Here is a 55,407-nt window from a genome sequence, read left to right as displayed (position 1 = left end):
TGATTCACGCCACGCTTTCCGGAACAAAGGTCAACCCCCCCTTGAGAACTCTCATGGGACTGGCCAGCGCATTCGGCTGTCCGCCTCCGTACCTGATGCCGGGAGAGCACGATCTGACCTCGCTGGAGGTCTACTACGAGCACCCGGCAGCCCGCGAGGCCCTGCGCTTGGTCGCCGAACTCGGAGAGAGCGGCGCCGACGCGCTTCTCCAAGCCGCCCTCGCTCTGCGCGAAGCACGTGGCCTGGACGCAACCACCGCCGACACCGCGACGAAGTCGCGCCGCCGTGGACGTCTGTCGCGCGCCGAGGCCGCCGAGGCGAGCCGCCGGGAGACAGAGCTCTTCCTGAACTGCTAGGCCACGCCCGCTTCTGCTAGGACCCGCCGCCCGCTGCGGCAGCAACCCGAAACGAGTACCACCGTGCACATCGCAGCCCTGCTGCTGGGCGCCGCCCTGGCCGCGCTATGCGTCACCGCCGTCGTCGTGACCCGGATGACGCTGCGCCGCGGCGCCCGACCAGGCGGCGGCACCCGCTCCCTGGCCCGCTGGAGTCGCGCAACGTCCGCAGGCGTCGGCCTGATAGCCCTCCTACTCACCCTGCCCGGCATCTCGACCGGCATCGACTCGGCCTCCGGTGTCGACAACCTCCACATGCTGCTGTCGCACCTGTGCGGGATGGTGTCTCTGGTCGCGATCCGCGTTTTGCTGGCGGCCTGGACCTATCCGCCGGCTGCCAGGGCCGCGGCGCTCAGGTTCCGGTTCGGTGTCGCCGCAGCGGTCGCCGCAGCCGCCATCGTCGTGTTCGCCGTCGCCGACAGCAGCGGCCTGGAATTCACCAATACGTACGCGGACAACGGCGGAGTGGCCGCCTACCTGCTGATCACCGATGCGTACTGGGCGCTCGTCGGGGCCTCCATCGCCCGGGACTGCACGCCCCTGGCCCTGGACAACGTCCGGGCGGGCCACCGCGTCCTCGGTGCCGGCCAGGCGGCGATCGCCCTCGGCGGGGCTGCCTGCGCCGCATGGGGTGCCACTGAAGGACTGTTCGTCGCGGTCACTCAGGCTGCCAACTCCGCATGGAGTACCGGCCTGCAGGACGCCATCAGCGCCTCCAGCGCGGGCCTGTTCGCTCTGAGTCTGTTCTCGGGGATCGCGGTGTGCTCCACCCCTCGCGCGGTCGCCCGCCGGTGACCGGCGTCGGGGGCGGCGGCTACGCCGTGCGGCGGATCGGTGGCGGGGCTGGCCTGTCCCGCCACCAGAGCACGACGCGGCCCGGCTTGAGCGTGCGGACTCCTTGGCCGCCAGGGTGCACGTCGACGCGGTGGAGCATGAGCTTCGCCAGTCCGGCCTTGGACTGTGCGGACGCCGAGTTCCACCAGTTGACGAGTTCCTGGACACTGCCGCTGACGGGCGTGGCGACCACCCGTTCCAGGATGCGGATCCGGTGGCGCAGGGCCTTCTGCTGCTGGACACCGTCCTGACGCGCCTTGGCGGCGCCAGCGGCCGTGATCTCGTGGCGCAGCACCATGCCGGCGAGGCTGTCGAGCCCCTGGGTGACCGCGGCCAGCTCCGTCTTGGCGGAGGCGAGTTCCTTCTCCGCCTCGGTCCGTGCGGTCTCCAAAGCGTTCTGCGTGCCGGGCTCCAACAGTCGGGCGACGATCTCTTCGCCGAGGTGGTCTTCCAGCAGTTGGGCGGAGATCCGGACCCGGCCGCAGTTCCCGGGGCGGTCCTCTCGTGGCCCGGCGGAGCAGCAGTAGCCGGGGTTGCCGGAGTTGGTGCGCAGGCCTTGGTGGCTGGCCCCGCACAGGCCGCACACGACGAGGTCGTTGCCGGTGAAGGCGTAGTCGTAGTCGGGCTGCGGGTTGGCCTTCCGGCTGGCGTCGCGCTTCTCGTTCTCGGCGGCGTCCATTGCCTGGAGCTGCGCGAACTGGTCGGGCGTGATGGCCCCTGGGTGCCCGGCGTCGATGAGCTTGTCGTCCGGGCCGGGCTTGAGTCCGGCGATGGCCGGGTTGCGGAAGAGCCGGGCGATGGTCTGGCCGGTGAACGCGGAACCGAGCGTGCCCACGAAGCCGCGGGAGTTCAGGTAGGAGGCGGCGGCGGCACGGGTGCCCCCGCCGATACGGTGCTCAACGGCCCCCCTCAGGGCCTGCGCCTCGTCTTCCACCAGCGCGCTCTTGTCGCTGGTGAACCCGAACGTCCTTGCCGCCACTGTGCGTCCCTTCCCATCGTGGACACTCTCAACGTGATGGAGACTCTTGGACGAGTCTCCATCACGTCGTACGTTTCAAGCTGCAACAAGGCCTTCGATCTGGAGGTATCTCCACAGCGACGCCGTGAGGACCCGCTTCGACCCTCCGACGCTGATCATGTCCAGCGGGAAGGTCTCATCGCGGATCGCCGCGTACGCCGTGTTTGGGCCGACGCCCAGGGCCTTGGCTGCGGTCACCACGTTGATGGTTAGCGGCAGGCCAAGGACCTGCTCCAGGGTCATGCCGCGCCCGGACTCCGGATGCGCCTCATCGGTCTTGTCGATCTTCATTTTGAGTCGTCGCGTTTCTCCCCCGCGCCAACCTGTGCCCAGCGTACCCGCCCGGTAGGAGCAGGTGCAGATGACGCCAGGGCGTCAAGGATATCGCCCCGCACACACGGGGCGGCAACCGCGAGCAAGGCGAGTGAAGGGCAGGTGCGATTCACCAAATGCCAAGCTCAGGACGGTTGTTGCGTGTACAGCCGTTCAGGAATGAGGCAAAATAGAACATGCATTCGAGTTGCTCTCTGTAGCTACTCGCTTCGAGACACCAGCGGCTGAGAGGGGAAGGCCCGGACATGTTCGACGCCCGGACTTACAAGCGGTGCATGTGCAAGGGACCACTCGTGCACCGGCGGGGCAAGCAGAAGGGCCAACCGGTCGTCGACGAGGACGGGGTGCAGAAGATCGGCTACCTCGGTACCGGCTGCCCCGACCTGGAGAAGCGAGACCACGGCACCTGGAGCTTCTACATCGAGCTGCCCGCCGCCGCCGACGGCGTCCGCAAGCGCGTGCGCCTGGGCGGCTTCCGCACGCAGACCGAAGCCTCGACGGAGTGCAAGAAGGTCTGGGACCAACACCAGGCCGGCCTCGACGTCGGCGTGCGGGAGACCGTCGCCCAGTTCCTTGAGCGGTGGATCACCAGCAAGCAGGACCTCGCGGTGTCCACCGCGGCGAAGTACACGGAGCACATGACGCTCCACATCAACCCCTACATCGGGCACCTGGACCGCAAGGAGCTCCGCAAGCACCACATCGAAGCGATGTTCGCATCGATCGTGGACCGCAACACCGAGATCGAAGTCCACCGCGAGTACGTCTCCGTCCTAGCGGCCGACTGCCAGCAGAAGAAGCAGGCGTGGCGAGACGCCTCCCCCGAAGACCGGCCGGTCCTTCGCGCGGCCTGGCACGAGGCCCGCGAGCTGCTCGCCGCCGAGCGCAAGAAGATGCGGCGCGTCACCGGCATCACCACCCAGCACCGGATCCGGGCCACCCTCTCCAGCGCCCTCGAAGACGCCCTCCGCGCCGAGGAAGTCACGAAGAACTGGGCGCACCTCGTGCGCCTGCCGAAGGCCAAGGCCCCCAAGCCGCTGCTGTGGACCCCTGCCCGCGTCGCCCGGTGGCGCGAGACCGGCGTGGTCCCCGGCAAGGTCATGGTGTGGACGCCGTCGCTTCTCGGCCAGTTCCTCGACGCCTACGTCGACGACGAGCTGTTCGACCTCTTCCACTTCATGGCCATCCGAGGCCCCCGCCGCGGCGAAGCCTGCGCCCTACCCATCTCCGAGATCGACCTCGACGAGATGCAGGTCACCATCAGCCAGCAGGTCGTCTACGTTGCCAAGAAGCTGTTCGGAACCACCCCCAAAGCCGACTCTGAACGCATCATCGACCTCGACCCTGAGACCGCCCGGCTCTTCGCCGACCGCATGGAACGACGCGCCAAGATGCGCGAGAAGGCCGGAGCCGCCTGGGTAGAGACCGACTTCTTCTTCACCAAGGAGAACGGGGAGGGCTACCACCCCGACCACCTCACCTACCGGTTCAAGAAGATGGTCGAGGACGCCGACCTGCCGCCCGTCACCCTCCACGGGCTGCGCCACGGCGCCGCCTGCATCGCCCACGCGGGCGGCGCCGAGCCCAAGGACATCTCCGAGCAGCTCGGCCACTCCGGCATCCAGATCACCATGGACACCTACACCACCGTCTTCGAGGAGGCCAAAAAGGCTCAGGCAGCAGCCGCCCTCGCCGTCGTCCCCCGCGCCGGCCGCCCCGCCACCGAACCCGCCACGGAGGAGGCCCAGCCCGAACCGGCCGAGGCCCCCGCGGCCATCCCGGCGCAGCCCGACCCGCACACCACACCAGCCCCCGTGCCGGCTCCGGCACCGGGCGGCGCGCGACTCGCCGCGCTGCGCCGAGCCCGCGAGAAGAAGGCCGCGCTCGCGACCAAGGTCACCGAGCCCGCACCAGTCTGAATCCAACTGCCACGGGGCGGTGACCTTCACGGTCACCGCCCCGTTCGCGTGCCCGCCAGCGGCAGGTCCTACTCCGCGCCCGCCGAGGCCCCCGTCACCTCAGGAAGTGCCAGACGCCGGGACAGGTCTCGGTAGATGACCTCGTGTTCGCGCAGCTCTTCGAGGTAGGACCGCCACACGCCGTCCCGCTCGGGGCCGAGGTGGGCGGTCGCCTGGTACAGCTCTTCCAAACGGTGGGTCATTCGACGCCCCCAGCACTGATCGTTGTCCCACCAGGCACGTAGGACGGCGTTCAGCGTCGCAACGTCGAGGAAGCGGCCGCACGGCACAACCGCTAGCAGTGCTACGTACTCTCCGGAGTCAAAGCTATGGACGTCAGCGAGGATGCCAGCGAGGTACTGAACGTAGAAGGCATCGGTCTGTTGGTCAATGATCAGCGCCTTGTTGCTGTAGTGGAGCTGATCGAAGGCGGTCATCAGGCTAGGCACGGACTGGCGCAGCTCAGCTTGAGCGACCAAGGCCAGGGTCTTGACCTCCGGCATGGTCAACGTACCCGCTGGCGCCCGACCGGCTTGGCCGATCTGGGCGATCCGGGACGCGAACAACCCGCGCAAGGCTTCCGGCACAGCCTTCCAGAACGCGGGCAGGTTGCCCAGACGGGCCAGTGCCGCGAGCTGTACGGCGAGCTCGGCCTTGTCGAGCTTCTCCATCTGCTTGGCCACTGCCTGCTCGACGATCACGGCGTCCCGGTCGGCGAAGCAGCGCAGGCAGTCGGCCATCCTGTCGGCCAGCTGATCAGCTGGCAGCGCGATGTCTGGGACGGCGGTCTGGAGGACAGCGTGCTTCGCGGCGAAGTCGACCAGCGTCTTGCGCGCCGCTGGGCGGACGCGGTCGAAGTATGTGTGGGTGAGGTGCCCGGTGTTCAAGATGAAGTCGGGGTCGGCGATGTGGGTGCGGAAGCTCTCCACGATCTTGCGGCCCTGGCTCGGCGGGTGGATCAGCACGGCGTCCAGGGCTGCCAGAAGGTGGGCGCGGGCGTACTCTGCGGTCGGTCCGTACAGCTCGCCGAGGGGCCGCAGAGACGGGTGGGCGCTTTGGTGGCGATCCTCCCTCAGCCGGTCGAGCTGCACGTGCTGGGAGGAGTCGATCAGCTCCAGCCTGAGCGCGGTGTCGAGGATGCCCTTCTCGACCTTGAGCATGATCGGGATGGCGGACCCGCGTTTCTTCTCGTCGGCGTCGGCGGCAAGCCCCTGGGCCCTTTCGACTTCCTTGGCCAGCGACTGGGCGTCGGGTTCGCCGTCCTCTGCGAGGACCTGTGCCTTGGCGATCAGGTCAGCGCAGAGCGCGGTCCAGGTGAGGACTATCGCGGCGCGCGGGATACCTGTGGCATAGGCGCGGTAGGCGTCCCGGATCAGAGGCCGAACGTCGGGGTTGTGAACCCGGGTCAGGAGGTGCTCAAGGTCGATCACAGGTTCTTCGTCCTCCCCGCGCTCCGGGCCGAGAGGGCACCACAGGCCCGACTCGGTACGGGGCGGCTTCTCGTCGGCGGCGCGCTCGCGCTCAACAGCCTGCCAGATGTCCACTCGCCTGCGTCATGTCCACTAGAAGTCCACTAGCGGGTGATTCTCGGCGCGGCGGAAGGGCCTCAATCGCGAGCGTGCTCTACAGTCTCAGCCTAGAGGCCGGGCTGTTTTGCCTGGTCAGGACACCCTTTTGACTGACGCCCTGTCGGATGTTCGAGGTGGGGCGGGTGGGACTCGAACCCACGACCAAGGGATTATGAGTCCCCTGCTCTAACCGGCTGAGCTACCGCCCCGGTTCACCGCACGCGCCGGTCGTCGGCACGGCAGCAGCAGACGGCCCCAGCAAGGCCGTCCCGGGCAGCATAGCCGGTCGATCACCCGTGGTGCGCGCCGGGGGCGCACCTGGGTGCGCGACGGTGCCCACCTCCCGGCGGCGCAGCCCGGCTGGCGCCGGGGCACCCGTTCGGGGCAGCCTGGGCGGATGACGACACGTGGGACGGGGGCGGCGGCCGCGGCGTTGGCACTGGTGCTGGCCGCGGCGGGCTGCACCACCGCGGCGGGGCCCGGCGGAGGCACCCCGACCGTCACCTCGGCACCGCCCACCGCCGTCTCCCCGGTCGACAGCCACGGCTGGAACCGGCAGCGGCTCAAGGGCGCGGCCGGCCGGCACACCGGGGTCACCCGCACCGCCAAGCCCACCGTGCTCAACGGGCTGGTCGGCGCGGTGTTCACGCGCAACGCCGACGGCGACCACTTCTGCACCGCCAGCGTGGTCGACAGCGCCGGGCTCAACCTCATCGTCACCGCCGCCCACTGCGTCTGGGACCCGGGGCTCGGCCGGCGCGCCGACCTGGTCTTCGTCCCCGGCTACCGGGACGGCGAGACCCCCAGCGGCGTCTGGCCGCTGCTGGCCGTCACCGTCGACGACGGCTGGAACGACCATGCCGACCCGGACCTGGACGTCGCCTTCGCGGTCGTCCAGGCGCAGGACGGGCGGCAGGTCCAACAGGTGCTCGGCGCCAACCGCCTGGGCGTCAACCGCGGTTACCGGCTCCCGGTGAAGGTCACCGGCTACCCGAGCAGCAGCGGCGTCCCGATCACCTGCTCCAACACCACCTCCCGGCAGAGCGCCACCCAGCTGCGGATCGACTGCCCCGACTACACCGGCGGCACCAGTGGCAGCCCCTGGGTCACCGACTTCGACCCGGCCACCAGGACCGGCACCGTGGTCGGCGTGATCGGCGGCTACCAGGAGGGCGGCGAGAGCCCGGACACGTCGTACAGCAGCTACTTCGGCGACCGCGTCCAGGCGTTGTACGACCGCGCCACCGGCTGACCGGACAGCGGGCGGGCAGACGCCGGTGGCGCCGCCGGGCACGGCCTGGTAGATCTTCCTCACGAACGGCGGAACGCACGGCCCCGGTGCCCGCCCCGAGGAACGAGACGGAGCCCCGATGGACTCCCGCCCGGCACGGCCCGCGCGCACGGCACGAACGGTCGCGCTGGCCGCCCTGCTGCTGGCCGCCGGCACCGCGTGCGGCGGGCAGGACGGGGCGCCCACGGCCGAGGTCGCGCAGCGGAGCCCCGCCCGGGACCGGGTCGGCACCCTCTCCCTCCACACCGCGCAGGGCCCGCGGGCCTGCACCGCGAGCGTGGTGCGCAGCCCCCGGCGCAACCTGCTGGTCACCGCGGCGCACTGCGTGCAGTCCCGGCGGATCGGCCTGCTGGACGGTCTGGTGTTCACCCCCGGCTACCGCAACGGGTCCACCCCCTACGGGACTTGGCCGGTGCAGGCGATCACCGTCGACCCGCGCTGGGCGGCCGACGACGACCCCGAGTACGACGTGGCGTTCGTCACCGTGGACACGGTCGACGGCCGGCAGGTCGAGGACGCGGTCGGCGGCAACCCGATCGGCACCGGCCAGGGCTTCGGGCTGTCCGTCTCGGTCACCGGCTACCCGAACGAGAGCGACGAGCCGATCACCTGCGCGGCCCGCACCCGCTCGCAGAGCGCCACCCAGGAGCGCTTCGACTGCGGCGGCTACACCGACGGCACCAGCGGCAGCCCGTGGGTCTCCGGGGACGGCGCGGTGGTCGGCGTGATCGGCGGCTTCCAGGAGGGCGGGAGCACCCCCGGCACCTCGTACAGCATCACCTTCGACCAGCGGGTCGCCGACCTCTACCGGAGGGCGACCGCCTGACCCGGGAGCAGCCGGGGCGGTGGGGCGGCGGCGGGGCGGGTCACCGGGTGGTGTCGCGTACGTCACGTCGCGGAGCCGGGCGACGGCAACACGAAGGCCCCCCGGTCGACCGAGGGGCCTTCGCTCTGAGCAGTCACCGGGCGGACCCGGTGCAGCTCCCGCAATTGGACTCGAACCAATAACCTGCCGGTTAACAGCCGGCTGCTCTGCCAATTGAGCTATGCGGGATCGCGGTACTCGACTTCCGCACCACGGACGGGAGTCGAGCCCCGAAGGGCCTTCTCCCGAGCTCCCCCAATTGGACTCGAACCAATAACCTGCCGATTAACAGTCGGCTGCTCTGCCAATTGAGCTATGGGGGATCGGCTTCCGCTCCGGCCCCCGGTTTCCCGGGCTCCTCGGCGCTCGCTGCGGGACATACATTAGCGCACTCGGGGGGGTGGTCCGCCAATCGCTTTCCCGGGCCGCCGCCGGGCCGCCGCCGGGCCGCCGCCCGGCGTGCCCCGCGCGCGCCCGGCGACGAGGCCGGGGATGCTGGGGCACGGACGGTTCGCCGTCCCGACGGACGGGTAGGGCAATGCGGCAGAAGCCGCCAGGAGAGGGTGGATCCGACCATGTGGAAGCTGTCGTTGGCCGCGGGTTTCGCGGCCGGCTACGTCCTGGGCTCGCGGGCCGGGCGCCGGCGCTACGAACAGATCGCCAAGGTCACCCGGCAGATCGCCCGGAACCCCACGGTCCAGGGCGCGACCGACCGGGCCCGGCAGCAGGCCGGGGCGGTGGCCGGGAAGGCCGCCGGCGCGGTCGCCGACCGGGTCGGCGACCGGCTGCCGAGCGCCGTCACCGACCGGGTGCCGTACTTCAACCGCTCCCGGACGGAGGACGACGGCTGGGGTACCTTCCGCCCGTGACGGGAAGGTGACACCAGGGCCACGCGGGCCCCGACCGGGGGTCGCGAACCGGCAACGGCTCACCCGGCCCGGACGCGTCCCGGGCCGGGCTGAGGCATGATCTCGACATGGCCATCGTCGCGGGGATAGACAGCTCGACCAACCGCACGCGGATCGTCGCGTGCGACGCCGACACCGGCGCCGTCCTGCGCTCCGGCAAGGCGCCGCACCCCGTCCCCGAGGACCAGGACCTGCGCCCGGGCGAGGCCGACCCGCAGGTCTGGCTGCACTCGCTCGGCGACGCCGCGACCGGCGGCCTGCTGGAGGGCGTCCGGGCGATCGGGGTCAGCGCCCAGCAGCACGGGATGATCGGCCTGGACGCGGGCGGGGTGCAGGTCCGACCGGCGATCCTGTGGAACGACCCGCGCTCCAGCGGCGCCGCCGCCAAGCTGCTGGACGCCCTCGGCGGCCCGGCCGCCTGGACCGCCGCGATCGGTGCCGTGCCCGCCCCCACGTACACCATCGCCAAGCTGCGCTGGCTGGCCGAGTTCGAGCCGGCCAACGCCCGCCGGGTCGCCGAGGTGCTGCTGCCGCACGACTGGCTGGTCTGGCAGCTGCTCGGCCACCCCAAGCGCCGCACCACCGACCGCGGCGACGCCTCCGGCACCGGCTACTGGTCGCCGATCACCGGTGAGTACCGGCAGGACCTGGTCGAGCTGGCCCTCGGCCACGAGCTCCGACTGCCCGACGTCCTGCCCCCGGCCGAGCCCGCCGGGCACACCCCCGAGGGCCTGCTGATCTCGGCCGGCACCGGGGACAACATGGCCGCCGCGCTGGGCCTGGGCCTCGGCCCGGGCGACGCGGTGGTCTCGCTCGGCAGCGCCGGGACGATCTTCGCGGTGCACGAGGAGGCCGTGGTGGACGCCTCCGGCCTGGTCTCCTCCTTCGCCGACGCCAGCGGCCGGCACCTGCCGATGGTCGCCACCCTCAACGCCGCCCAGGTGCTGCGCTCCACCGCCGCGCTGCTCGGCCGGGACCTGGACGGCCTGAGCGACCTCGCCCTGCACTCCTCCCCCGGCTCCTACGGTCTGGTGCTGCTGCCCTACCTGGACGGCGAGCGCACCCCCGCGCTGCCGCACGCGGCCGGCACCCTGACGGGCCTGCGGGCCGAGGCGATGACCCCTCAGCACCTCGCCCGGGCCGCCGTCGAGGGCATGCTGTGCAACATCGCCGACGCCCTCGACGTGCTGCGCGCCCGGGGCGTGCCGGTGAAGCGGGTGTTCCTGCTCGGCACGGCCGGGCGGCTGCCCGCCGTCCGGCACATCGCCCCGATGCTGTTCGGCGTCCCGGTCGTGGTGCCGCCGCCGGGCGCGCACGCCGCCCGCGGGGCCGCCCGGCAGGCCGCCTGGGCGCTGGCCGGCACCCCGGAGCCCCCGGAGTGGGAGCTGCCGGACGCGGAGACCGTCGAGCCCGACGGGGAACAGGACCTGGCGATCGGCTCGGCGGTGCGTCAGCAGTACCGGGCCGCCCGCGACCAGGTCCACCCGGAGGCGGCGGGCTGAGCCCCCGTCCGGGCTGACCCCCGGTCCGGGGTGACGGACGCCCGGTCGGGGGCGACGGGCCGCGCGGATGCGTCGCCCGGCACCCGGTGGCAGCGTGGGACGGGACACGGCCACCGACGCGAAGGGCGACAGGACGCCATGGCGCTGCACAAGGGGGCCGGCGGCGACCGCCGGCTGAGCACCGGCCCGTACCCGACCGTCGCCGACCCGCTGGGCGCGATGGAGCTGGCCCCGCCGCTGCACCGGCTCGGCGACGGCCCGGTCGCGGCCGACACCGCGTACCAGCTGATCCACGACGAGCTGATGCTGGACGGCAACGCGAAGCTCAACCTGGCGACCTTCGTCACCACCTCGATGGAGGCCCAGGCCACCCGGCTGATGACCGAGTGCCTCGACAAGAACATGATCGACAAGGACGAGTACCCGCAGACCGCCGAACTGGAGCGGCGCTGCGTGGCGATCCTCGCCCACCTCTGGCACGCCCCCGACCCGGACCGCGCGGTCGGCTGCTCCACCACCGGCTCCAGCGAGGCCTGCATGCTGGCCGGCATGGCGCTCAAGCGCCGCTGGACCCGCCGCAACCCCGACCGCTACGCCGCCGGGGCCCGGCCCAACCTGGTGATGGGCGTCAACGTGCAGGTCTGCTGGGAGAAGTTCTGCAACTTCTGGGAGATCGAGGCGCGCACCGCGCCGATGGAGGGCACCCGCTTCCACCTGGACGCCGAGCGGGCGGTCGCGCTGTGCGACGAGAACACCATCGGTGTGGTCGGCGTGCTCGGCTCCACCTTCGACGGCTCCTACGAGCCGGTCGCGGAGATCTGCGCGGCCCTGGACGCCTTCCAGGAGCGCACCGGCATCGACGTCCCGGTACACGTGGACGGCGCCTCCGGCGGCATGGTGGCGCCCTTCCTCGACCCCGGACTGGTCTGGGACTTCCGGCTGCCCCGGGTGGCCTCGATCAACACCTCCGGCCACAAGTACGGCCTGGTGTACCCCGGCGTGGGCTGGGTGCTCTGGCGCGACCAGGAGGCGCTGCCGGAGGAACTGGTCTTCCGGGTCAACTACCTGGGCGGCGAGATGCCGACCTTCGCGCTCAACTTCTCCCGCCCCGGTGCCCAGGTGGTGGCCCAGTACTTCGTCTTCCTGCGGCTCGGCCGGGAGGGCTTCCGGGCCGTCCAGGGTGCCTGCCGCGAGGTCGCCACCTACCTGGCCGGACGGATCGGGACGCTGGACGGCTTCCGGCTGCTGACGAGGGGCGACCAGGTCCCGGTGTTCGCCCTCACCACCGAAGGGGACCTCCCCTTCGACGTGTTCGACGTGTCCCGGCGGCTGCGCGAGCGCGGCTGGCAGGTGCCGGCGTACACCTTCCCGGCGAACCGGGAGGACCTGTCGGTGCTCCGGGTGGTCTGCCGCAACGGCTTCTCCCGGGACCTCGCCGACCTGCTGCTGGGCGACCTCGACCGGTTGCTGCCGGAGCTGCGGCGCCAGCCCGTCCCGCTCAGGCGGCTCGGGGTGCCGGCCCGGCCGGGCTTCCACCACTGACCGTTCCCGTCCCCGGGGAGAACCTCACGGCGGGGAGGGTGCAGTGAAGCGCCCTCCCCGCCGGAGCGTCCCGGACGGTCCGGGGCAGCCTCCCCCCGCGAGGCTGCCCCGGACCGGTGGGGGGCCGGGAGCGGGTGCGGTCCGCCGAAGGGTGATCGATCGGCGTCCGAACGGTTCCACCGACGGGTGGACCGCACCGGCCAGAGAACTCTGCACGATGACCACCTGATTGTTCGAGCGCCTGCGGGGGTTGTGAGACACTTCCGTCCGTCTCAGCGCCATGACCTGGGGTTTGGGACGCCAGGCCGATCAGGTTGGAGACGCCGAACGGCCCGGGCCGGGGCCCTGCCGCTCACCCGTCCCCTTCCGTTTCTCGATTTGGAGCGCCCCATTGGGTTCCGCCTGGAAGCAGCTGCCCGAGGAGCTGTCCGAGCCCGCCAGACGCCTGGCGGAGGAGCTCCGGGCCGTCAAGGACTCCGCCGGACTCTCGCTGTCCGAGCTGGCCGCCCGGACGCACTACAGCCGGGCCTCCTGGGAACGCTGGCTGAACGGCAAACGGGTCGTCACCGAACAGGCGCTGGAGGCGCTGGTCGGGGCGGTCGAGTGCGACGGGGCCGCGCTGCTGGCGCTGTGGCGGCAGGCGACGGCCGCCACCCCCGGTGAGACGGTGACGCGGCCGGCCGCCGCCGAGGAGCCCGCGGGCCCGGCGGAGGCCGCTGCCGGGGCGGAGGCCGCTGCCCGGGAGGAGACCGCCTCCGGCCAGGAGTCGCCCGTTCGGGAGCCCGCCCCCGTCGTCTGGTTGCGGCGCCCGGCGGCACTGGTCTCCGGGGCGGCCGTGCTGGCGCTGCTGCTGGTGCTGGTGGGCCTGCGGATCAGCCGGCACGACGGGCAGGCCGCGGCGGCCGACGAGCCCGCCGCCACGGCCGGCGTCTCCCCCGCCGCCAGGCCCGGCCCGACCTCCCCGGCCTGCCGGGCCGTCGGCTGCGCCCACAAGGACCCGAAGACCACCGGCTGCGGCAAGGACGCCCGGACCCTCCAGACCCAGGTGATCGGCAAGGTGGTCGTCTACCTCCGGTACAGCCAGACCTGCCAGGCCGCCTGGGCGGCCATCACCGAGGGCGAGCCCAAGGACTACGCGACGGTCAGCGACAGCACCGGCGACAGCGAGACGGCGCTCATCCACTGGGGCTACGACAACTACTCGCCGATGCTGAACGCGGCGGACCCGACCGTCACCTTCCAGGTCTGCGGCTACCAGCCGGCCGGCCACGACTGCACCGCGGTGGTCTCCGACCTGGCCATGGTGGTGGCCTCCACCCCGATCCCGATCGGGCCCGCCTCGCCCCCGCCGGGCACCGGCGCGGGGGCACCCACGACCCCGGCCCCGGCCACTCCGGCCGACCCGGCTCCGGTCGATCCGACTCCGACTCCGGCGGCGCCGGTCGACCCCGCGGCGCCGACCGGGTCCGCGGGCCCGTCCCCGTCCGCGTCCTGACGCCGCTCACCGGCTAGTCGAGGTAGCCGCGCAGCTGCTCGGCGTAGGCGTGGTCGCGGAGCTTGACCAGGGTCTTCGACTCGATCTGGCGGATCCGCTCCCGCGTCACGCCGAACACCGCCCCGATCTCCTCCAGGGTGCGCGGACGGCCGTCGTCCAGCCCGTAGCGGAGCTGGACCACCTGGCGTTCCCGCTCCCCCAGCGTGGCCAGGACGGCCTCCAGGTGCTGGCGCAGCAGCAGGAAGGTCGCGGACTCGGCGGGCGAGGCGGCGTCGGCGTCCTCGATCAGGTCCCCGAGCGCGACGTCCTCCTCCTCGCCGACCGGGGTGTGCAGCGAGATCGGCTCCTGGGCCAGCCGGAGCAGCTCGCGCACCCGCTCCTCGGTCAGCTCCAGGGCGACGGCGATCTCGGCCGCCGTCGGCTCCTGGCCGCGTTCCTGGAGCAGGGCGCGCTTGGCCCGGACCACCCGGTTGATCAGTTCGACCACGTGCACCGGCACCCGGATCGTCCGGGCCTGGTCGGCCAGCGCCCGGCTCATCGCCTGCCGGATCCACCAGGTCGCGTAGGTGGAGAACTTGAAGCCGCGGGTGTAGTCGAACTTCTCCACCGCCCGGATCAGGCCCAGGTTGCCCTCCTGGACCAGGTCCAGCAGGGTCAGCCCGCGGCCGACGTAGCGCTTGGCCACCGAGACCACCAGCCGCAGGTTCGCCTCGATCAGCCGGCGCTTGGCGATCCGGCCCCGCACCACCAGGGCGTCCAGCTCACCGGCCAGCGGGTCGGGCGGTGGCGGGTTGCCGTTCAGCCGCTCCTCGGCGAAGATGCCGGCCTCCACCCGGCGGGCCAGCTCGACCTCCTCCTCGGCGGTGAGCAGCCGGATCCGGCCGATCTCCCGCAGGTACTGGCGCAGCAGGTCGGCGGCAGGCCCGGTGTCGTCGACGGGCCCGCGGCGCTCCTCCGGGTCCTCGGCCCCGGGCTCGGCGTCGGGGGCCGGGTCCGGGGCCAGGTCCAGGCTGTCCGGGCTGTCCGGGTGGCCCTCCGGCAGGCCCTGGGCGGGGACCCGGGCGCCGTCCGGGAGCACCGCCCCGGCCCGGCCGTGGTGGGGCTCCTGCTCGCCGGGGCCCTGCTCCCGGCCGTCGGCCGGTTCGGCGGGGTTCGCTCCCGTACTGGTGGTGGTCGCTGAGACGAGGCCTTGCTCCACGGGCATCCCCTCGGGGCGGGCGCGACTCTGGCGGACCCGCGCTGTACGGAGTTGGGCGGCCTCCAGTGTGCGGTACGCCACACTCCGTGGCCGAGACTCGTGCGCCGATTTTCTCCGTGCGGGTCCCGCGACGATGCCGCGGCCGGCGTCAGAGCGCCGCCGCGCCCCGGCTCTTCAGCTGGTCGCTGTACTGCTGGAGCTGCCACAGCTCGGTCTGCACCGCGTGCAGCTGCGCGGCGTCGGCCCGGGGGCCGAGCCGCTGGAGGTAGCCGCGGACCTCGGTGATCCGCCGGTCCACCGCCAGCAGGCGCAGCTTGACCAGGAACTCCCCCGCGTAGATCGCGTCCGCCTTGCGGCGCGAGCGCACCGGCTCGACGGTCAGCTCGGTGACCAGCGAGCGCACCTGGTCGTCCGGGGCCGCCTCGCGCACGGCGCTGGTGAAGTCGGGCAGGGTCGCCCCGTACGCGGCGCCGCCGGCCTTGGCGACGGCCTGCCGGACGGCGGTGTAGGGCGGGGTCGGGAACTCGTCGTCGCCGTAGTGGTCGAAGGCCGGGCTGACCAGGTCCGGGTGCTGGAGCGCCAGCTTGAGCAGTTCCCGCTCGACGAACTGGGCCGGGTCGCGCGGGTTGAGCCGGAAGGCGGGCTGCGCGGGGCGCTGCGGCTGGGCCGGCTCGGGGCGGCGCTGGGCGGCCGCACCGCGCGGGTTCTGCTGGCGCTCGCGGTCCCAGCGGGCCAGCTGGGAGATCCGGCGGACCACGAACTGCTCGTCCAGGATGCCGAGCATGCCGGCCAGCCGGACGGCGTACTCGTGCTGGATCGAGCGGTCCTTGATCTTGGCGACGATCGGGGCCGCCTCCTCCAGCGCCGCCGAACGCCCCTCCGGGGTGTCCACCCGGTGCCGGGCCACCACCGAGTTCAGTGCGAACTCGAACAGCGGGACCGGGTTGTCGATCAGGTGCTTGACCGCCTCGTCGCCCTGGGCCAGGCGCAGCTCGCACGGGTCCATGCCGCCCGGGCTGACCGCGATGGAGGTCTTGGCGGCGAACTTCTGGTCGTCCTCGAAGGCGCGCAGGGCGGCCTTCTGGCCGGCCGCGTCGCCGTCGAAGGTGAAGACGGTCTCGCCCCGGTACTGCGAGGTGTCCATCAGCAGCCGGCGGATGATCTTGATGTGGTCCTCGGCGAAGGCGGTACCGCAGGTGGCCACCGCCGAGGTGACCCCGGCCAGGTGGCAGGCCATCACGTCGGTGTAGCCCTCGACCACCACCGCTCGGCCCGACTTGGCGATCTCCTTCTTGGCCAGGTCGATGCCGTACAGCACGTGGGACTTCTTGTAGATCGGCGTCTCGGGGGTGTTGAGGTACTTCGGGCCGTTGTCGTCCTCGCGCAGGCGGCGGGCGCCGAAGCCGACCACCTCGCCGGCGATGTCCCGGATCGGCCAGACCAGCCGGCCCCGGAAGCGGTCGATCAGGCCGCCGCGCTGGCCCTGCGAGGCGAGGCCGCCCAGCAGGATCTCCTTGTCGGTGAAGCCCTTGCCGCGCAGGTAGCGGACCAGGTGCTCCCACCCCGCGGGGGCGTAGCCGACGCCGAAGGTCCTGGCGGCCTCCTCGTCGAAACCGCGCTCCGCGAGGAAGCGGCGGCCGATCTCCGCCTCCGGCGAGGCCAGCTGCTCCTGGTACCAGGCGGCGGCCACCTTGTGCGCCTCGACCAGCCGGGTGCGCTCGCCCTGCTGGTGGCGGGGGCTGTAGCCGCCCTCCTCGTAGCGCAGGGTGATGCCGGCCTGGGCGGCCATCCGCTCGACGGCCTCGGCGAAGGTGAAGTGCTCGATCTTCATCAGGAAGGCGATGGTGTCGCCGTTCTCCTGGCAGCCGAAGCAGTGGAAGACGCCCTTGGCCGGGTTCACGTAGAAGGAGGCGGACTTCTCGTCGTGGAAGGGGCAGACGCCCTTGTACTCGCCGCCGCCACCGTTGGTCAGCTGTACGTAGTCGCCGACCACCGCGTCGATCGGCAGTGCGCTGCGCACCGCCTGTACGTCTTCGTCCCTGATCCGCCCGGCCACCCCCGAAGTCTACTGGGGCGGCCGGGTCAACCGGCCGGGTCAGGACGGCGGAGTCGAACGGCCGGGTTGAACGGCGGGGTCAGGACGGCCGGGGTTGAACGGCGGGGCCGCTCACGCCCAGGCGGCACCGACGAGTCTGGCGTGCAGGGCGAGGGCCGAGGCGTCCGTGAGGGTGGCGATCTGGTCGACGACCGTGCGCAGCGCGGCGCGGTCGTCCTCGGCCTCGCGGTACATGGCGGCGAACACCGGGTCCAGCCCCTCGGGGGCGCGCTGGGTGAGGACGTACGCCAGCTCGGCGATCACGATCCGCTGGCGGGCCCGCAGCTGGGCCTGCTCGTCGCGCTGCATCACGTAGCGGACGGCGACCGCCTTGAGCACCGCGCACTCCAGCCGGACGTGCCTGGGCACCACCAGCTCGGCGGCGTAGCGGGTGAGCCGGCCGGGGCCGTAGCGGGCGCGGGTGGCCTGCTCGGCGGCCAGGCAGAAGCGGCCGATCAGCTGGCTGGTGAGGTCCTTGAGCCCGGCCCTGGCGCGGGCCGTGCCGTCGTAGGAGCGGGGCCACCACTCCTGGGCGAGCAGCCGGTCCAGGGCGGCGTCGAGCTCCTCCGGCTCGGCGTCCGGGGCGTAGCGCTCGGCGACCTTGAAGAGTTCGGCGCGCTCGCCGGGGGCGCGCAGGGCGGCCGGGTCGATGTGGCCGGCCTGGAGGCCGTCCTCGACGTCGTGGGTGGAGTAGGCCACGTCGTCGGACCAGTCCATCACGGTGGCCTCGAAGCACTTGCGCCCGGCCGGGGAGCCGGCCCGCAGCCAGCGGAAGACCGACAGGTCGTCGGCGTAGACGCCGTACTTGGGCGAGTCCGGGGCGCTGGGGTGGGCGCCCTTGCTCCACGGGTACTTGGTGGCGGCGTCCAGGGCGGCCCGGCTCAGGTTGAGACCGACGCTGCGGCCCGGCCAGGGGGCGAGCCGGGCGGCGGGCTGCTCGCCCTGGGGCGCGAAGCGCTTGGGTTCGAGCCGGGTGAGGATGCGCAGCGACTGGGCGTTGCCCTCGAAGCCGCCGCAGGACTCGGCGGCCTGGTCGAGGGCCTCCTCGCCGGTGTGGCCGAACGGCGGGTGGCCGATGTCGTGGGCCAGGCAGGCGGTCTCCACGAGGTCCGGGTCGCAGCCCAGGGCGGCGCCCAACTCCCGCCCCACCTGGGCGCATTCGAGGGAGTGGGTGAGCCGGGTGCGGGGGAAGTCACTGCGCATCGGGGCGACCACCTGGGTGGTGCCGGCCAGTCGGCGCAGCGCGGCCGAGTGGAGCACCCGGGCGCGGTCGCGCTGGAAGGCCGTGCGGCCCGGTCGTTTGTCGGGTTCGGGGACCCAGCGGGCCTCGGCGGCGTGGTCGTACGGGAGCGGGGCGGCGAGGCGGTGCGTGGTGTCGTCCATATGCCCCTCACGGTACGCCGCGCCCCCGACACGCGGGGGGTGCCGCGCGCGAAGGAGCACAGGCCGGGGCGTGAACGGTGCGCGGCGCGCGGGTGCCCGCCCCGGTGAGTCGGCCCCACCCGGACGGCGCAGGCCCGCGCGCCCCGTACCTCCCGCCCGTTCCCGGCCCGTACGTCCCCGGCGCGGACGTCCTCAGCCCTTGATCGCCTTCAGGACCACGCCGGCCACCGCCTCCTGGCCCCTGGCGTTGGGGTGGATCGGCGCCAGCCCCTGGGCCGGGAGCGGCGGCTCCACCCAGCGCTCGTCCTCCCCCGCGCACATGTCGTGCCCGGCCGAGGGCCCGGAGAGGTCCACGAACACCGCGCCGGCCGCCTGCGCGCGCTTCCTGAGCATGCCGTTGAGCTGCTGCTCCTTCTCCACCAGGAAGCTCAGGTCGGCGGCGGCCACCGCGTTGCCGAGCACCGGCAGGCAGCTCGCCGGGTCGGCCGGGAGCAGCCCGGGGTACCCGATCACGTACACCTTGGCCTTCGGGGAGCGCTTCCTGACGTCCTGGAGCGCCTGCCCGAGCCGGTCGCCGGCCGTGTCCACCTTGCGCTGGACCTCGTCGGTGCCGTTGCCGGCGGCGTAGTGGTCACGGCAGGGCGAGTCGCTGATCCGGTGCTCGCTGTCGGTGATCACGCCCTTGACGATGTCCACCAGGTTCTCCTTGGCGCACTCCGTCACGACCTCCATGAAGCCCGCGTCGTTGCCGCCGATCCCCAGGGTGACCAGCCGGGTGTCCGCACTCAGCGCGTCCAGCTGGGCCGGGTTGGTGCCGCCGGCGACCTTCTGCGGGCTGCTCAGGTCCCCGGTGCGGGCGCTGCTGCAGCTGACGTCCGTGAACTGGCCGGCGGCGAGCGAGAGCCCCTTCGCCACCAGGGACGGGTAGTTGGCCCCGGAGCGGTAGCAGCCGCCCGGCTCGCCGATCTGCGGGGGGATCCTCATCCCGGCGGTGTACGAGTCGCCGAGCGCGACGTACGGGCCGGCGGGCGCCGGGGCGGCGGCCGGCGAGGCCGCTCCGGCCTGGACGCGGGCGGGCGTCGCGCCCGCGGCGGTGCTCCCCCCGCCGTCCGAACCGGCGTTGTCGGTGCAGCCGGCCAGCAGCACTGCGGCCAGTCCGACGGTCAGGGCGATGGTCGGGCGTGCGGTCCTCGGCATGGTCTCCCCCCGGAGATACGGGTCATGGTCGGCTCCTTACGGCGGCCCGTCCCCCGGGCGCACCAGGGGGCCAACGAACGGCCGTGGCCGATGACTCCCACCCCGGCGAAATGGCCGTCCGGCGTCCCCGAACCGGCCGGAATCCGACCCCGAACCCCGACCGGCCGCGGCCTTCGCCGCCCGCTTCCGTCCGCTCCGCGCCGGCTACTCCGCGCCGCGCTCGTGCTCGGCCAGGAACTGCTCGAAGCGCCGCCCCAGTTCGTCCGCCGAGGGCAGGTCGACCGGCTCCGCCAGCAGGCTCTCCCGGCCCTCCGCACCCGCCACGGCGTCGTACTGGCCCTCCATGCCGCGGATCGCCGAGCGCAACTCCCCGTCCCCCTGGGCCAACTGCTCCTCGATGTCGGCGTAGACCTCGGAGACCTGCTCGCGCAGCCGGGTGCCGGGCAGCACCAGCCCGGTGGCGGACTGCGCCGCCTCCAGGATCTGCACGGCCGCCGCCGGGTAGGCGGAGCGGGCCACGTAGTGCGGGACGTGCACGGCGAAGCCCAGGACGTCGTGCCCGGCCTCGGCCAGGCGGTACTCCACCAGCGCCTGGGCGCTGCCCGGGACCTGCGCCTGCTCGAACCACTGCGGGTAGCCCGGGGCGAGGTCCAGCCGGTTGCCGTGCGGCGTCAGGCCGACCGGGCGGGTGTGCGGCACGCCCATCGGGATGCCGTGGAAGTCGATCGAGAGCCGGACCTCGAAGCGCTCCACCAGCTCGCGGACGGCGCGCGCGAAGCGCTCCCACTCGACGTCCGGTTCGGGGCCGGTGAGCAGCAGGAACGGCGCGCCGGCGGCGTCGTGGACGAGCTGGAGCAGGATCTCCGGCGGGTCGTAGGACGTCCAGCGGTCGTGGTCGAAGACCATCGCCGGGCGGCGGGCCCGGTAGTCCACCAGACGGTCGTGGTCGAAGCGGGCCACCACCTGCGGCGAGCCCGTCTCCAGCAGGTGGGCCACCACCTGGCCGCCGGCCTCCCCGGCGTCCATGAAGCCCTCGAAGTGCTGGAGCAGCACGAGGCCGGCACCGGTGTCGCGCAACTGCTCGTTGGCCGCGGCGACGGCGGCCACGCCCCGCTGATCCAGCTCGTACAACGCCTGGAAGTCACGCACCGCGCACCCAACCCCGTTCTCTGCTCGTTCCGGTCGACCGGCTTCTCGTCCTCTCCAGCGTGCCGGGCGCCCCCGGAATTCCCGCCCCGGTGGCCGTCCCGCGGACACCCCGCCCGGGGACCGCCGCGGCGGCCGCTCCGCGGGCGGCTCCGGGCCCGTCCGGCAGCTCCCCGCAGGACCCGCCCGACGGCCTCGGCCGACCGCTCCGGACCACGATCGCACCCGAGGGAAGAGCCCCTGGTCACAGCCCTGGAAGGGGTCCGTCCGCAGGGCCCGGGAACGGCCCGCGCGCCCATTCGCGCGACGCGAAGTGACGCACCGCCTTCTGGCGGGTATCGTCCTCTCGCTGCCTCGCATCGTCGCGTCGTCGTCACGTCGTCCGTAACGCCGTCGACCGCGTCCCGGTCCGGTGCTCGGCCAGCCACCCACGACGCACCTTGCCTTCACCTGGCCGCCTGCTTCCCTTCGCGCTCTCGTTCCCTCTTCGGCCATTTCGCGGACGCACACTGTCCCCTCGCTCTTCCCGCCGGACCGGTCCGAGGATCCGTGTCCGTTCCGGCACCCCGCGCCGCCCGTTCCGGGCCGCCGCCCCCGCCCCGTTCGACCGGCTCTCCGGCGTGCGCGGGTACCCGGCGGACGGACCCGGGCCCAGGCGTACCCAGACCAGCGCACCCCGTGCCGTACCCCGGCGTGGGAGGCACCCTCCGACCGATGAAGGACCGAAGGTTCCGTGCCCGTACCTGTCATCCTCACCGGCCGCACCGTGCGGCTGGAGCCCCTCGCCGCGCACCATGCCGAGGCCATCGCCAAGGCCGGCGCCGAGGACCGTACGACCTACGCCTTCACCCCCGTCCCGCACGGCCTGGAGGCCGCCCGCGACTACGTCGCGCGGGCGCTCGCCGACCAGGCCGCGGGCCGTTCGCTGCCGTTCGCGACGGTGAACGTCGCCGACGGCCGGGTGGTCGGCTCCACCCGGTTCCTGGAACTCGACTACTGGCAGGGCCCGCTGGTGTGGCCGCCCGCGCCCGGGGTCCCGTTCGGCGATCCGGCCACGGCCGTCCCGGACGCGGCCGAGATCGGCAACACCTGGCTCTCGCCGCGCGCCCAGGGCACCGGCATCAACACCGAGGCCAAGCTGCTGATGCTCCGCCACGCCTTCGAGACCTGGGGCGTGCAGCGGATCTCGCTGCGCGCGGACGCCCGCAACCTGCGCTCGCGCGCCGCCATCGAGCGGCTCGGCGCGACCTCCGAGGGCGTCCGCCGGGCGCACTCGCGCGGGCTGGACGGGGTGGTGCGCTCCACCGCCTTCTACTCGATCCTCGACGACGAGTGGCCGGCCGTCCGGGACATCATCGAGCTGCGGATCGCCGCCGCGACCTCGCCGAGCGCCCCGGACCCGGCGATCAACCAGGAGTGCCTTAGACAGGGCGGCAGCGGCGCCGGGCAGCTGATGATCACGGTCTGAAGCCGGTCCCCGGCGGGTCGTAGCCGACGACCGCCAGCGACAGGACGAGCGGCAGGACGTCGGGGTCGTCCCAGGCCCGGTGGTACGCCGGGTCCGCCTCGACCAGCGCCGACACCGGCCGCCAGCCGCCGCCCGGCACCGGGGCGACCCGGACCCGGTAGATCTCCCGGCCGCCCACGCTCCGGTACAGGTGCAGCGTGCCCTCGGAGGTGACGGAGACCCAGCGCTCCTCCACCGCCCGGGGCCGCAGGCCGCGCCTGATCCGCTCCCAGTCCTGGTCGGACCAGATCCGGTCCGGCACCGGGCACGGGCGGGGCAGGCTCATCGGCAGCAGGTGCGGTTCGCCGGCCGCGCGGACGCCGCCCGGCTCCGGGAACGCCCATGCGGGCAGCGGCTCGCAGGCGGCGAGCCAGGCCCGCGGGATGCCGCCGGTGCCGGTGTGGGCGGCGACCACGCCGCCGGTGATCGCGGCGACGGTGTCCACGTCGCCGCCGGCCGCGATCGCCTCCCACACGGCGGCGCGGTAGTCGGCCAGGTTCCGGGCGGCGCACCACAGCGCGTACGGGACGGTGTCGGCCGCGGACGTCCGGCTGCCGTTGCCGAGTGCCCGCGCGACGAGCCGGAGGTCCGGCAGGCCGAGCAGCGCCCGGGCCTCCTTGAGGCCGTCCTTGACCGGCCCGTTCGGGGTGAGGTCGGCCACCGACTCCAGGAAGCGCTCCGGCGCCACCGGCCGGGTGCGGGTCCGGGCGGCGTACGCGGCCGCCACCGCGACCGCGATCGCGCCGTCCACGGCCTGCGGGTGGGTGTGGGTGATCAGGGCGGTGTCGGCGGCGGGGCGCACCACGGCCTTCGGGTCCTCGGCGTACGCGGCGCCGAGCGGGGCGACCCGCATCGCGGCGCCGTTGCCGTACGAGCCCTGGCCGTCGAAGAGTTCGGCGGCCAGCCGCCTCGCGTCGCCGCCCTCCCGGACCAGCCGGAGCAGCCGGTTGGCGGCCGGGCCGTAGCCACGGTCGAAGTCGTGGCGGCGGGCGAACGCGTGGGTGAGGTCGAAGGTGTCGACCGCGCCGCGCTCGGTGTGGGCGGCGTACACCGAGCAGGCCATCTCGGTGTCGTCGGTCCACGGCCAGGGGCCGGGCGGTTCGGTGCGGGCGGTGAGGTGGGCCCGGGCGGTCTCCGGGACGAAGAACTGGGCCCCGAGGGCGTCGCCGACGGAGAGGCCGAGGAGCGCGTCCAGCGCGGGACCGGCGTGGGTGAATGGAATGGTCATGTGGCCCCCAGCTCAGCGGCTCCGCCGCCGGTCCGTCAACACCCGCGACCGCCGCCCCCACCGACGAGGGACGTTTCGCATACCTCCGATCCCGGCGGGCAGGCACCGGGCATGACCCGCGCGAATCCCCTCGACCCGGTCGCCCTGCTCGGCGCCGACCAGCAGCACATCGCCACCCGGGCACAGCTGCGCCGGCTCGGGGTGCCCTCCGGCACCATCGCCCACCGGCTGCGCCCGGGCGGGCCCTGGCAGCAGGTGCTGCCCCGGGTGATCTGCCTCCAGAGCGGACGGTTGACGATCCATCAGAAGATGCGGGCCGCCCTGGCGTACGCGACACCGAAGGGCCGCGACCCACGGGCCGGGGAGGTGCTGCTGACCGGCTTCGCGGTGCTGGCCGAGGCCGGGCTGCCGAGCGCCGGGCACCCGTCCGACCTGAGCTCGGTCGACATCCTGATCCCCGGCCAACGGCGGGTCGGGGACAGGGAGTTCGTCCGGATCCACCGGGCCTCCGGGGCGATGCCGAGCGGCTTCGAGCGGGACGACGGGCTGTGGAGCGCCACCGTCGCCCGGGCGCTGGCGGACCTCGCGCCGAAGGAGACGGGGCAGCGCCGGTTCCGGGCGCTGTGCGCGGAGGCCGTGCAGCGGCGGCACTGCGAACTCGGCGAACTGCTAGACCAGTTGCTGTCCCGCCCGGGCGCGCTGGGGCTGCCCCAGGTGGCCGGGGTGGTGGAGGACCTGACGGTCGGGGTGCGGTCGGTGGTGGAGGGCGAGGCCCGCGAACTGCTGGCGCACGCGGGGCTGCCGGAGCCGCTGTGGAACCCGGTGCTCTTCCTGGACGGCCGCTTCCTCGCCGTCCCGGACGCCTACTGGCCGCACGCCTGCGTGGCCCTGGAGATCGACTCCCGCGCCTGGCACCTGCGCCCGGCCGAACACGAACGCGGCCTGGCCCGTGCCAACCGCCTGACCGCCGCCGGCCTGCCGGTGGTCCGCACCACGCCGGCCCAGCTGCGCCGCGACCCGGCCCCGGTGCTGCACGAGCTGACCGCCCTGGTCACCACCGGCCCGCACCCGCCGCACCCCCGGATCACCTGGCGGCGGGCGCGGTGAGGAGGCCGGGCCGGGGCGGCCTCCTGCGGCCGCGCTCAGCAGCGGGAGTCGATCTCCTGGAAGGTGGCGTAGTGGTCGGCGGACCAGTACTGCTCGCCGGAGTCACCGGTCACCACCCGGCGGGTGCCGCGGTCGTTGGAGCCCGGGGTGACCACGGTGTACTCGTGGTAGTAGCCGCCGGCCTTCCTGGGAAGGCGGTTCTCGCGGTTCTCGAAGACGATGCCGTCGCGGTTGTAAGGGTAGGGGCCGCCCTTGGCGATCAGGGTGAGGGTGTCGACGGCCTGGCTGGGCAGCTTGGTGCGGCAGACGTCGGCCATGGCCGGGTCGGTGGGGACCCAGGTGGCGGCCGGGGCGGGGGTGGTGGCGCCGCCCCCGGCGGGCGGGGTCCGCTTGGGGGCCGAGGGTTCGGCCGCCGTGGCCCCGGCCGTCGACGGACCGGCGGTGGCGGCCGCGGTGCGGCTCGCGCCGGCCTTGGGACGGCCGCTCCCCTTGTCCGTGAGGAGGTACCCGACCCCGGCCAGGACCGCCAGGAGCAGCACGGCCACGACGACGAGCGGGTTCTTGCGGTTGGTCATGCGGTCCAGCTTGGCAGGCGGCCGGTCCGCACCGGGCGAGCTACACGCGTGGCCGCCGCCACACCGGGGCCGGACGCGCGCCGCGCCCGGTCCGCGGGCAGACGTACGGCCGGGCGGGAACGGACGCCGTTGTCCGTTCCCGCCCGGCCGTGTCACGTACGCCGGTTCTCCTGCGCCGAGCTCCGGTGTACGCCCTCCCGACGGGAGGGAGAGCGGTCAGTCGTACCCGCGCGTGCGGAGGGGATGCCTACCCTCCTCAGCGCGAGTCGCTGCCCGCCGACTCGATGGCGGCGCGGCCGGCCTCCAGGCGCGCCACCGGGATCCGGAAGGGGGAGCAGGAGACGTAGTCCAGCCCCACCTCGTGGAAGAAGTGGACCGAGTCCGGGTCGCCGCCGTGCTCGCCGCAGACGCCGAGCTTGAGGTCGGGGCGGGTGGCCCGGCCGGCCTCGACGGCGTGCCTGACCAGCGAGCCGACGCCGTCGCGGTCGATGGTCTCGAACGGGGAGACCCCGAAGATGCCCTTCTCCAGGTAGGCGGTGAAGAACGAGGCCTCCACGTCGTCCCGGGAGAAGCCCCAGACCGTCTGGGTCAGGTCGTTGGTGCCGAAGGAGAAGAACTCGGCGGCCTCGGCGATCTGCCCGGCGGTCACCGCGGCGCGCGGCAGCTCGATCATGGTGCCGAGCTTGATGTCCAGCGTCACGCCGGTGGACTCGGCGACCTCGGCGAGCACCCGCTCGCACTCGTCGCGGACCAGCTCCAGCTCCTGGACGGTGCCGACCAGCGGGATCATCACCTCGGGGCGCGGGTCCCCGCCGGCCAGCTTGCGCTCGGCGGCGGCCTCGGCGATGGCCCGGACCTGCATGCCGAACAGGCCGGGGATGACCAGGCCGAGGCGGACGCCGCGCAGGCCGAGCATCGGGTTCTGCTCGTGCAGCTTGTGCACCGCCTGGAGCAGCCGCAGGTCGTTCTCGTTCGGGTCCTTGCGGGCCTCGGCGAGGGCGACGCGCACCGACAGCTCGGTGATGTCGGGCAGGAACTCGTGCAGCGGCGGGTCGAGCAGGCGGACGGTGACCGGCAGGCCGTCCATCGCCTGGAAGAGCTCCAGGAAGTCGCCCTTCTGCATCGGCAGCAGGGTGGAGAGGGCGAGCTCGCGGTCCCTGTCGTTGTCCGCCAGGATCAGGTGCTCGACCTCCTTGCGGCGCTCCTCGCCGAGGAACATGTGCTCGGTGCGGCACAGGCCGATGCCCTGGGCGCCGTAGCGGCGGGCGCGCGAGCCGTCCTCGGCGTTGTCGGCGTTGGCCCGCACGGCCAGCCGGCGGCGGCCGTCGGCGTGCGACATCAGCCGGTGCACGGCCTGGACCAGCCCGCCCTGGACGTCGGCGCCGGCGTGCAGGGTGCCCTCGAAGTACTCGACCACGGGGGACGGCAGGACGGGTACCTCGCCGAGGTAGACCTTGCCGGTGGCGCCGTCGATCGAGACGATGTCGCCCTCGTGGATCACCTGACCGTCGGCGGTGGTGAACTTGCGGGCCTTGGTGTCGACCTCCAGCTCCTCGGCGCCGCAGACACAGGTCTTGCCCATGCCGCGGGCGACCACGGCCGCGTGCGAGGTCTTGCCGCCGCGCGAGGTCAGGATGCCCTCGGCGGCGATCATGCCGTCCAGGTCGTCCGGGTTGGTCTCGCGGCGGACCAGGATGACCTTCTCGCCGGAGCGGGACCACTTGACGGCGGTGTACGAGTCGAAGACGACCTTGCCGATCGCGGCGCCCGGCGAGGCGGCCAGGCCCCAGGCGATCTGCTGCGATTCGGCGTTCGGGGCGAAGCGGGGGAACATCAGCTGCGAGAGCTGGCCGCCGGTGACCCGCATCAGGGCCTCGTCCAGGTCGATCAGGCCCTGGTCGACCAGCTGGACGGCGATCCGGAAGGCGGCCGCGGCGGTGCGCTTGCCGACGCGGGTCTGCAGCATCCAGAGCTTGCCGCGCTCGATGGTGAACTCGATGTCGCAGAGGTCGCGGTAGTGGTTCTCGAGCGTCTGCATGATCGCCATCAGCTCGTCGTACGACTTCTTGTCGAGCTTCTCCAGCTCGGACAGCTGCAGCGTGTTGCGGATGCCGGCGACGACGTCCTCGCCCTGGGCGTTGGACAGGTAGTCGCCGTAGACGCCCTGGGCACCGGTGGAGGGGTCGCGGGTGAAGGCGACACCGGTGCCGGAGTCCTCGCCGAGGTTGCCGAAGACCATGGTGCAGACGTTGACCGCGGTGCCCAGGTCGTTCGGGATGCGCTCCTGGCGGCGGTACAGCCGGGCGCGGTCGCCGTTCCAGGAGTGGAAGACGGCGTGGATCGCCAGGTCCATCTGCTCGCGCGGGTCCTGCGGGAAGGCCCGGCCGGTCTCGCGCTCGACGATGCCCTTGAACACCTCGACCAGGTCCCGGAGGTCGGAGGCGTCCAGGTCCAGGTCGTTGACGGTGCCCTTGGCGTGCTTGGCCTCGTCCAGGGCCTCCTCGAACAGCTCGCCGTCGACGCCCAGCACGGTCTTGCCGAACATCTGGACCAGGCGGCGGTAGGAGTCCCAGGCGAAGCGCTCGTTGCCGGACTGGGCGACGAGGCCGGCCACCGAGGCGTCGGAGAGGCCGATGTTGAGGACGGTGTCCATCATGCCGGGCATGGAGAACTTCGCGCCGGAGCGCACCGAGACCAGCAGCGGGTTGTCGGCCTGGCCGAGCTTCTTGCCCATCTCCTGCTCGAGGGCGTCCAGGTGGGCGCTGATCTCCTCGTGGAGGGAGGTCGGCTCGCTACCGGTCTCCAGGAAGACCTTGCAGGCCTCGGTGGTGATGGTGAACCCCGGAGGGACGGGGAGGCCCAGGTTGGTCATCTCGGCCAGGTTCGCGCCCTTGCCGCCAAGAAGATCCTTGAGGTCCTTGTTTCCTTCGGTGAAGGAGTAAACAAACTTCTGCTGGGACGGCACGGGTCGGTCTCCTCGTACGCGGTTGCCCTGACGCCGGAGAACATACCCATTTCGAAGGCGCTTCTCTGCCCTGAATAGGCCACCCGTGGCCGGTACCAAGCGGTAACCCGCTAGATCGAAAGCGCATAAAGGCGTTCACCTCTGTTGGTGAAATCGTCCCCCTGACGCTAGGTGGCGTTCAAGTCTTGAAGACAAGCAAGCCTGAAGATCACATGATCCGGACGCACGGTAACGACCGCGAGTCCGTGGCGTTGCCCCGGCTTGATTTCCTGCACCCGGATCGCCCGATCACCGGCCGACCGACTTCGGGAAGCGATTCACAGCCGACCTGTCCATTTCGTCCACTGACCGGCCGTCAGCACTCAGCCTATGTGGCAAGCGTCACCAGCGCATCTCACGGGTCGGGCGTAGAGCGCCTCCGCCGATCGTCGCACTGCGTCCAGAAACGTGCTCTCTCCGTGACATCCGACCGACGAAAAGGAGCCCTCTTGTCCAGGATGGACAAGAGGGCTGGGACCTAGTGGCAGTCGACCCCGAGGGGGTGTTTTCGCCGGTTCGTACAGATCATCCGCCAGAGGTGTCCGATTCGGCGTCGGCGCCCGGACGGGCGCAGTCGTACGGATCGTCCAACCACCCCTCCGGCAGGACCACCCGGTTGTTGCCACTGGTGCGCCCGCGCGGGCCGTCCGCACCGGCCGGCCAGCCCTGGGACTGCTCCACCTGGGAGAGGGTTTCGGCCAGTTCGGCCAGGGAGGAGGAGTTGGCGAGCCGCACCCGCAGCTCGGAGCCGACCGAGAAGCCCTTGGTGTACCAGGCGACGTGCTTGCGGAAGTCGATCACGCCGCGGGCCTCGTCGCCCAGCCACTCGCCGAGCAGCTGCGCGTGCCGCACCATCGCCTCGGCCACGTAGCCGAAGTCGGGGCGGGCGTAGTCCACGTCGCCCTCGAAGATCGCGACCAGGTCCCTGAACAGCCACGGCCGGCCCAGGCAGCCGCGGCCCACCACCACACCGTCGCAGCCGGTCTCGCGCATCATCCGCACCGCGTCGTCGGCCGACCAGATGTCCCCGTTGCCCAGCACCGGGATGTGCGCCGGGACGGACTCGCGCAGCCGGGCGATCGCCGACCAGTCGGCCGTCCCGCCGTAGTGCTGGGCGGCGGTGCGCCCGTGCAGGGCGATCGCGGCCACGCCCTCCTCGGCGCCGATCCGGCCGGCGTCCAGGTAGGTGAGGTGGTCGTCGTCGATGCCCTTGCGCATCTTCATGGTCACCGGCAGGTCGCCCGCGTTGGCGACGGCCTCGCGCAGGATCTCGCGCAGCAGGTTGCGCTTGTACGGCAGCGCCGAGCCGCCGCCCTTGCGGGTGACCTTGGGGACGGGGCAGCCGAAGTTGAGGTCGATGTGGTCGGCCAGGCCCTCCTCGGAGATCATCCGGGCGGCCTTGCCGACGGTCACCGGGTCCACCCCGTACAGCTGGATCGAGCGGGGCTTCTCGCTCGGGTCGAACCTGATCAGCTGCATGGTCTTGGCGTTGCGCTCGACCAGCGCCCGGGTGGTGATCATCTCCGAGACGTACAGGCCCCGGCCGCCGCTCTGCTCACGGCACAGGGTGCGGAACGGCGCGTTGGTGATGCCGGCCATCGGCGCCAGCACGACGGGCGGCCACACCTGGATCGGGCCGATGTCCAGCGGCGCGAACTCGGTGTCGGACGCGGTGGATGCGGGCGTGGCTGTCATGCGCGGCTGACCTCGGGTGGTGGGGACGGGACTCTCCATTGTCCCCCACCCGGGTGAGCGGCCTCCGCCCGCTCCGGGGTGCCCCGCTACGGAGCCGTCGAGGGCGCCGCCGGCGACGCCGGTCGTACCGCCGACACCGACCTCGACGGGTTGATCGAGATCGACCCGGAGGTGACCGCGGCGTGCACCCGGTTCGGGCTGGCGGAGTCCGCCAGCACCGGGTCGATCCGGCCGTGTCCGCTGCCGACCTCGCTGGAGAAGGCGTACCGGCTGTCCTTCGGCACGGTCAGTTCCACCGAGCCGGAGGTGGCCGTGGCGTCCACCTCGCGCGGGGTCCTGGCGAACCCCAGCGTCACCGTGCCCGAGCCCACCTGTGCCGTCACCCTGCCGGATTCGAGGTCGGTGCCCTGCACCAGCCCGGAGGTGGCCTGCACGGTCACGTCGCCCGAGGTACCGGACAGCAGCAGCTGGCCGGAGGTCAGCTCCATCCGCACGGCCCCGCTCAGGCCCTCCACCTCGACGGAGCCGGAGCCCACCGAACCGGACACCTCGGTCGCGGCCGGCACCTCCAGCTCGATCTCGGCCCCGCAGCCGAGGTCCGTGAACGGCAGGACCAGGCGGCAGCGCAGGGAGACGTCGAGCACCCCGTCGACGATGACGGCGGACACCACCGGCTTGCGCACCAGCCAGTCCAGGCTCTGGCGGACCACCACATGGCCCTCCCGGCCGGCCCGCACCCTGACCGCGGCGCTGCCGGTCTCCAGGTGGACCCGGTGGATCGCCACGTCGTACGGCCGACTGGTGCTGGTGCGCTGCTGCACCACCATCGACCAGGTCTGCAGTCCGGCGCCGATCATGGCCAGGACGGTCACGACCGTCCCGGTGACCCGCCAGGCCTTCGCCCCCTTCACTGCTACCCGACCTCCAGGAAGCGCAGCACCGCCATCACCCGGCGGTGGCTGTCCTCGGCCGGCGGCAGGTCCAGCTTGGTGAAGATCGAGTTGATGTGCTTGGCCACCGCGCTGTCGCTGACCACCAATGAGCCGGCGATCGCGGCGTTGGAACGGCCCTCCGCCATCAGGGCGAGCACGTCGCGCTCGCGCGGGGTCAGCTTCTCCATCGGGTCCCGGTGGCGGCGCACCAGCAGCTGGGCGACCACCTCCGGGTCCAGCGCGGTGCCGCCCTCGGCGACCCGCTGGAGCGCGTCCACGAAGTCGTCGACGTTGGCCACCCGCTGCTTGAGCAGGTAGCCGACGCCGCTGGTGTTGGTCGCCAGCAGGTCCGCGGCGTAGCGCTCCTCCACGTACTGGGAGAGCAGCAGGACGGCGGTGTCCGGCCACTGCCGGCGGATCACCATCGCCGCCTTCACCCCCTCGTCGGTGAAGCCCGGCGGCATCCGGACGTCGGCGACCACCACCTTCGGCCGGTGCTCCTCGACGGCCGCCAGCAGTTCGGTGGCGTCCCCGACGGCGGCCACGACCTCGAAGCCCACCGCCTCCAGGACCTTGACCAGGCCGACCCTCAGCAGGACCGAGTCCTCGGCGATCACAGCGCGCACGGCAACTCCACGGTGATGGTGGTGGGGCCCCCGAGGGGGCTGAGAACGGACAGCGTGCCGTCGACCGAGGCGGCGCGCTTGCGCAGGCCGGTGAGCCCGGTGCCGCGCGACGGGTCCGCGCCGCCCACGCCGTCGTCGCTGATGACCAGGCGCAGCCGGCCGCCGGCCGTCCGCACCGAGAGGTCGACCCGGTTGGCCCTGGCGTGCTTGGCCACGTTGGTGAGCGCCTCGGAGACGGTGAAGTAGGCGACCGCCTCGACGGTCGGGGCGATCTGCTCGGAGAGGAGGACGTCCAGGCGCACCGGCAGCGGGGCCCGGGCCGCGATGCCGGACAGCGCCGCGTCCAGGCCGCGGTCCTCCAGGACGGCGGGGTGCAGCCCGCGGACCAGGTCGCGCAGCTCGTCGATGGCCGCCTGGGCCTCCTCGTGGGCGTCGACGATCACCTGCATCACCTCGGGCGGCACGTCCTTGAGGGTGCGCCGGGCCAGGCCCAGGTTCATCGCGAGCGAGGTGAGCCGCTGCTGGGCGCCGTCGTGCAGGTCGCGCTCGATCCGGCGGCGCTCGGCGTCCACCGCGTCGACCAGTCCGGCCCGGCTCTCGGCGATCTCCTCGACCCGCCGTTCCAGCGCCTCCGCCCGGTCCGGGCCGAGCAGCCGGCGGGCCGCCCACGCCTCCAGCCGGGCCAGCTGCGTCCCCGTCACCGGTAGGACCGCCAGCAGCAGCACCCCGCCGAGGGTGAGCAGGACGTCCTCCCCGGCCAGACCGGAGCGCAGCGCGGTGCCGGCGGGCAGCAGCCAGATCCAGCCGTACACAGTGGCCAGCACCAGAGCGGCCGCCCAGGCGTACAGCACCGCCAGCGCGGCCACCGCCAGCAGCGGGCCGACCACCAGGTGGTGGAGGACCTGACGCCAGGTCAGCCCCAGCAGCAGGCGCCGGAGCCCGGTCGGCGGCCGCAGCGGCGGCACCTCCACCCCCCGCAGGGCCCGCAGCCGGCCGCGCTGGACGCCGGTCAGCGGGCGGGTGCAGAGCAGGACGGCGGCGAGACCGGGAAAGAGCAGGCTCCCGTCGGTGACGGCCAGCCAGACCGGCACCGCCATGGGTATTCCGGCGGCTGTGAAGCGGACGTCCCGCCAGACCCCGGGCGACCACGGTGGGCGCCGGAGGCTCCTGACGAGCGCTCGGCGCAGCGTGGTGGAGGGCATGCCGGACAGCGTAGGGCCCGGTGATCACGGGCCGCCATGAAGGGGGGTGCCGGGCGGGGGTGTAGCTAGGTACACCCCTGATTCGGTGCAGGGCACCACCGACAGGACGGGGGTCCCGACGGAAGGCTTGAGGGCATGACGAGCACTGCATCGCACTCCGCCACTCCGCCGCACGGGCGGCCCGGTCCGGGGAGTGCTTCCAGGACGCCGGCGCCGACGGGGGCGCTGTCGGAGGAGGCGCTGCCGGAGGGGCTGCTGCCGGAAGGAGCGCTGCCTGAGGGCGCGCTGCCGACCGGGGACGGGCCCTGGTCGGTCCGCGGGGTCGGGTCCGGCCGCGGCCGGGCCGCGCTGGAGCTGTACCAGTACGGGGAGTTGACCGACGTCCTGGTCGCCGCCCGGCTCACCCCGCACCTGCTGCGCGGAGCCCGGCACTGCCCGTCCACCGGGCGGAACCGGCACGTGCTCGCCTGGGGCCGGCTCTCGGCCGACGGCGCGGCGCCCGCGGTGGAGTTCAGCGGGCGGCGGCCGTTCCGCCGGGTGCGGTCGACGGCCGAGGTGGCCACGGTGGCCGGGCGGTTCTGGGTCGCCTGGGCCGAGGGGCCCTTCGACGAGGTGCGGGTCGAACACCCGGCGGGCGGGACAGCCGAGCGGCTGCCGCTGGAGCGGGTCCGCGACCGGGACCGCGACCAGGACCGGGGTGCGGCGTGACCACCGCCGTCCTCGCCGCCCGCTCCGCCCCCTCGTACGTCCTGCCCGCGCGCCTCGCCCAGGTCCCGGTCATGGCCGCGGTCGCGCTGCTGCCCTGGCTGGCGGTCCTTGCCGTCTGCCACGAGACCCCGTGGGTCGTGCTCGACCTCACCGAGTTCGCCGCCCTGCTCTCGCTGGACGCGCTGCTGCGCCGGCGCAGCCCCGCCGCGCTGTGGGCGGGCGCGGCGGTGGCCCTGCTGCTCACCGGGGACGCGCTGGCCGACATCGCCTGTGCCGGTCCGGGCCACGCGGTGCTCGCCGCCCTGGTGATGGCCGGCTGCATCGAACTGCCGCTGGCCGTGCTGTGCCTCCGGCTCGGGCGGGACGCCGCGCGGAACTAAGCCCGGGGCAGCGCGTCCATCAGCGCGCGGGTCTCGTCGTCCAGCGGGGTGTACGTGATCATCCGGGTCCCCAGCTGCGGGCTGAGCCAGAAGTTGGTGTACTCGCAACGCAACAGCCCGACGCCCGGCACCTGGAAGCGCTTGATGCCGTTGCCCGGCCGCATCACGTCGTGCCGCTGCCAGAGCTCGGCGAAGTCCGGCGAGGCCTTGAGCACCCGGGCCAGCAACGCCTTCCAGGCCGGCTCCGAGCTGTGGTCGGCCATCGCCGCGCGGAACCGGGCCACCATGCCGAGGCGCTCGGTGCGGTAGTCGATCAGCACCTCGCGGAACTGCGAGGGCGTGAACGCCATCCACATCAGGTTCCGGTCCTCGGGGGCCAGGGCACCGAGGTCGCCGACGATCGCGGTGTACTGGGCGTTGTGCGCCAGCACGTCGTAGCGGGAGTTGACCACCACGGCCGGGTACGGCGCCAGTCGCTCCAGCAGCAGCCGCACGCTCGGGGTCACCGAGGGGCACTCCCTCACCGGCGCCGGGTCGTCCGCGCCGGCCAGGGTGAACAGGTGGGCGCGCTCGCTCGGGTCCAGCAGCAGCGCGCGGGCCACCGAGTCCAGCACCTGGGTGGACACCTGGATGTCCCGCCCCTGCTCCAGCCACGTGTACCAGGTCACCCCGACCGCGGCGAGCTGCGCGACCTCCTCGCGGCGCAACCCCGGCGTCCGGCGGCGGCCGGTCATCGGCAGGCCCACCTGCTCGGGCGCCAGCCGCTCGCGGCGGCTGCGCAGGAACGCGGCCAGCTCGTGGCGGCGGGCTTCGCCGGGGGTGGTCCGGTGCTGCGCGGCGTCCTGTGCGGCGGCGGCGGCCGGACGGGCTTGCGCGGCGGCTCGCGTTGCGGCGCCTGGCGCTGCGGTGGCCGGACGGGCTTGCGCGGAGGGGGTGGCGAGGCTCATGCTCCCCAGCATGCGGCAGCCGTCAGCCTGTTGCCAGGTACTTCTTATACCTGGATAACCACACTCTGGTACCAGGGTACGGCGCGGCGGATCGTATGACCCGTGACCCAACAACTCGCCGTCGCCCCCGCATCGGGCCGCACCGCCACGACCCCGGCCACCGGACCCGCCGCCACCCTCGGCACCGCCGGGCTGGTCACCGTCCTGCTCGGGGCCTTCCTGCCGATGCTCGACTTCTTCATCGTCAACGTCGCCCTGCCCACCATCGACCACGACCTGGCCGCCGGGCCCGCCGTCCTCGAACTGGTCGCCGCCGGCTACGGCATCGCCTTCGCCGTCCTGCTCGTCCTCGGCGGTCGCCTCGGCGACAGCTACGGCCGCCGCCGGCTCTTCGTCGTCGGCGCCGTCGCCTTCGCCCTCACCTCGCTGGCCTGCGGCCTCGCCCCCGACGCGTGGTCCCTGGTCGCCGCCCGGGCCGCCCAGGGCGCCTCGGCCGCGCTGCTGATCCCGCAGGTGCTGGGCACCATCACCGCCGCCACCGAGGGTGCCCGGCGCGGCCGTGCGCTCAGCGTCTACGGCGCGGTCGGCGGGATCTCGGTGGTGATCGGGCAGGTGCTCGGCGGGATGCTGGTCGCCGCCGACCTGTTCGGCAGCGGCTGGCGCTCGGTGTTCCTGCTGAACGTGCCGTTCGCGCTGCTCGCCGTGGTGCTCGCGGTCCGCTACGTCCCGGAGAGCCGGGCCGCGACGGCCGCCCGGGTCGACGTGCCCGGCACCGTCCTGCTCACCGGCACGCTGCTCTCCCTGCTCATCCCGCTGATGGAGGGCCGGGCGGCCGGCTGGCCGCTCTGGTCCTGGGTGCTGCTGGCGCTGTTCCCCGTCCTCGCCGTCGCCTTCGGCGTCGTGGAGCGCCGCGCCGAGCGGCGCGGGGACACCCCGCTGGTGCCGCCGTCCCTGCTGCGCATCCCGGAGATGCGGCGCGGCCTCGGCATCGCGCTCCCCTACTTCGCGGGCTTCGGCGGCTTCATGTTCGTCATCGCGGTGGCCCTCCAGCAGGGCCTGCGGCTCGGCCCGGTCGCGGCCGGCTGGGCGCTCGTCCCGATGGCGGTCGGCTACTTCTCCGCCTCGCTCGCCGGCCCGCGGCTGATCGGCCGCTGGGGCAGCCGGGTGCTCAGCGCGGGCGCCCTCGTCCAGGCCACCGGCCTCGCCGTCCTCGCCGTGACCGTACTGGCCGACTGGACGCACTTCTCCCCGCTGCGGATGGCCCCGGGCGTCGCCCTCGCCGGCATCGGTCAGGGCTTGATCGGCACCCCGCTGTTCCGGGTCGTCCTCGCCAAGGTGCCCGCCGCCCGGGCCGGTGTCGGCAGCGGCGTCCTCGCCACCGGCCAGCAGTCCAGCCTCGCCCTCGGCGTCGCCACCCTCGGCACCCTCTACCTGTCCCTCTCCCCCGTCCTCGGCATGGACCGCGCCCTCGCCCTCTGCCTGGGCATCCAGCTCCTCGGCTCCTTCACCATCCTCTACCTGACCACCCGTCTCCCCCGCTCCATCGGCTGACCCCGGGCCTCGGGACCCTGGCTTCCGGGCCCTGGTCCCGGCCCCGGTGATGGCGATGTGCGATGGCGACGAACGGCTCGCGACCGGTACGACTCGTACGCGGAGCACCTGGAGCACGCGAGGTGAGCGGGCGCCCCGGCCGCGCCGGGGCGCCCGGCGGGTGCGGGCTACCTTCCCGTGCCCAGGGCGGCGACGAAGCGGTCCAGTCGGGAGGTGACCTGCCGGAGGACGTCGATCGAGCCCAGGGGGTCGTCGGGCAGTTCGAGACCGTGGTCGGCGGCGGGCAGTTCGAGGACCTGGTGGCCGGTCGCGTCGGCGGTCGGGCGGTCCCACAGCTTGTCGGCGGTTCCGCCGACGAGGAGGGTCGGCGCCCCGGTGCGGTGCAGGGCGCGGGCCACCTGGTCGGCGGTCAGGACGGGGGTGAGCCAGGCCGCCGGCAGGTTCCGGTCGGCGGCGACGGAGGCGGCGAAGGAGCCGAGGGACTTGCCGACGAGCAGCCGGCAGGCGCCGTGCTCGGCGTCGACGGTTCCGGCGACCTGCCGCTCGACCCATGCGATCCGGTCCTGCACCGCGAACTCCTCGAACCCGTCCGGGAGTTGCCACCACAGTTCCTGGACCGTCCAGCCGTGCCGGAGGAGGACGGACCGGGCGAAGTGCAGCAGCGGCCGGGCGGGCGTGTAGCCGACGCCGGGGACGATCAGCGCGACCCGGTCGGGGTCGCCGTCGAAGCGGGTGGGGAGGGTCGGCGCGTTGGGGGTGGACATGGCCGCAGGGTATCCGCGGAACTCCGGTGAGGTGTTGTCAACCCTGACCATCGTCATGGTCGCTGCCTGACTTTCGGGTCGGGTGGAAAGGACTCTTCGGCCTCTACCGTCCGGAGCATGACGTACACGGACAGGAAATCCAGGGATTCCGGTACCGCCGGCCGGAGCAGGACACCGGGGGCCGGCCGGGCCGCCGTCCGGGCCAGGCCCGTCCTGGCCGCGGCCCTGCTCTGCTCGGGGGCCGGGGTGGTGGCATGGCTGGCGCCGGAGCGGGGCGGCGGCGCCGGGCCGGTGCGGGTGTCGGCCGGGTGGTCGGCCGACGGCTACCGGCGGGTGGCGGAGGCCGTCGGCGACGCCCCGCACGCGGTGGCCTCGCTGTCGGAGCCTGCCACCGAGGTCGGGCTGCTGGTGCTGGGGCTCCTGCTGGCGCTCTGCTGGTGGACGGCCCGGGCGCGGCGGGCCGTCGGGGTGGTCGCCGGGGTGGCACTGGCCGGGCTCGGCACGGTGCTGGCCTACGGCGCCAGCGAGGTGCTGAAGGTGGTCCTCGACGAGGAGCGGCCCTGCCGGGCACTGGCCGGGCTGCCGGGCACGGCGGTCGCCGAGTGTCCGACGCCGGGCGACTGGTCGTTCCCCAGCAACCACGCCACCCTGGCGGTCGCGCTGGCGACGGGGCTGGTGCTGCTGCGCCCTCGCTGGGCGCTGCTGGTCATACCCGTCGGCGGCGCCACGGCGGCGCTGCGGGTGGCGGCCGGGGTGCACTACCCGCACGACGTGCTCGCCGGTGCCGCGCTCGGCGGCACGGTCACGGCGGCGGTGGTCCTCGCCCTGCGGCCGGTGGCCACCACCGCGGTGACGTCCCTGACCGGGGTGCCCGTCCTCGGGCGGCTGCTGTCGGCGCCACCGGCACCGCCGATACCGCCGGCCCCTGCGGTCTCAGTCCCGTGGGCCGCCCGCGCAGGTCGCGCCGAGGGTCAGCCCGGCCTCGTGCGCGAGGACGGCGGCGGCAGCCCGGTTGGCCACGCCCAGCCGCGCCAGGATGGAGCTCACATGGGCTTTCACGGTGCCTTCCACCACCCCCAGCCGACGGGCGATCTGACCGTTGGACAGCCCGGCGGCGATCAGCGTCAGGACGTCCCGTTCCCGGGTGGTCAGGGCAGCCACCTGTTCCCGGGCGCCGGCGCGCCGGTCGGCGGGGCTGCCGGCCCCGGTGGCGGCCAGGTGGGCGACCACCCTGGCGGCCACCTTGGGTGAGAGGTAGGCCGCTCCTCCCGCCACCGCGTGCACCCCGGCGAGCAGTTCCTCGGGCTCGCCGGACTTGATCAGGAAGCCGTTCGCGCCGCCGCTGAGCGCGCGCAGGATGTAGTCGTCCTCCCCGAAGGTGGTCAGCATGAGCACTCCGGTGGCAAGGCCGTTCCGGCGGATCTCGGCGGCGGCCGTGATGCCGTCCGTGCCGGGCATCCGGATGTCCAGCACGGCGACGTCCGGCCGGTGGCGCCGGACGAGTTCGACGGCCTCCCGGCCGTCCCCGGCCTCGGCGACGATCTCGATGCCCGGGTCGGTGGCGAGCACCGCGCGCAGTCCGGCGCGGATCATGGGCTCGTCGTCGGCGAGCAGCACCCGGATCGGTGCGGTGGTCATCGTCGGCTCCTGTCGGTCGGTCGGAACGGAGGTGATGGGGAGAGGGCGGTGCGGTGGGAGGTCAGGAGACGAGCACGTCGCGCGAGACCAGCCGGGAGCCCTGGAAGCAGAGCCGGTAGGCGTCGCCGGCCCGGTCCACGAACAGTTGGGCGGTGATGGCGTAGTACGCGCACGAGACCCCTTCCCCCGACGGCGGCGCGGGCGTCGACGGCCCGCTCGGCGGGTGGTACGGCAACCGGTGGCCCGGCAGCACCCGCTCGACCGAGGCCTGGTCCTGCCCCACCTGGAGGGAGGCGTAGACCTCCGGGTCGAGCACCGAGAGGCCGACGACGTAGAGCGTCCATACTCGCAGCGCCACGATCAACAGCACGGCCGTCGCCAGCGGAACGAGCACCACGGCGGCCAGCGTCCGGCCCACCCTGCGGCGGGCCTGTCGCAGCTCGCGCACCGGCGACGGCGGGGCGGCGGGCGGCGGCGGGACGGGCCCGGCGGCACGGCGGGGCAGGTCGGCCACGACCTCGAAACCGCCGTCCGGGCGGGGCCCGTGGGCGAAGGTGCCGCCCGCGAGCCGGACCCGCTCGGCCAGCCCGACCAGTCCGCGACCGCCGGTGGGCGTCGCGCTGCGCGGGGTTGACGCGGACCCCGACCACGCGGGTGCCGACGAAACGAGTGCCGGCGAGGACGCTACGGGGACGGTGGACGCGGCGACGGTGGCCCCGGGCACGGTGGGTACGGGCACGGGGCCGTTGGCCACCCGGAGACGGGCGCCCTCGCCCGAGTACGCCACCTCCACGGTGACGGCCGTTCCCGGCGCATGCTTGGCGGCGTTGGTCAGCGCCTCCTGCACCACCCGGTACGCGGCGTGCTCGGTGGCGCGCGGGAGCCCGTCCGGCTCGCCGGTGACCTCCGAGCGGACGTCCAGTCCGGCGGCGGCCGCTTCGGCGACCAGGTGCGGGATGTCCGAGTCGGCCGGGCCGTGGGCTGCGGAGGCGCCGCCGCCCTCGTCCCCGTCGCGCAGGATGCCGATCACCTCGCCGAGCCGGTCGACGGCGGCGGCCGCGCCGGCCCGGATCTCCTGGACGGCCTCCCGGTGGGGCGGGGCCAGGTCGGGGGCGAGCTTGAGGGCCCCGGCGCGCAGGGCGATCAGGCTGAGGTCGTGCCCGAGGGCGTCGTGCATGTCCTGGGCGATCCGGGCCCGTTCGCGCAGCCGGGCCTGCTCGGCGATCAGCTGCTGCTCGCGCTCCAGCCGCTCGGCCCGCTCCCACCCGGCGCGCACGAGCTCCTGCGACTGCCGCCAGAACCGGCCCAGCAGCCACGGACCCATCCCGGTGCTCACGGCGAGCGCGATGAACAGCAGGCCCAGAACGATCCAGGAGGGCACCGCTCCGATCACCAGCACCCCGACCGCGACCAGGACGGCGAACACCACCGCCGCCGGCCGTACCCGCTCCGTCCGCAACCCGGCCAGGAAGGAGAACCCGATCGCCGGCAGCGCCCACCAGAGGCTCGTGACACCGAGCCCGATACACACCGACGCCACCACGGGCAGCGCCGCCCCTCTCATCCGCATGCCCACGACCCTACGGGGGCCGCCTTCGCAGCGGATCTGTCGAAAGTCATGTCCGGAGTCATCAACGGAGCCACGCCCGGAGCCCGCCCGGAGCCATGTCCGGAACCGTTCCCGGCGCCACCTTCCCCAGGCGCGCGAACGCCGGACCGTCCGACATCGAGTCCCGCCCAGCGTGGGTTGGACGCGCCCGAACCGGGGGAAGGCTGGCGTCATGGGTCTCGTTCTGCTGTTCCTGCTCCTCCTCGTCGGCACCGTCGTCGGCGCCACGGCCTTCCTGGTGCTCCGGGAACGCGCCCGGCGGCACGCTTGCGACACCTCCGAGGGAATGCTGATCGAACAGCTGCGGACAGCCCACGCCGCGCGCATGCGGGTGACGTACTCGAGCATGTCCGTTCACCACGGCAACGGCGTGATCGGCGACGAGGGGAACCGCCACCGCTCCTGACCTGGCCTGACCGCCCGACCCTGCCCTGCCCTGCCAGGCAGCGCGCTCAGCGGCACAGGGCGGCGTCCACGACGGCTTCGAGGCGCCGGGTGACGGCGTAGTCGGTCGGGACGGTGGTGACCGCGATGTTCACCGCGCGCCCGTCGTCGGTGGCACCGCCCCGGGTCTCGTAGCCCGGGATGTCGCCGCCGTGGCCCCAGTAGACCCCGCCGCAGGAGAGCGGTCGGCTGAAGACGCCCAGGCCGGCGCCGACCCCGCTGTCCTCGATCGGGACGGTGGTGCGCATCTGGGCGAGCTGGGCGGCGGGCAACAGGCGGTCCGGGACCAGCAGTTCGGTGAAGAAGCGGTCGAGGTCGGCGTTGGTGGAGATCATCTGCCCGGCCGCCCAGCCCGCCGACGGGTCCATCTCCGTGAAGTCGCTCAGCGGCCCGTCGGCGGAGTCCCTGCGGTAGCCCCTGGGATGGGCTTCGCGGATGGTCCGGTCGCCCGCGGCCGGGAAGTAGGTGTGCCGCAGCCCGAGGCGCCGGACGATCCGCCGGTCGATCTCCTCGGCGAGCGGTCGGCCGGTCACCCGCTGGACGATCAGGCCGGCCAGCACGTAGTTGGTGCTGCTGTAGCCGAACCTCTCCCCGGGCGCGAAGACGGGCTTCTGCCGGAGGGCCAGGTCCAGCAGCTCCCGGGGTTCGAAGTACCGGTTCCGGAGGGAGGCTTCGTCCAGCAGTCCCTCGTAGTCGGCCAGGCCGCTGGTGTGCTGGAGGAGCTGCCGGACGGTGACGCCGCTCCCGTCGACGCCCTCGCCGCGGGCCACACCGGGGAGGTAGGTCCCGACGGAGGCGTCGAGGTCGACCTTCCCCTCGCCCACCAGCTGGAGCACGACGACGGCGGTGAAGGTCTTGGTGTTGCTGCCGATCCGCACCTGGCCGTCGGCGGGGACCTTGGCGCCGGTGGCCAGGTCCCCCACGCCCGCGGTGTAGCCGCGGGTCCGGCCCCGCCCGTCCCGGACGGTCGCGAGCGCGGCGGGCACCCCGTCCGTCCGCACCAGCGCGTTCAGCCCCTGCTGGACGACGTCCGGTGGGGCCGCGGCCGAGGCGGCGGGCGGTGCCTGCATCCCGACGACCGCGGCGGTCGAGAGCGAGAGGGCGAGTGCCATGTGGCGGATGCGCGAACGACGCACGAGTCAACTCCACGGGAATCGTGGGGAGTAGCGAGAACCCCCCGGTCACGACCGCCAGTCTGGTCGCGCGGCGCCCGCACGGCCTCCCCCGATCGAGGGAGCGCCTTCGAACCGCGGCGTCGGGGCCGGCCGGGCCCGCGCAGCGGCAGCGTCCGGCCGCCTGACCGGCGGTGGCGGCGGACGGCCCGGCTCTGCCCGAGGAGGCCCGGGCTCCCGTCGAGGCCTACTGCCGACCGCACTGATCACCGGGAACGAGATCTCAGCCGGAGGTGAGGAAGTCGACCTTCACGTCGAGCGCCGACAGGTCGTCCTCGGCCGCCGTGTAACCGCGAACGGCCACGCTGAACTTCGCTCGCGGGACCTCTCGCGGCAGGTCCAGGGTGAGGGTCAGCGTCGCGTCGCCCTTCGGGATCGCCCCCTTCCCGTCGTAGGTGTCACAGGACAGCTTGAGCTCGCCCTCGCCCCGCAGTTCGGCGAGGAGGTCGATCCGCTTGGTCAGCACCCTGATCAGCCCCAGCTTGACGGTGACGTCGGCATAGGCGCCGTCCTCGATTGGCTCCAGCACCGTCGCGCCGATGGTGAAGACGTTGGCCCGCCCTGCGGCGGGCGGGTCCGGGATGACCGTGATGCTGTTGATCTGCAGTGGGTCCGACGACAGGCCGGCGTTCGAATAGCTCCAACTGGACATCGGAACCTCCATGGGAGCATGGGGAGTTGAGCACAGAAGCGGCTGCCCAGTCTGGCGCCCCGATGCTCCACGCCGATGCGACGCACGATTCAAACCACTCGAACGGCTGATCCGCCCCCCACCGCGCTCAGCCGACTGCACCTGGAGGAACCTGAGCCCGGTGAAGGGACGGAGTGAACGGCAGCCGACCGACGGCGGCATGGCCCTCGCCGCGGCCTCCGCCAGTGCGGCCGGGCCGCACGCGATCAATCGCCCGTGCGCGGGAGTTCGTCGAGGTGCTCGCGGGCCCACGCGCAGGCCACGTCCATCGGGCCGAGCAGCGATCGCCCGAGTCCGGTGAGGGCGTACTCGACCCGCGGCGGGTTCTCGTCGTACGCGGTCCGGGTGAGCCAGCCGTCGCGTTCCATCGCGCGCAGCGTCTCGGTCAGCACCTTCGGGGCGACGCCCCTGAGCGGCGCCTTCAGCTCGGTGAACCGGCGGGGGCCGTCCTCCAGGCAGCGGAGGACCATGCCGGCCCACTTGTCGCCGACCCGGATGGGCATCCGGTGGCTGCAGTGCGGGTCGAACAGGTCGGCGTCCAGGCGGGCGGTCATGGCTCCACGATAGAGCCGGTTCCGTTGAAGTAACCGGGCACCTCCCGCCTACCGTCCTCGTGCAGCAGGCCCGAACGGGCCGTCTAGGGAGGAACCATGAGCAGGATCGTGATCTTCGGCGCGGGCGGACGCGTGGGCCGGGCGGCCGTGGCCGAAGCGGTGCGGCGGGGGCACACCGTGACGGCGGTGGTGCGGAACCCCGGGAAGCGCCAGGAGCTCGGCACGTCGGACGCGGTGACGGTGGTGCCCGGCGATGTGACGGACGCCGAGTCGGTGGCGGCGGTCGCGGCCGGGCACGACGCGGCCGTGAACGCCTCGGCGCGGCTGGACCTGCCCGCCGAGGAGCACTTCACCGCGGCCGCCCGGGCACTGGTCGAGGGGCTCGGACGGGCGGGGGTGGCACGGCTCCTGGTGCTGGGCATCGCGACCACGCTGGAGGTCTCGCCGGGCGTGCGGGTGATGGACGACCCGCAGTTCCCGGCGGAGTACCGGCTGTTCTCCCAGGGCCACGTCGCGGAGTTCGAGTTGCTGCGGTCCGCCGCGACGGACCTGGACTGGCTGATGGTGGTCCCCCCGATGGACCTGAGCGCGGAGGCCGAGGCCACCGGGAGCTACCGCGGCGCGATCGGCGCGGTGGTGGGGCAGGGCCGGATCTCGCACGCGGACCTGGCGGTGGCGCTGCTGGACGAGATCGAGACGCCGCGGCACCGCGGGGTGCAGTGGGCGGTGTCGCACTGAGACCCGTGGCGGAGGTCGGCACGCCTGTCGGTGACGGCCGGTAGGGTCCTCCGGACTGTCGCCCACGACCGCCGCACCGCCTCGGAGGACACCGTGCCCGCGCTCCACGACTTCGCCACCTGGGAGCCGCTGCTGACGCTCCTCCGGGCCGAGCACGCCGAGCGCCTCGCGGCCGGCACCGGCCACGTGGCGGGAACCGTCGGTTCGACGGGGTGGAGCCTGCCCCTGGACCACCGGTCGATGGAGCCCCACGGCCGGCAGCCGGTCGCCCGGGCCGTGGCGCCGGTGCAGCGCGCGCTCGCGGCGGCGGGCCTCCGCGAGGCGATGTTCGCGGCGGACGTCTCGCCGGACGGGCGGACGGTCCTGCACGTGTTCGGCACCAGCCCCGCCGTGGAGTCCGGGTCCGAGCTCCCGAGCCCGGGCACGCTCCTCCTGGTCGAGGGCGCCGTCGCCGAACCGTGGCGCCGCCTGCCGGCACCGGCCCCCGGGGCGGCACCGGCGCCGTCCGCGGACCCGGCCCTGCTGGAGCGGACGCTCCGCGAGCGGCTGCCCGACGCCGTCGGCGCGACCGAGGAGGAGATCGCCGCCGCCGAGGAGCGGCTCGGCGTCGCGCTGCCCGCGGAGCTCAAGGCGCTCTACCGGGTGACCAGGGTGGGCCCGGCGGGGCCGGGCGGATCGGGGGACTGGGAGGCCGACTTCGCGGAGATCCAGGCCGCCGGGTCCGCCGTCGGCTGCGAACTCACCCCTCTGGACGGGCTGTTCGTCGCCGACGCGACCACCCGGCCGTGCCCGTGGCGGTACGCGGCGACCGAGGCCGTCGTCACCCGGCCCGACGCCGCCGTCCAGGGCCTGGTCGGCTCGCCCGGCTGGATCGCCTTCGGCGGCAACGGCGGTGACACCTTCGCCGTCGACCTGACGCCCGGCCCGCGCGGCCACCTCGGACAGGTCATCCTGATCGACCACGAGCAGAGCATCGGCGCCGACCTGTACGGCGGGTCCCTGACGGAGCTGGTCCTGAGCCGCTTCTCGAACGAGGTCCCGGCCCACCACGACGAGCAGCGACTGCCGGTCACGGCCTGGGTCGGCGACCACCACGAGCTGGACGACCTCGCGTCCGCCGCACACCCCGACCTGGAGGTCGTCAGGATCTTCCGCCGGAGCGGCGCGCCCCTGGGCCTCGCCCCCGTCGCCGGGCTGCCGCGGGTCCGCACCCTCACCGCCCACCCCGGCACCCTCGCCGACCCGTTGGAGGTGACCGGCCTGCCCGGGCTGGAGTACCTGGGCCTCGGGCCCGACGAGTGGCGCGTCCTCCTCGACGCCGGGGCGGTCCCGAGCGGACTGTCCGCCGCCCGCGTCGAGGTGCGGGGCGACGAGCACCCGCTGGCGGTCGTGACCGTGGCCAACGACCTCCTCGCCCGCTGGGACCGGCCGCCGGTCCCCCACACCGCCGTCGAGGGAGACCTCGGCCCCGCATCCCGTACCCCGTGATGAAACGGTTCGCGACCCTGGACCCTTTGTGTCAGACTGACGATATGAGCGAGATGCACGTGGGGGACCTGGCCGCCGTCCGCAGCCGCGAGGAGTTGGCCGCGGCGATGGCCGACGGGGCGCGCCCGAAGTGGGTGATGTTCTGGGGGCACACCGAGCGCAAGGGCGGCGGGACGCGGCAGGAGTGCCTGAGCCAGTGGTGGCCCGGCGAGTTCACCGTCGACGGGGTGGCGTACGCCTCCGCCGAGCACTGGATGATGGCCGGCAAGGCCCGGATGTTCGGTGACGAGGAGATCGTGCGGCAGGTGCTGGCGGCCCGGACGCCCGCCGAGGCGAAGAAGCTGGGCCGACTGGTCAAGGGCTTCGACGACGAGACGTGGACGGCCGGCCGGTTCGAGCTGGTGGTGGCGGGCAACGTCGCGAAGTTCGGGCAGGACGAGGCGCTGCGCGACTACCTGCTGGGCACGGGTGACCGGGTGCTGGTCGAGGCCAGCCCGCTGGACCGGATCTGGGGCATCGGGCTCGCCGCCGACGACATCCGGGCCCAACAGCCCACCGAGTGGCGCGGGTTGAACCTGCTCGGCTTCGCGCTGATGGAGGCACGGGCGCGACTGGGCGACGCGTGAGCGTCGTCGCTCCACTTCTGGACGGAACGGTGGTGGCCTCGGCCGCCGCCGCCCTGTTCCTGGCACCGGGGGTGCTGCGGCGCAAGGCCCCGCCCCGGCGGCCCGGCCGCGCGATCGGGCCGGAACCGGTGCTGGCGGTCGTCGTCGCGCTGATCTACCTCAACCAGGTGCTCGTCGCGGTCTACGTGAACCGGGTGCACCACGGGGACGTCTCCTTCATCGCCCGGCACCTGCCGCCCGGCTGGTTCGACGTGCCGCGCCTGGACGCCCTCGCCGCCCGCTTCCCGGCCCCGGAGCTGCTCGCCCCGTCGGTGCTCCGGGTCCCGGCGCTCCTCGAACTGCCGCTGGTGCTGCTGGCGTTCGTCGCCGTCGTCCGGCGGCTGGACCGCGCGCTGTACGTCCGGTTGGCCCGCTCCCCGCTGGTCCCGCTCGCCGCCGCCTCGTACACGGTGGCGTTCTGCGCCGTGGAGTGGGACCTGCGGAACCCGTACACCGTGGACGACCTCGTCCTGCGCGTGCTCGCGGCCTGCCTCACCCCTCCCCTGATCGCCCGGCTGGCCCGGCACGAGCCCGACTCCGGGGAAGAAGGGGAAGAAGGAGAGGGAGGGGCCGGCCCCACCCGCAGCCTGTTCCGCTTCGCGCTCGACCTGTGGGCGTACGGCCAGCTGATGCTGGTGCTGTACGACACCGCACTGCTCTACAACCTCGCCCGGCTCGGCGACCATCTCCCGTCCGCCGTGGTCGCGTCGGCGGTGCTGGTCGCCACCCGCGCCGTCCCGGCCCGGCCCACGGGCCCGATCCGGCCGCCCGGCCCGCACACCGCCGCCCTCACCGGGACGATCGGCCGGGCGCTCGCGCTGTTCCTCGTCCCAGCCCTGTCGATCCGCTACGCGGAGTCCTTCGGCACGCCCGAACTCGCCGCACTGGCCGGGCTGCTGGTCATCGGGGCGGCCGCCCGCCGGGACGCGGGCCGTCTGTTGCCGCCCGCCCTCGCGGGCGCGGTGGTCGGATACGCCGTCGCGACGCTCGCTCCCGGCCCGTACTACGAGGCGACCCTGCTGCGGAGCGCGACCGGCGCACTTCTCGCAACGACCGCCGTCTGTGCGCTCCTTGACACCACTCGGACACGACTGGTCGTGCGCTCTTAACTCCTCAGCCACATACTGACGTCAGGATGTCACGCAGTCAGGGTCTGGATGGACGGGGTGGGGCGATCATGCGCATGCGGCCGACGGCACAATCCGCGGGCCGGCAGCCGGGGGGCGAGCAACAGGCCGACGAACTCAGAGCGGAACTGGACGAGTTACTCCGCGCGAGCCGTTACGCGAGTCAACGTGAACGACGCCTGAACGAGGCGATCCGGGCCACCCCCGGCCGTCAGCGGCCGGACGGGGACCTGCTGCGGCAGCTCGCCCAGGCCCGCACCCTCCGCGAGGGCCTGGGTGCCCGCTGCCTCCAAGTCAGCGACCAGCTGGAGGCGTTGGAGAGCCGGATCAGACACCAGCAGCAGCCACCGCCACCCCGGCAAGAGCAAGAGTACGAGCACGAACACCGGCAAGGGCAACAGCACCAGCACCAGCACCAGCACCAGCAGCCTCCGCGGCAGCAGTACCAGCAGCAGCCCCGGCCACAGCAGGCCCCGCCACCGCCCGCCCGCCCCGACCTCGGTGCCCTCACCGAGCGGATCAACGCCCTCCACCGGTCCGGCTCCCCCGCCGAGGCCACCGAGGTGATCGACGCGGCCGCCGCCCGCCTCACCACCGCCGACGCCGCGCTGCTGGTGGGCATGCTGGCCCGGTACGGCCCGGCCGGCGCCTCGCTCCACCTCGCCCGCGGCGTCGCCCGGTCCGCGCCCGACCACTGCGTCGCCGTGCTCGCCGAGCTGCGCGAACTGGGCCTGGCCGAGGAGGCGGCCGAGGTGTTCCACGCCTTCTGGGGCTACCCGGCCGCCTCCGTCCCCGGGCTGCTCTCCGCGCTGGACCGGGCCGGGCTGGCCGCCGACAGCGCGACCCTGCTCTGGGAGTGGGGATCGGCGCCGGTGCCCGAGCTGACCTCGCTGGCCGCCTGCCTCCAGCAGCACGGCCGGGCCGAGGACGTCCGGACCCTGCTGCGCCAGGCCGCCGGCCGCTCCACCGCCGACCTCGCCGACCTCACGGCCGGTCTGCCGCCCGTGCTCGCCACCCTCCTACTGAGCGAACTGGCCGTGCTGCGCCCGCCCGCCGAGGTGGTCCGACTGGCCTCCGCACTGAACGGCGCCGGCCACGCCGAGCTGTACGGGCAGCTGCTGGCCGCGATGCTCACCGACGAGACCCGCCACCGCACCACCCTCGCCGCCCTGCGCACCGCCGGCCTCCCGACCCGCCCGCCGGCGGCCCCGCGCTCGCGCTGGGGATGGCGGTAGCGGCAGCCGGTAGCGGGGACCGCCCAAAGCAGTGCCCGAAACAGCGAGGAGCCCCCGCCCGCCCCCACCGGGGCGGACGAGGGCTCCTCGCGGGAACCTGCTAGCAGCCGATCAGCCGCGCGCCCAGGTACGCCTTGACCTGGTCCAGCGACACGCGCTCCTGCGACATGGTGTCGCGGTCGCGGACGGTCACCGCGTTGTCCTCGAGGGTGTCGAAGTCGACCGTGACGCAGAACGGCGTGCCGATCTCGTCCTGGCGGCGGTAGCGCTTGCCGATGGCGCCGGCGTCGTCGAACTCGACGTTCCACGCGGTGCGCAGGTCGGCGGCCAGGCCGCGGGCCTTCGGGGACAGCTCGGCGTTGCGCGACAGCGGCAGGACGGCGACCTTGACCGGGGCCAGGCGCGGGTCGAGCCGCATGCCGACGCGCTTCTCCATGACGCCCTTGGCGTTCGGCGCCTCGTCCTCGAAGTAGGCGTCGATCAGGAAGGCCAGCATGGCGCGGTTGAGGCCCGCCGCCGGCTCGATGACGTACGGGAAGTACCGCTCGCCGGACTCCTGGTCGAAGTACCGGAGGTCCTTGCCGGAGGCCTCGCTGTGCACCCGCAGGTCGTAGTCCGTGCGGTTGGCGACGCCCTCCAGCTCGGAGAACTCGCTGCCGCCGAAGTTGAAGCGGTACTCGATGTCCACGGTGCGCTTGGCGTAGTGGGAGAGCTTCTCCTTCGGGTGCTCGAAGAAGCGCATGTTCTCGGTGCGCAGGCCGAGGCCGACGTACCAGTCCCAGCGCTGCTGGAGCCAGTACTCGTGCCACTGCTCGTCGTCGCCCGGCTTGACGAAGAACTCCATCTCCATCTGCTCGAACTCGCGGGTGCGGAAGATGAAGTTGCCGGGGGTGATCTCGTTGCGGAAGCTCTTGCCGGTCTGGGCGATGCCGAACGGCGGCTTCTTGCGCGAAGTGGTCTGGACGGCGCTGAAGTTGGTGAAGATGCCCTGGGCGGTCTCCGGGCGCAGGAACGCCAGGCCGCTCGCCTCCTCGGTGACACCGAGGTGGGTCTTCAGCATGCCCGAGAAGTCCTTGGGCTCGGTGAACTGGCCCTTGGTGCCGCAGTCGGGGCAGTTGACGTCCTTGAGGCCGTTCGGCGGCGGGAAGCCGTGCTTGGCCTCGTACTTCTCCTCCAGGTGGTCGGCCCGGTGGCGCTTGTGGCAGGAGAGGCACTCGGTCAGCGGGTCGTTGAAGGTGGCGACGTGGCCGGAGGCCTCCCAGACCTCGCGGGCGAGGATCACCGACGAGTCGAGTCCGACGACGTCCTCACGCGCCTGGACCATCGCGCGCCACCACTGGCGCTTGATGTTCTCCTTGAGCTCGACACCCAGCGGCCCGTAGTCCCAGGCGGCACGCGTGCCGCCGTAGATCTCGCTGCAGGGGTAGACGAAGCCACGGCGCTTGCTCAGGCTGACGATCGTGTCGATCTTGTCGGCGGCCACAGTGCTCTCTTCAGTACGTACGGCACGGTCAGGGCACGGCTGGTTGCGCGTACCCGAATACCTCAGGTTACCGGCCATACGGGTACGTGATTCAAATCGGTACGGTCCGGCCGCCCCCACCCTCCGTCACCTGCCGTTCACCCTTTCGAGTGATTTGACAATCATTTCCATTTGAGATGAGAATGATTGTCATGATGATCGGACAGCCTCGACTCGGACTCTCCCACCGCACCCGCCGCTCCATAGCCTTCGGCACCACCGCGCTCGCCGCCGCCCTCGCCCTCACCGCCTGCGGGGGCAGCAGCAGCGCCGACAGCGGCAGCGGCCGGCTGAAGGTCGTCGCGTCCTTCTACCCGATGGAGTTCCTGGCCCAGCAGATCGGCAGGGAGCACGTCGCGGTCACCGACCTCACCGCGGCCGGGGTCGAGCCGCACGACCTGGAGCTCACCGCCAAGCAGGTGGGGACGGTCCAGAAGGCCGACGCGATCATCTACCTCAAGGGCCTCCAGCCCACCGTCGACCAGGCCGTCGCGCAGTCGTCCAGCAAGCACAAGGTCGACGCCACCACCGCCAGCCCGCTGGTCGACCACCACCTCGACGAGGGCGCCGAGGGCGAGGGCCACGGCGACGAGGGCCACAAGCACGAGGACCCGGCCGGCGACCCGCACATCTGGCTCGATCCGACCCGCTACGCGGCGATCGCCAAGAGCGTCGGCGACGAGTTCGCCAAGGCCGACCCGGCCCACGCCGAGGACTACCGGAAGAACACCGACGAGCTGGTCACCAGGCTCACCGCGCTCGACCAGGAGTTCCGGGCCGGGCTGAAGGACGCCGGGACCAGGACCTTCGTCACCAGCCACGCCGCCTTCGGCTACCTCGCCGACCACTACGGCCTGACCCAGGTCGCCATCAACGGCGTCGACCCGGAGTCCGAGCCCACCCCGGCCCGCCTCGCCGCGGTGCAGAAGGCCGCCAAGGACAACGGCGTCACCACGGTCTTCTTCGAGACCCTGGTCAGCCCCAAGCTCGCCGAGACCGTCGCCAAGGACCTCGGCCTCAAGACCGCCGTCCTGGACCCGCTGGAGGGCGTCAAGGACCCCTCCAAGGACGACTACCTGACCGTCATGAAGCAGAACCTGGACAACCTCCGGGCCGCCCTCGGCGCCCCGGCCGCAACCGCCCCGACGGGCACCGCCCCGGCCGGAACCACAGCCACCACCCCTGCCACCACCCCTGCCGCCACCAGCTGACGGGACCGAGCACCATGACCGACCCGACCCCCCCGGCCGTCCGCCTCCGTGACGCCGTCGCCTCGCGCGGCGGCCGACCGGTGCTGCGCGGCGTCGACCTCACCGTCCGGCCCGGCGAGGTCGTCGCCCTGCTGGGCGCCAACGGCTCCGGCAAGTCGACCACCGTCAAGGCCGTGATCGGCTCCGTCCCGCTGGAGCAGGGGACCCTGGAGCTGTTCGGCACCCCGTACGGCTCCTTCCGCGCCTGGCACCGGATCGGTTACGTCCCGCAGCGCACCACCGCCGCCTCCGGCGTCCCCGCCACCGTGCGCGAGGTGGTCTCCACCGGACGGCTGCCGCAGCACCGGCTGCTGCCCTTCCGCCGCCGGGACCGCGAGGCGGTGGACCGCGCCCTGGCCGCCGTCGGCATGCTGGAGCGGGCCTCGGACGGCGTCGCCGACCTGTCCGGCGGCCAGCAGCAGCGGGTGCTGATCGCCCGCGCCCTGGTCGGCTCCCCGGACCTGCTGATCATGGACGAGCCGATGGCCGGCGTGGACGCCGCCAGCCAGCAGGTGCTCGCCGACACCCTGCGCGCCGAGGTCGGCCGCGGCGCCTCCGTCCTCCTCGTGCTGCACGAACTCGGGCCGCTGGAACCGCTGATCGACCGCGCCGTGGTGCTGCGGGACGGCTGCGTCGCCCACGACGGCCCGCCCGTGCCCAACACCGGCCTGCACGCGCTGCCCGGCCACGACCACGTCCACCCGCACGCCGACCTGACCCCGCCGAGGCTGCTCGCATGACCGAGATGTTCTCCTACGACTTCATGCAGCGAGCCCTGCTCGCCGCCGTCCTGGTCGGGATCACCGCCCCGGCCGTCGGCATCTACCTGGTGCAGCGCCGCCAGGCGCTGATGGGCGACGGCATGGGCCACGTCGCGATGACCGGCGTCGGCCTCGGCTTCATCTTCCAGACCAGCCCGGTCTGGATGGCCGTGCTGGTCTGCGTGCTCGGCGCCGTCACCATGGAGCTGGTCCGCTCGCGCGGCAACCAGCGCGGCGACATCGCCCTCGCGATGCTCTTCTACGGCGGCATGGCCTGCGGCAAGCTGCTGGTCTCGCTCTCCGCCCAGGCCGGGGCCGGCTCGCTGGAGAGCTACCTGTGGGGCTCGATCCTCACCGTCGCCCCCGCCGACCTGGCCGCCATCGCGGTGCTCGGCGCGGTGGTCATCGCGGTCACCGTCGGCCTGCGCCGCCAGCTCTTCGCGATCTGCCAGGACGAGGACTTCGCCCGGGTCACCGGTGTGCCGGTGCGCACCCTCAACCTGCTGCTCGCGGTGATGGCCGCGGTCACCGTCACGGTCGCCATGCGGGTGGTCGGACTGCTGCTGGTCAGCGCGCTGATGGTGGTCCCGGTGGTCGCCGCCCAGCAGCTCACCCGGTCCTTCGCCGCCACCCAGGCCGCCTCGATCGCGCTCGGCGTGGTCGTCTCGCTGGCCGGCGTCACCGGCTCCTACCACCTCGACGTGCCCTCCGGCCCGGCCATCGTGCTGCTCGCCATCGCGGTCTTCGCGGTGTTCAGCCTGCTCGCCGCGCCGCTCGCCCGCCGGCGCCACCGCGGCACGGGCGAGCACGGGCCGAAGGTGTGCGACGTCGAACTGCCGGGACAGGCCGCCTCCGGGCCGTCGGGCCCGACCACCCCTGAGCGACGTGCGGGGCTGGCACAATGATGTGCGAGACGCCCACGACCCCAGGAGGACCCACGGTGACCACCGCAGGCCCGTCGCCGCGCGCCCGCTCGACCCGGCAGCGAGCCGCCGTCTCGGCGGCCCTGGACGAGATCGCGGACTTCCGCAGCGCGCAGGAGCTCCACGACCTGCTCAAGCACCGCGGGGACTCCGTCGGTCTGACCACGGTCTACCGCACGCTCCAGTCGCTCGCGGACGCCGGCGAGGTGGACGTGCTGCGCACGGCCGACGGCGAGGCGGTCTACCGCCGGTGCAGCAGCGGGCACCACCACCACCTGGTCTGCCGGCACTGCGGCGCGACCGTCGAGGTGGAGGGCCCCGCGGTGGAGCGCTGGGCCAACTCGGTCGCCGCCGAGCACGGTTTCAGCGACATCGCGCACACCCTGGAGATCTTCGGGACCTGCGCGGAGTGCGCCAAGAAGGTCTGAGCCCCACGGGCGACGGAAAGGACCCACCGGGCTGTTCCCGGTGGGTCCTTTCCGTCGCCGGTACGGCCCTCAGCGCGGGGACGGCACCGGCGCGCCGACCTCGTTCGGGATCGCCCCGCCGAAGCGCCGGTCGCGCATCGCGTACTGCTCGCAGGCGCGCCACAGGTCGCGGCGGTCGAAGTCCGGCCAGAGCACGTCCTGGAACACGAACTCGGCGTAAGCCGACTGCCAGAGCAGGAAGTTGGAGGTGCGCTGCTCGCCGCTGGGGCGCAGGAACAGGTCCACGTCCGGCATGTCCGGGTGGTACATGTACCTGGCCAGGGTCTTCTCGTTGACCTTCTTCGGGTCGAGCTTCCCGGCCGCGACGTCCCGGGCGATCGCCTGCGCCGCGTCGGCGAGTTCGGCCCGGCCGCCGTAGTTGACGCACATGTAGAGGGTGACGGCGTCGTTGCCCTTGGTCTGCTCCTCGGCGACCTGGAGCTCCTGGACGACGCTCTTCCACAGCTTGGGCATCCGGCCCGCCCAGCGGATCCGCACGCCCATCGCGTCCATCTCGTCGCGGCGGCGGGCGATGACGTCCCGGTTGAAGTTCATCAGGAACTTCACCTCGTCGGGCGAGCGCTTCCAGTTCTCGGTGGAGAACGCGTACAGCGAGATGTTCTTGACCCCGAGCTCGATGGCGCCCTTGAGGACGTCCAGCACCACGGACTCGCCGACCTTGTGGCCCTCGGTGCGGGGCAGCCCGCGCTCCTTGGCCCAGCGGCCGTTGCCGTCCATCACGATGGCGACGTGGCCGGGGACCAGCTCGCCGGGGAGCTTCGGGGGCCGTGCGCCGCTGGGGTGCGGGGTGGGGGGGACGTACGTCCTCTGCTTGCCGCCGCCGAAGAGCCGTCGCGCTGCCATGTGCTCACTTCTCCACGTATCTCATCGAGCGGATGCCCCGCTCCAGGTGCCACTGCAGATAGGCCGCGACCAGGCCGCTGCCCTCCCGCCAGTACCGCGGCTCGCAGGCGTCGGCCGTCTGCCAGTCCCCTGACAACAGCGCCCCGAGCAGTACCAGTGTCTCAGGGGAGGGTACGGCACATCCGGGCACGCGGCAGTCCCCGCACAGCACCCCGCCCGCGGGGAGGGAGAAGAAACGGTTCGGCCCCTCCAGGCCGCACTTGGCGCAGTCGGTGAAGCTCGCGCCGTACCCGTTCACCGCGAGCGAGCGCAGCAGGAAGGCGTCCAGCACCAGGTGCGACTCGTGCAGCCCGGCCGCCAGCACGCGCAGCCCCCCGACCAGCAGCAGGTACTGCTGGACGGCCGGTTCGCCCTCGTTCTCGGCGAACCGCTCGGCGGTCTCCAGCATCGCGGTGCCGGCCGTGTAGCGGCCGTAGTCGGTGACGATCGAACCGCCGTACGGCGCGATGGTCTCCACCTGGGTGCAGAGCGGCAGTCCGCGGCCGACCAGCTCACTCCCCCGGCTGAAGAACTGCACGTCCACGTACGAGAACGGCTCCAGGCGGGCACCGAACTTGGACTTGGTCTTCCGCACCCCCCGCGCGACCGCCCGCACCTTGCCGTGCTGGCGGGTCAGCAGGGTGATGATCCGATCGGCCTCGCCGAGCTTCTGCGCCCGCAGCACGACGCCGTCGTCCCGGAAAAGACTCATGGGGACCATTGTCCCCCACCCGCGCCCGGCGCCGGACAGCCGTGTTGCCCGCACCGGCGGCCGTGGGGGAGGCCCACAACGGTGCGGGTCACGGCGGGCCCGAGGTGGGGAGCGGGCCCGTTTTGTGGGGGATTCGAGATGGTCTGCGGGGAGGCGCGGCCTCCAGGACGGACGCCGCTACTTGTACGGCGTCCTGGTCGCCGCCTCCAGCAGCGCCCCGACCCGGGACTGCGGCACGTCCAGGCAGCGCCCGACCGCGGCCAGCGCCTCGCGCTCCTGCGGCAGGTAGCGCCCGTCCGCCAGCGCGATGGCCGCGCCCTGCAGCAGCAGCCGCTCGCGGCCCTGCCGGGCCAGGTGCGGGGTGAGCGGTTCGAGCACCGCGTGCAATTCGACGGCCAGGCCGCCGGACATCCCGTGGGCCTCGTGGAGTTCGCCGCCGAGTCCGGAGAGCGCGGCGAGCGCGGCCAGCACCTGGGCCTCGCCGCAGTCCTCGAACCCGGCCTCGCGCACCGCCGCGCAGGCCGCGTCGCGGGCCGCCCGGTGAGCGGTGCCGC

The 55,407-nt window shown here is 73.3% G+C and carries 51 protein-coding genes, 3 tRNA genes and 1 pseudogene (2 of these 55 only partly in view); 25 read left to right on the top strand and 30 right to left on the bottom strand.

Features of this window, described 5'->3' with window-relative positions; all coding sequences use genetic code 11:
* Together ACZ7RU_RS01010 and ACZ7RU_RS01005 are read left to right on the top strand one after the other, a co-directional pair.
* Positions 1-356, top strand: the 3' portion of a protein-coding gene (locus ACZ7RU_RS01010) for a hypothetical protein (protein ID WP_470338838.1). Its footprint begins 163 nt before the window's first position; only the last 356 of its 519 coding nucleotides appear in the window; its start codon lies off the left edge, out of view; the stop codon is at positions 354-356.
* A 63-nt stretch (positions 357-419) separates the two neighbouring features.
* On the top strand, positions 420-1,190 hold the full coding sequence (locus ACZ7RU_RS01005) for a hypothetical protein (protein WP_470338837.1): 771 nt from the start codon (positions 420-422) through the stop codon (positions 1,188-1,190).
* Positions 1,191-1,209: 19 nt separating this feature from the next.
* On the opposite strand, the gene ACZ7RU_RS01000 is transcribed toward ACZ7RU_RS01005, so the two are convergent.
* Positions 1,210-2,208: a recombinase family protein gene (locus ACZ7RU_RS01000; protein WP_470338836.1), complete on the bottom strand. Its 999-nt coding sequence runs from the start codon at positions 2,206-2,208 to the stop codon at positions 1,210-1,212.
* 75 nt (positions 2,209-2,283) lie between these two features.
* Positions 2,284-2,538 (bottom strand): DNA-binding protein, encoded by a 255-nt coding sequence (locus ACZ7RU_RS00995; RefSeq protein ID WP_470338835.1) that lies wholly within the window; start codon positions 2,536-2,538, stop codon positions 2,284-2,286.
* A 317-nt stretch (positions 2,539-2,855) separates the two neighbouring features.
* Here ACZ7RU_RS00995 and ACZ7RU_RS00990 point away from each other — a divergent pair, with 317 nt between their 5' ends.
* Positions 2,856-4,499 carry a tyrosine-type recombinase/integrase gene (locus ACZ7RU_RS00990; protein WP_470338834.1) on the top strand — a complete coding sequence of 548 codons (1,644 nt, stop codon included), beginning with the start codon at positions 2,856-2,858 and terminating at the stop codon, positions 4,497-4,499.
* Between the two features lie 68 nt (positions 4,500-4,567).
* On the opposite strand, the gene ACZ7RU_RS00985 is transcribed toward ACZ7RU_RS00990, so the two are convergent.
* A complete protein-coding gene (locus ACZ7RU_RS00985) occupies positions 4,568-6,082 on the bottom strand; it encodes a hypothetical protein (protein WP_470338833.1) in 1,515 nt (504 codons plus the stop codon).
* 159 nt (positions 6,083-6,241) lie between these two features.
* Positions 6,242-6,315 (bottom strand) — tRNA-Ile (locus ACZ7RU_RS00980).
* 188 nt (positions 6,316-6,503) lie between these two features.
* Here ACZ7RU_RS00980 and ACZ7RU_RS00975 point away from each other — a divergent pair.
* Entirely contained in the window at positions 6,504-7,358 is an 855-nt protein-coding gene (locus ACZ7RU_RS00975) for a trypsin-like serine peptidase (protein ID WP_470338832.1), read from the top strand.
* Positions 7,359-7,476: 118 nt separating this feature from the next.
* Positions 7,477-8,223 (top strand): trypsin-like serine peptidase, encoded by a 747-nt coding sequence (locus ACZ7RU_RS00970; RefSeq protein ID WP_470338831.1) that lies wholly within the window; start codon positions 7,477-7,479, stop codon positions 8,221-8,223.
* Positions 8,224-8,378: 155 nt separating this feature from the next.
* On the opposite strand, the gene ACZ7RU_RS00965 is transcribed toward ACZ7RU_RS00970, so the two are convergent.
* Positions 8,379-8,451: transfer RNA gene (locus ACZ7RU_RS00965), tRNA-Asn, on the bottom strand.
* A gap of 61 nt (positions 8,452-8,512) precedes the next feature.
* A tRNA-Asn gene (locus ACZ7RU_RS00960) sits at positions 8,513-8,585 on the bottom strand.
* A 240-nt stretch (positions 8,586-8,825) separates the two neighbouring features.
* Here ACZ7RU_RS00960 and ACZ7RU_RS00955 point away from each other — a divergent pair.
* The 4 genes from ACZ7RU_RS00955 to ACZ7RU_RS00940 all read left to right on the top strand — a co-directional run bounded on the left by ACZ7RU_RS00955 (position 8,826) and on the right by ACZ7RU_RS00940 (position 13,709).
* A complete protein-coding gene (locus tag ACZ7RU_RS00955; RefSeq protein ID WP_470338830.1) occupies positions 8,826-9,131 on the top strand; it encodes a hypothetical protein in 306 nt (101 codons plus the stop codon).
* A 107-nt stretch (positions 9,132-9,238) separates the two neighbouring features.
* Positions 9,239-10,672, top strand: coding sequence for an FGGY family carbohydrate kinase (locus ACZ7RU_RS00950; RefSeq protein ID WP_470338829.1), 1,434 nt, complete (start codon positions 9,239-9,241; stop codon positions 10,670-10,672).
* Positions 10,673-10,810: 138 nt separating this feature from the next.
* Positions 10,811-12,214, top strand: coding sequence for a glutamate decarboxylase (locus ACZ7RU_RS00945; protein WP_470338828.1), 1,404 nt, complete (start codon positions 10,811-10,813; stop codon positions 12,212-12,214).
* A 391-nt stretch (positions 12,215-12,605) separates the two neighbouring features.
* On the top strand, positions 12,606-13,709 hold the full coding sequence (locus tag ACZ7RU_RS00940; RefSeq protein WP_470338827.1) for a helix-turn-helix domain-containing protein: 1,104 nt from the start codon (positions 12,606-12,608) through the stop codon (positions 13,707-13,709).
* Positions 13,710-13,722: 13 nt separating this feature from the next.
* Here the strand turns inward: ACZ7RU_RS00940 and ACZ7RU_RS00935 are convergent, their stop codons facing one another.
* The 5 genes from ACZ7RU_RS00935 to ACZ7RU_RS00915 form a co-directional block, all read right to left on the bottom strand.
* Positions 13,723-14,787, bottom strand: coding sequence for an RNA polymerase sigma factor (locus ACZ7RU_RS00935; protein WP_470339297.1), 1,065 nt, complete (start codon positions 14,785-14,787; stop codon positions 13,723-13,725).
* A gap of 268 nt (positions 14,788-15,055) precedes the next feature.
* Positions 15,056-16,963 (bottom strand): DNA primase, encoded by a 1,908-nt coding sequence (gene dnaG / locus ACZ7RU_RS00930; RefSeq protein WP_470338826.1) that lies wholly within the window; start codon positions 16,961-16,963, stop codon positions 15,056-15,058.
* Positions 16,964-17,074: 111 nt separating this feature from the next.
* Entirely contained in the window at positions 17,075-18,385 is a 1,311-nt protein-coding gene (locus ACZ7RU_RS00925) for a deoxyguanosinetriphosphate triphosphohydrolase (RefSeq protein WP_470338825.1), read from the bottom strand.
* A 192-nt stretch (positions 18,386-18,577) separates the two neighbouring features.
* Positions 18,578-19,582 (bottom strand): SGNH/GDSL hydrolase family protein, encoded by a 1,005-nt coding sequence (locus tag ACZ7RU_RS00920; protein ID WP_470338824.1) that lies wholly within the window; start codon positions 19,580-19,582, stop codon positions 18,578-18,580.
* Positions 19,583-19,786: 204 nt separating this feature from the next.
* Positions 19,787-20,731, bottom strand: a complete 945-nt coding sequence (locus ACZ7RU_RS00915) for a PAC2 family protein (RefSeq protein WP_387748393.1) — start codon at positions 20,729-20,731, stop codon at positions 19,787-19,789.
* 730 nt (positions 20,732-21,461) lie between these two features.
* Here ACZ7RU_RS00915 and ACZ7RU_RS00910 point away from each other — a divergent pair.
* Positions 21,462-22,196 (top strand): GNAT family N-acetyltransferase, encoded by a 735-nt coding sequence (locus ACZ7RU_RS00910; RefSeq protein ID WP_470338823.1) that lies wholly within the window; start codon positions 21,462-21,464, stop codon positions 22,194-22,196.
* On the opposite strand, the gene ACZ7RU_RS00905 is transcribed toward ACZ7RU_RS00910, so the two are convergent.
* A complete protein-coding gene (locus ACZ7RU_RS00905; RefSeq protein ID WP_470338822.1) occupies positions 22,186-23,463 on the bottom strand; it encodes an ADP-ribosylglycohydrolase family protein in 1,278 nt (425 codons plus the stop codon). The genes ACZ7RU_RS00910 and ACZ7RU_RS00905 overlap by 11 nt on opposite strands.
* A gap of 111 nt (positions 23,464-23,574) precedes the next feature.
* On the opposite strand from ACZ7RU_RS00905, the gene ACZ7RU_RS00900 reads away from it, so the two are divergent.
* Positions 23,575-24,570, top strand: a complete 996-nt coding sequence (locus ACZ7RU_RS00900) for a hypothetical protein (RefSeq protein WP_470338821.1) — start codon at positions 23,575-23,577, stop codon at positions 24,568-24,570.
* A gap of 35 nt (positions 24,571-24,605) precedes the next feature.
* Here ACZ7RU_RS00900 and ACZ7RU_RS00895 read toward each other — a convergent pair whose 3' ends face one another.
* The 6 genes from ACZ7RU_RS00895 to ACZ7RU_RS00870 form a co-directional block, all read right to left on the bottom strand.
* Positions 24,606-25,145, bottom strand: coding sequence for a ribonuclease (locus ACZ7RU_RS00895; protein WP_470338820.1), 540 nt, complete (start codon positions 25,143-25,145; stop codon positions 24,606-24,608).
* Positions 25,146-25,401: 256 nt separating this feature from the next.
* Positions 25,402-28,110, bottom strand: coding sequence for a pyruvate, phosphate dikinase (gene ppdK / locus ACZ7RU_RS00890; protein ID WP_470338819.1), 2,709 nt, complete (start codon positions 28,108-28,110; stop codon positions 25,402-25,404).
* Positions 28,111-28,674: 564 nt separating this feature from the next.
* Entirely contained in the window at positions 28,675-29,844 is a 1,170-nt protein-coding gene (dusB, locus tag ACZ7RU_RS00885; RefSeq protein WP_470338818.1) for a tRNA dihydrouridine synthase DusB, read from the bottom strand.
* Positions 29,845-29,930: 86 nt separating this feature from the next.
* On the bottom strand, positions 29,931-30,755 hold the full coding sequence (locus tag ACZ7RU_RS00880) for a DUF4097 family beta strand repeat-containing protein (RefSeq protein WP_470338817.1): 825 nt from the start codon (positions 30,753-30,755) through the stop codon (positions 29,931-29,933).
* A gap of 2 nt (positions 30,756-30,757) precedes the next feature.
* Complete coding sequence (locus tag ACZ7RU_RS00875; RefSeq protein WP_470338816.1) at positions 30,758-31,402, bottom strand: response regulator; 645 nt, start codon at positions 31,400-31,402, stop codon at positions 30,758-30,760.
* Positions 31,390-32,604, bottom strand: a complete 1,215-nt coding sequence (locus tag ACZ7RU_RS00870) for a sensor histidine kinase (protein ID WP_470338815.1) — start codon at positions 32,602-32,604, stop codon at positions 31,390-31,392. Before ACZ7RU_RS00870 ends, ACZ7RU_RS00875 begins: the two co-directional genes overlap by 13 nt.
* A 135-nt stretch (positions 32,605-32,739) precedes the next feature.
* On the opposite strand from ACZ7RU_RS00870, the gene ACZ7RU_RS00865 reads away from it, so the two are divergent.
* Both ACZ7RU_RS00865 and ACZ7RU_RS00860 read left to right on the top strand, forming a co-directional pair.
* Positions 32,740-33,312 (top strand): hypothetical protein, encoded by a 573-nt coding sequence (locus ACZ7RU_RS00865; protein ID WP_470338814.1) that lies wholly within the window; start codon positions 32,740-32,742, stop codon positions 33,310-33,312.
* A complete protein-coding gene (locus ACZ7RU_RS00860) occupies positions 33,309-33,692 on the top strand; it encodes a hypothetical protein (protein ID WP_470338813.1) in 384 nt (127 codons plus the stop codon). Before ACZ7RU_RS00865 ends, ACZ7RU_RS00860 begins: the two co-directional genes overlap by 4 nt.
* Here ACZ7RU_RS00860 and ACZ7RU_RS00855 read toward each other — a convergent pair.
* Positions 33,689-34,639 carry a helix-turn-helix transcriptional regulator gene (locus tag ACZ7RU_RS00855; protein WP_470338812.1) on the bottom strand — a complete coding sequence of 317 codons (951 nt, stop codon included), beginning with the start codon at positions 34,637-34,639 and terminating at the stop codon, positions 33,689-33,691. The genes ACZ7RU_RS00860 and ACZ7RU_RS00855 overlap by 4 nt on opposite strands.
* 102 nt (positions 34,640-34,741) lie before the next feature.
* On the opposite strand from ACZ7RU_RS00855, the gene ACZ7RU_RS00850 reads away from it, so the two are divergent.
* Positions 34,742-36,190: an MFS transporter gene (locus tag ACZ7RU_RS00850; protein WP_470338811.1), complete on the top strand. Its 1,449-nt coding sequence runs from the start codon at positions 34,742-34,744 to the stop codon at positions 36,188-36,190.
* Between the two features lie 167 nt (positions 36,191-36,357).
* On the opposite strand, the gene ACZ7RU_RS00845 is transcribed toward ACZ7RU_RS00850, so the two are convergent.
* Entirely contained in the window at positions 36,358-36,954 is a 597-nt protein-coding gene (locus tag ACZ7RU_RS00845) for an alpha/beta fold hydrolase (protein ID WP_470338810.1), read from the bottom strand.
* A 323-nt stretch (positions 36,955-37,277) separates the two neighbouring features.
* The gene (locus tag ACZ7RU_RS00840; protein WP_470339317.1) at positions 37,278-37,457 is read right to left on the bottom strand and encodes a hypothetical protein; all 180 of its coding nucleotides are present in this window, start codon (positions 37,455-37,457) and stop codon (positions 37,278-37,280) included.
* Between ACZ7RU_RS00840 and ACZ7RU_RS00835 the strand changes: the two are divergent.
* Positions 37,423-37,716: pseudogene (locus ACZ7RU_RS00835) on the top strand (phosphatase PAP2 family protein); the annotation flags it as partial. The gene ACZ7RU_RS00840 and the pseudogene ACZ7RU_RS00835 overlap by 35 nt on opposite strands.
* 171 nt (positions 37,717-37,887) lie before the next feature.
* On the opposite strand, the gene ACZ7RU_RS00830 reads toward ACZ7RU_RS00835, so the two are convergent.
* Both ACZ7RU_RS00830 and ACZ7RU_RS00825 read right to left on the bottom strand, forming a co-directional pair.
* On the bottom strand, positions 37,888-38,592 hold the full coding sequence (locus tag ACZ7RU_RS00830; protein WP_470338809.1) for a response regulator: 705 nt from the start codon (positions 38,590-38,592) through the stop codon (positions 37,888-37,890).
* Between the two features lie 61 nt (positions 38,593-38,653).
* The gene (locus tag ACZ7RU_RS00825) at positions 38,654-40,162 is read right to left on the bottom strand and encodes a sensor histidine kinase (RefSeq protein ID WP_470338808.1); all 1,509 of its coding nucleotides are present in this window, start codon (positions 40,160-40,162) and stop codon (positions 38,654-38,656) included.
* A gap of 211 nt (positions 40,163-40,373) precedes the next feature.
* On the opposite strand from ACZ7RU_RS00825, the gene ACZ7RU_RS00820 reads away from it, so the two are divergent.
* A complete protein-coding gene (locus tag ACZ7RU_RS00820; RefSeq protein ID WP_470338807.1) occupies positions 40,374-40,607 on the top strand; it encodes a hypothetical protein in 234 nt (77 codons plus the stop codon).
* A gap of 46 nt (positions 40,608-40,653) precedes the next feature.
* Here the strand turns inward: ACZ7RU_RS00820 and ACZ7RU_RS00815 are convergent, their stop codons facing one another.
* The 3 genes from ACZ7RU_RS00815 to ACZ7RU_RS00805 all read right to left on the bottom strand — a co-directional run bounded on the left by ACZ7RU_RS00815 (position 40,654) and on the right by ACZ7RU_RS00805 (position 43,062).
* Entirely contained in the window at positions 40,654-41,757 is a 1,104-nt protein-coding gene (locus tag ACZ7RU_RS00815; protein ID WP_470339296.1) for a serine hydrolase domain-containing protein, read from the bottom strand.
* 283 nt (positions 41,758-42,040) lie between these two features.
* A complete protein-coding gene (locus tag ACZ7RU_RS00810) occupies positions 42,041-42,469 on the bottom strand; it encodes an ML domain-containing protein (protein ID WP_470338806.1) in 429 nt (142 codons plus the stop codon).
* A 245-nt stretch (positions 42,470-42,714) separates the two neighbouring features.
* Positions 42,715-43,062 (bottom strand): winged helix-turn-helix transcriptional regulator, encoded by a 348-nt coding sequence (locus ACZ7RU_RS00805; protein ID WP_470338805.1) that lies wholly within the window; start codon positions 43,060-43,062, stop codon positions 42,715-42,717.
* A 96-nt stretch (positions 43,063-43,158) separates the two neighbouring features.
* Here ACZ7RU_RS00805 and ACZ7RU_RS00800 point away from each other — a divergent pair, with 96 nt between their 5' ends.
* The 5 genes from ACZ7RU_RS00800 to ACZ7RU_RS00780 all read left to right on the top strand — a co-directional run bounded on the left by ACZ7RU_RS00800 (position 43,159) and on the right by ACZ7RU_RS00780 (position 48,315).
* Positions 43,159-43,800: an NAD(P)-dependent oxidoreductase gene (locus tag ACZ7RU_RS00800; protein WP_470338804.1), complete on the top strand. Its 642-nt coding sequence runs from the start codon at positions 43,159-43,161 to the stop codon at positions 43,798-43,800.
* Positions 43,801-43,893: 93 nt separating this feature from the next.
* Entirely contained in the window at positions 43,894-45,288 is a 1,395-nt protein-coding gene (locus tag ACZ7RU_RS00795; protein ID WP_470338803.1) for an SMI1/KNR4 family protein, read from the top strand.
* A gap of 44 nt (positions 45,289-45,332) precedes the next feature.
* The gene (locus ACZ7RU_RS00790) at positions 45,333-45,914 is read left to right on the top strand and encodes an NADAR family protein (RefSeq protein ID WP_470338802.1); all 582 of its coding nucleotides are present in this window, start codon (positions 45,333-45,335) and stop codon (positions 45,912-45,914) included.
* On the top strand, positions 45,911-47,062 hold the full coding sequence (locus tag ACZ7RU_RS00785; protein WP_470338801.1) for a hypothetical protein: 1,152 nt from the start codon (positions 45,911-45,913) through the stop codon (positions 47,060-47,062). Before ACZ7RU_RS00790 ends, ACZ7RU_RS00785 begins: the two co-directional genes overlap by 4 nt.
* A 68-nt stretch (positions 47,063-47,130) precedes the next feature.
* A complete protein-coding gene (locus ACZ7RU_RS00780) occupies positions 47,131-48,315 on the top strand; it encodes a hypothetical protein (protein ID WP_470338800.1) in 1,185 nt (394 codons plus the stop codon).
* Between the two features lie 100 nt (positions 48,316-48,415).
* Here ACZ7RU_RS00780 and ACZ7RU_RS00775 read toward each other — a convergent pair whose 3' ends face one another.
* Entirely contained in the window at positions 48,416-49,798 is a 1,383-nt protein-coding gene (locus tag ACZ7RU_RS00775; RefSeq protein ID WP_470338799.1) for a glycine--tRNA ligase, read from the bottom strand.
* A gap of 194 nt (positions 49,799-49,992) precedes the next feature.
* Here ACZ7RU_RS00775 and ACZ7RU_RS00770 point away from each other — a divergent pair, with 194 nt between their 5' ends.
* From ACZ7RU_RS00770 to ACZ7RU_RS00755, 4 genes are read left to right on the top strand one after another with little or no spacing between them, the layout of a single operon-like run.
* A complete protein-coding gene (locus tag ACZ7RU_RS00770; RefSeq protein ID WP_470339295.1) occupies positions 49,993-51,048 on the top strand; it encodes a metal ABC transporter substrate-binding protein in 1,056 nt (351 codons plus the stop codon).
* A 14-nt stretch (positions 51,049-51,062) separates the two neighbouring features.
* A complete protein-coding gene (locus ACZ7RU_RS00765) occupies positions 51,063-51,827 on the top strand; it encodes a metal ABC transporter ATP-binding protein (RefSeq protein WP_470338798.1) in 765 nt (254 codons plus the stop codon).
* Positions 51,824-52,753 carry a metal ABC transporter permease gene (locus tag ACZ7RU_RS00760; protein ID WP_470338797.1) on the top strand — a complete coding sequence of 310 codons (930 nt, stop codon included), beginning with the start codon at positions 51,824-51,826 and terminating at the stop codon, positions 52,751-52,753. The genes ACZ7RU_RS00765 and ACZ7RU_RS00760 overlap by 4 nt, the downstream gene beginning before the upstream one ends.
* 35 nt (positions 52,754-52,788) lie before the next feature.
* Positions 52,789-53,199 (top strand): Fur family transcriptional regulator, encoded by a 411-nt coding sequence (locus ACZ7RU_RS00755; protein ID WP_049651097.1) that lies wholly within the window; start codon positions 52,789-52,791, stop codon positions 53,197-53,199.
* A 69-nt stretch (positions 53,200-53,268) separates the two neighbouring features.
* On the opposite strand, the gene ACZ7RU_RS00750 is transcribed toward ACZ7RU_RS00755, so the two are convergent.
* The 3 genes from ACZ7RU_RS00750 to ACZ7RU_RS00740 form a co-directional block, all read right to left on the bottom strand.
* Positions 53,269-54,102 carry an isoprenyl transferase gene (locus ACZ7RU_RS00750; protein ID WP_401107737.1) on the bottom strand — a complete coding sequence of 278 codons (834 nt, stop codon included), beginning with the start codon at positions 54,100-54,102 and terminating at the stop codon, positions 53,269-53,271.
* Between the two features lie 4 nt (positions 54,103-54,106).
* Positions 54,107-54,853, bottom strand: coding sequence for a DNA repair protein RecO (recO, locus tag ACZ7RU_RS00745; RefSeq protein ID WP_470338796.1), 747 nt, complete (start codon positions 54,851-54,853; stop codon positions 54,107-54,109).
* A gap of 177 nt (positions 54,854-55,030) precedes the next feature.
* Positions 55,031-55,407, bottom strand: partial view of a TerB family tellurite resistance protein gene (locus tag ACZ7RU_RS00740; RefSeq protein ID WP_470338795.1) — the 3' portion only. It continues 289 nt past the right edge of the window; only the last 377 of its 666 coding nucleotides appear in the window; the start codon falls outside the window, past its right edge; it ends in the stop codon at positions 55,031-55,033.

Source organism: Kitasatospora sp. NPDC114501 (assembly GCF_055633695.1).
This window is presented reverse-complemented; position numbering and strand designations above follow the sequence as displayed.

Coding starts and splice junctions, on each gene's coding strand:
- ACZ7RU_RS00995 (WP_470338835.1), bottom strand. CDS start 2,538: ATGAAGATCGACAAGACCGATGAGGCGCATCCGGAGTCCGGGCGCGGC.
- ACZ7RU_RS00990 (WP_470338834.1), top strand. CDS start 2,856: ATGTGCAAGGGACCACTCGTGCACCGGCGGGGCAAGCAGAAGGGCCAA.
- ACZ7RU_RS00975 (WP_470338832.1), top strand. CDS start 6,504: ATGACGACACGTGGGACGGGGGCGGCGGCCGCGGCGTTGGCACTGGTG.
- ACZ7RU_RS00970 (WP_470338831.1), top strand. CDS start 7,477: ATGGACTCCCGCCCGGCACGGCCCGCGCGCACGGCACGAACGGTCGCG.
- ACZ7RU_RS00950 (WP_470338829.1), top strand. CDS start 9,239: ATGGCCATCGTCGCGGGGATAGACAGCTCGACCAACCGCACGCGGATC.
- ACZ7RU_RS00945 (WP_470338828.1), top strand. CDS start 10,811: ATGGCGCTGCACAAGGGGGCCGGCGGCGACCGCCGGCTGAGCACCGGC.
- ACZ7RU_RS00925 (WP_470338825.1), bottom strand. CDS start 18,385: ATGGACGACACCACGCACCGCCTCGCCGCCCCGCTCCCGTACGACCAC.
- ACZ7RU_RS00920 (WP_470338824.1), bottom strand. CDS start 19,582: ATGCCGAGGACCGCACGCCCGACCATCGCCCTGACCGTCGGACTGGCC.
- ACZ7RU_RS00905 (WP_470338822.1), bottom strand. CDS start 23,463: ATGACCATTCCATTCACCCACGCCGGTCCCGCGCTGGACGCGCTCCTC.
- ACZ7RU_RS00900 (WP_470338821.1), top strand. CDS start 23,575: ATGACCCGCGCGAATCCCCTCGACCCGGTCGCCCTGCTCGGCGCCGAC.
- ACZ7RU_RS00895 (WP_470338820.1), bottom strand. CDS start 25,145: ATGACCAACCGCAAGAACCCGCTCGTCGTCGTGGCCGTGCTGCTCCTG.
- dusB (WP_470338818.1), bottom strand. CDS start 29,844: ATGACAGCCACGCCCGCATCCACCGCGTCCGACACCGAGTTCGCGCCG.
- ACZ7RU_RS00870 (WP_470338815.1), bottom strand. CDS start 32,604: ATGCCCTCCACCACGCTGCGCCGAGCGCTCGTCAGGAGCCTCCGGCGC.
- ACZ7RU_RS00865 (WP_470338814.1), top strand. CDS start 32,740: ATGACGAGCACTGCATCGCACTCCGCCACTCCGCCGCACGGGCGGCCC.
- ACZ7RU_RS00855 (WP_470338812.1), bottom strand. CDS start 34,639: ATGAGCCTCGCCACCCCCTCCGCGCAAGCCCGTCCGGCCACCGCAGCG.
- ACZ7RU_RS00845 (WP_470338810.1), bottom strand. CDS start 36,954: ATGTCCACCCCCAACGCGCCGACCCTCCCCACCCGCTTCGACGGCGAC.
- ACZ7RU_RS00830 (WP_470338809.1), bottom strand. CDS start 38,592: ATGACCACCGCACCGATCCGGGTGCTGCTCGCCGACGACGAGCCCATG.
- ACZ7RU_RS00825 (WP_470338808.1), bottom strand. CDS start 40,162: ATGCGGATGAGAGGGGCGGCGCTGCCCGTGGTGGCGTCGGTGTGTATC.
- ACZ7RU_RS00820 (WP_470338807.1), top strand. CDS start 40,374: ATGGGTCTCGTTCTGCTGTTCCTGCTCCTCCTCGTCGGCACCGTCGTC.
- ACZ7RU_RS00815 (WP_470339296.1), bottom strand. CDS start 41,757: ATGGCACTCGCCCTCTCGCTCTCGACCGCCGCGGTCGTCGGGATGCAG.
- ACZ7RU_RS00810 (WP_470338806.1), bottom strand. CDS start 42,469: ATGTCCAGTTGGAGCTATTCGAACGCCGGCCTGTCGTCGGACCCACTG.
- ACZ7RU_RS00805 (WP_470338805.1), bottom strand. CDS start 43,062: ATGACCGCCCGCCTGGACGCCGACCTGTTCGACCCGCACTGCAGCCAC.
- ACZ7RU_RS00800 (WP_470338804.1), top strand. CDS start 43,159: ATGAGCAGGATCGTGATCTTCGGCGCGGGCGGACGCGTGGGCCGGGCG.
- ACZ7RU_RS00790 (WP_470338802.1), top strand. CDS start 45,333: ATGAGCGAGATGCACGTGGGGGACCTGGCCGCCGTCCGCAGCCGCGAG.
- ACZ7RU_RS00780 (WP_470338800.1), top strand. CDS start 47,131: ATGCGCATGCGGCCGACGGCACAATCCGCGGGCCGGCAGCCGGGGGGC.
- ACZ7RU_RS00770 (WP_470339295.1), top strand. CDS start 49,993: ATGATCGGACAGCCTCGACTCGGACTCTCCCACCGCACCCGCCGCTCC.
- ACZ7RU_RS00765 (WP_470338798.1), top strand. CDS start 51,063: ATGACCGACCCGACCCCCCCGGCCGTCCGCCTCCGTGACGCCGTCGCC.
- ACZ7RU_RS00760 (WP_470338797.1), top strand. CDS start 51,824: ATGACCGAGATGTTCTCCTACGACTTCATGCAGCGAGCCCTGCTCGCC.
- ACZ7RU_RS00750 (WP_401107737.1), bottom strand. CDS start 54,102: ATGGCAGCGCGACGGCTCTTCGGCGGCGGCAAGCAGAGGACGTACGTC.
- recO (WP_470338796.1), bottom strand. CDS start 54,853: ATGAGTCTTTTCCGGGACGACGGCGTCGTGCTGCGGGCGCAGAAGCTC.